Source organism: Undibacterium sp. Jales W-56 (genome assembly GCF_025548535.1).
GTDB lineage: Bacteria > Pseudomonadota > Gammaproteobacteria > Burkholderiales > Burkholderiaceae_D > Undibacterium.
Genome location: NZ_JAJLQW010000002.1, coordinates 345,223 through 402,893, shown reverse-complemented (window position 1 = coordinate 402,893; position 57,671 = coordinate 345,223). Strand labels below are relative to the sequence as shown.

The following is a 57,671-nucleotide window of genomic DNA, read 5'->3' as shown; positions in this document are numbered from 1 at the left end:
AGATTCATTCTCGCTGCGCACGAAGGTTTTGATCGCCAGACGTTTTTGCGGTGCGGTCGCAATGATGGAGAAGTCGCGCAAACCTTCCAGCGCCATGCCTAGCGTACGCGGGATCGGCGTTGCCGTCAGCGTCAGTACGTCGACCTCGGCACGAAGGGATTTCAGCGCTTCTTTTTGGCGTACCCCGAAACGATGTTCTTCGTCGATGATGACCAGACCGAGGCGTGAGAACTTCACATCACCGGATAATAATTTATGGGTACCGATCACGATATCTAGAGTGCCGTCCCCCATGCCTTTGATCGCTTGCGTGATTTCTTTGCCGGAACGGAAGCGCGATAATTCAGCGATCCTGACCGGCCAATGGGCGAAACGATCGGCAAAAGTCTGCGCATGCTGTTCCGCCAGCAGCGTGGTGGGCGCGAGGATGGCGACCTGTTTGCCGCCCATGACCGCGACAAAGGCGGCGCGCAGGGCGACTTCGGTCTTGCCGAAACCGACATCGCCGCAGATCAGGCGATCCATCGGTTTGCCGGATGTCATATCGCCGATCACGGCGGTGATCGCGGCAGCCTGATCGACGGTTTCTTCAAAGCCGAAACTGTCGGCAAAGGTTTCGTAATCGCGTGTCGAATATTCAAACGCATGGCCCTGGCGCAAGGCACGGCGGGCGTACAGATTCAGCAATTCAGCTGCGCTGTCGCGGATTTGCTGGGCGGCTTTGCGCTTGGCTTTTTCCCACTGGCCGGAACCCAGACTGTGCAACGGCGCATCGTCGGGCGAGGCGCCGGAGTAGCGCGAGATGACATGCAATTGCGAGACGGGCACATACAGCTTGGTGTCTTTGGCGTATTCCAGATGCAGGAATTCGGTTTCGCCTTCTCCTAGATCCATGCTGATCAGGCCCATATAGCGGCCGATGCCATGATTGCTGTGCACTACAGGGTCGCCGATTTTAAGCTCGGACAAATCGCGCACCATGTGCTCGACCTGCGTGACGGCTTCCTGTTTTTTGCGGCCGATGCGTTTACCTGATCCGGCGTATAACTCGGCTTCGGTAATAAAGACGATGCCATCTGCCAGGACGCAACCGGCGTGCAGCGGTGCCACGCCCAGCATCAGCTTGTCGCTGGCGGTGAGGAAGTCGGCATAGCCTTCGCATAGCGTTAACGCGATGTTGTATTCGTTAAAATATTGCTGCAGCGTCTCACGGCGGCCCAGGGTTTCGGCGCAGATCAATACGCGCTTATCGGTTTGCAGCAAAAAGCTGCGCAAATTGGTGAGCGGATCGTCCGCGCGACGATTGACTGCGACGTCCGGTAAAAAACTGGAGATTTCCGATACCAGACCGTCGCGCTGAATAATCCAGCGGGCTTGCGACTTCATCTCTGTGAAAAAATCCTCATCCCGCAAGAAAATCGATTCCGGCGGCAACACCGGACGCTCGCGATCCGACTTTAGAAACTGGTAACGGGAACGGGTATCGACCCAAAAACGCTGAATCGCTTCATCGATGTCGCCGATCAGAGTGAAATGGCTGTTGGCCGGCAGGTAGTCGAACAGCGTCGCACTTTCATCAAAAAACAGCGGCAAATAATATTCGATCCCGGCAGACGCAATGCCGCTGCCGATGTCTTTGTAGACCGTAGAGCGCGAGGGATCGCCTTCAAAAGTCTCGCGCCAGCGCCCGCGAAATGCAGTGCGCGCAGCATCATCCATAGGGAATTCGCGGCCCGGCAGCAGACGCACTTCCTTGACCGGATATAGCGAACGCTGGGTATCGGCGTCGAAGGTGCGGATGGTTTCGATACTATCGCCGAACAAATCCAGGCGATACGGCAGCACCGATCCCATCGGGAATAAATCGATCAGGCCGCCGCGCACCGAATATTCGCCCGGCGACATGACTTGCGAAACATGGGTGTAGCCGGCCAGGGTTAATTGGGTCTTGAGCCTGGTTTCATCCAGCGTCTCGCCTTGTTTGAAGAAGAAGGTATAGGCCGCTAAAAACGAGGGCGGGGCCATCCGTACCAGGGCGGTGGTTGCTGGTACCAGCAGCACATCGCAATTGCCGTTTTGAATCTCATATAGGGTCGATAGACGCTCGGAGACCAGATCCTGATGCGGTGAAAACGCGTCGTATGGCAGGGTTTCCCAATCCGGCAGCAAATGGCAGCGCAGTTCCGGTGCAAACCAGGGAATTTCATCTAGCAGGCGCTGCGCATCGGCCGGATTCGCCACCACGATGCTCAGCATGCGTTGCTGCGCCTTCAGCGCGATTGCCGCGAGCGACAGGACGTACGCGTCGGCAGAGCCATGTAAGGCGGGAAGTACGAAACGATTACCGGGTTTGGGTAGCGCTTTAACGAGATCAAATGCCATTGCTGAGTGGGTCGGTCGCGGTTGGGTAGAGCTATGTGGGCTGCAAAAGCGCTTGCAAATGCACATCGCAGCCATGATTTGGCGGTTAAAATGAACACCAATTATAAACGATGCCGCCTTTGCTTTTGAGGAACACAGCGCTTTCATGACCAGCTCTTTACAAACCGATCTGACCCGCAAAAAATATTTCGCCTTGATTCCCGCCGCCGGGGTCGGTGCGCGGATGGGTGGGGCTACGCCAAAACAGTATTTGACGATTCATGGTGAGTCGATTCTGCGCTATGCGGTGCAGGCGTTTCTGGCATCGCCCTTGATCCAGCATGTGTATGTGGTGGTCAGCGCGTACGACGTGTATGTGGAAGACGCATTGCAAGGTCTGGGCGATGTTGGCAATAAGGTGGGCAATAAGGTGGACAAGAAGCTCAGCATCCTGCGTTGTGGCAGTGCGACCCGGCGTGAGACGGTGCGCAATGGCCTGGCATCACTGCAGGCGGCAGTCGATCCCGACGATTGGATCCTGGTGCACGACGCAGCGCGACCCGGTTTGACGCCGGAGATGATTGCGCAACTGATTGCACAAGTCGGTGAACATGCCAGCGGCGGCCTATTGGCGCTGCCAGTGGTGGATACCGTGAAGCGGGTAACTGAGGGCAAGGTCGCAACCATCGCGCGCGATGGTTTGTGGCTGGCGCAAACGCCGCAGATGTTTCGTCACGCGGCATTGAGTGCGGCGCTGGATGCGGCAGGTGAAGTCACCGACGAATCTAGCGCGATGGAGGCAGCGGGACATGAGCCCTTGATGGTGGAAGGGCATCCGCGCAATCTGAAGGTGACCTTGCCGAGCGACCTCGCCCTGGTGCAATCGTATTTATCTAAAACCTCTGGGTAAAATCATATACTGGGACAGAGTATCAATTGTATCCACATATGATATAAGCCACTAAATGCTTGTTATTGTGCATACTCCCCAATAAATTTGCAAAAATACTGCGGCCTGTGCCGATTTAACCTTACATATTGTTATGTTGATATCTTATGAATACTGATAAGCAAGCTGATACCCGCGACGATATCAATCCATCCTCGAATGCCGCCAACAATTGCCCGCCATTTCGCATAGGTCAGGGTTACGATTGCCACGCACTGGCGGCTGGTCGCAAACTGATTATCGGTGGCGTCGATATTCCGCATACCACCGGATTGCTCGGCCATTCGGATGCCGATGTGCTGTTGCATGCGATTACCGATGCCTTGTTCGGATCGGTGGCCTTGGGCGATATCGGACGCCATTTTCCCGATACCGACAAACAATTTGCGGGCGCCGATTCGCGCGTATTGCTGCGGGAGGCGGTGGCGCGTTTGCACCAGGCCGGTTACAAGGTCGGCAATCTGGATGCGACCATCATTGCGCAAGCGCCGAAGATGGCGCCGCATATTCCCGGCATGGTGGCGCACATCGCCGCCGATCTGCAAGTCGCTCCCGGGCAAGTCAATGTCAAGGCAAAGACCAATGAGCGGCTTGGCTACCTGGGGCGGGAAGAGGGCATTGCTGCCGAGGCGGTAGTGCTGGTGTTTCGTGCATGACAGGGCTACACTGAACATATCAAAGACCAAGGAGTGCCGCGATGGATAAGCAAAATTTAAAAGACCTGTTAAAGCAATTGCATGAGGGTTTGCAAGATGCGGATAGCGTGGATGTGGAATTGCGTTCCTTGCTGGAGGCGCTCGATAAAGATATCGTGCAGGTATTGAGCCGCGATGATACGGCCGGCGATCCGATTTTTACGGCCTTGAGTGAGCGTTCCCAAGCCTTATCGGCGCAATTTGCGGCGCGACATCCAAAGCTGGAACCGGTCCTGCGCGAACTGGGCGGCATGCTGGAGAAGATCGGCGTGTAATTCATCCGATGGCTTCTGTTTCTGCCATTCACATTCATACTGAGCATCGTTGAAAAAAAGCCCGCGTGATTGCGGGCTTTTTCGTGGGCGATGGTCTAAGCTGAGTTGCGGACGAAAGCCACTACTAAGTTATAGCTAAGTTACAGGCTGAGTTCCAGCACCTGGCGGCTTACATCCAGCGTCACATCGCGTTTTTCACCAATCGCCACCATGCGGTGGGTTTCCAGTGCAGCAAGAATCGGCGGAATGTGGTCGGCATTCAGCTGATAATCGCCGAGGCGGGTTTTGACGCCCATTTGCTCGAAGAAATCCTGGGTCATATTGATTGCCTGATCGATGCGGCTGTCTTCGCTGCCATCGCGCAGATCCCAGACGCGTTCGGCGTATTGCAGCAGCTTGGCGCGCTTGCCTTCTTTGCGGATTCTCAGCATGCTAGGCAAGACGATCGCCAGGGTTTGCGCATGGTCGATACCGTGCAATGCGGTCAGCTCATGGCCGATCATGTGGGTCGCCCAGTCTTGCGGCACGCCTGTGGAAATCACGCCGTTCAAGGCCATGGTCGCGCACCACATCAGGTTCGCACGGATATCGTAATCGGCCGGATTCGAGAGGGCTTTCGGACCTTCTTCGATCAGGGTTTTTAACAGGCCTTCGGCAAAGCGATCCTGCACCGGCGAATTGACCGGATAGGTCATGTATTGCTCCATCACATGCACGTAAGCGTCGACCGCGCCGTTGCCGACCTGGCGCATCGGCAGCGTGAAGGTAGTAGTCGGATCGAGTATCGAAAATTTCGGGAAACAGTGGCGGCTGGAGAATGCCATCTTGGCCTTGATCGATTTGCGGGTAACAACGCCGCCGTTATTCATTTCTGAACCGGTGGCCGGCAAGGTCAGCACGCTGCCGAAAGGCAATGCCTGGGTGACATTCCTGCCGCCTTTTTCCAGAATCGCCCAAGAGTCTGCGCCGTCAAACAAACTTGCCGCGGCGACGAATTTGGTGCCGTCAATCACGGAGCCGCCACCGACTGCGAGCAGGAAATCGATCTGGTTTTTCTTCACCGACTCGACCGCTTGCATCAGGGTTTCGTAGCTGGGATTGGGTTCGATGCCGCTGAATTCAGTGATGCTGCGTGCGCCGAGCGCACTCATGACCTGATCGAACACGCCATTTTGCTTGATGCTGCCGCCGCCGTAGAGCACCAGCACTTTGGCGCCGGCGGGAATGACTTTGTCGAGGTCGGCGATACGACCTTTGCCAAACATGATTTGGGTGGGATTATAAAAATCGAAATTCAACATGCATATCTCCTTGGATTGGTTTATCCGGATTCGTTTTCATGCCAGTTGGGGCTATGTCCGGACAGCTTGTCTGGCCGCTATCCTAGCGCAATTTCCTGTTTTGTGATCGGACGTTCTTTTTTTGCGGACAGCTATTGGGCGAGAAATAAAAATACGCTGGGTTTTTTATGAAAATCCGGCGCCTGGTTTGCGTGAATTTTAGCTTTCCATTCGGCCGCGGTTCGGGTGGAAATCACTTCGCTACTCAGGCTCAGGTCGGTCGCCACGCAAATCAGTGTGCCCGGATGGCAGGTGCCGGCTAAAGCATCCAGCATTGCGGCATTGCGATACGGGGTTTCTATCAGTAACTGGGTTTGCTGCTCTTTGCGGGAGCGCTCTTCAAGCTCTTTGATTCGTTTGGCGCGTAGTGTCGCGTCGGTCGGCAGATAGCCGTGAAAAGCGAAACTCTGGCCGTTCAGGCCGCTTGCCATCAAGGCGAGTAGCAGGGATGACGGGCCGACTAGCGGACGCACGGCAATGCCGCGCTGATGAGCCAGTCGGACTAGATTGGCGCCGGGATCGGCGACTGCCGGTACGCCTGCTTCTGAAATCAGACCGACATCGTGACCCGCCAGCAAGGGTGCCAGCAAGCCTTCGAGTGCGGCAGCCGGGGTGTTGACATTGAGTTCGCTCATCGTGATCTCTTGCAACGGCTTGGCGAGAGGATGCTGCTGGCCCAGCATTTTCAGGTAGGCGCGGGTAGTTTTGGCATTCTCAACGACGAAATGGCTGAGCTTGGCCGTCATCTGCTGTACGGTGTCGGGAATGATGCTTTGCAAAAGCGTGTGTTGCTGGTCTTCTGCGCAACCTAAGGTATTCGGGATCAGATAAAGTGTGCCGGACATAAATATACTGGGTTAGGTATGTGAAATTATTGAGCTATTACGTACGTCAATCATGCGGATTAAGAGTGCTTGTGAGGATACTCCCTGATTTATCTCATTGAATGAGAAGAATTGAGCCTGCTTATTTAAAAAAACTGACGCCTGCCTTGCGTAGCATGCCGGTTAAGGCGATCAGCGGCAGACCGGTCAGTGCGGTCGGATCGCTGCTGTCGATTTTTTCGATAATCGCGATGCCCAGCCCCTCGTTTTTCGCGCTGCCAGCGCAATCATAGGGTTGTTCGATACGTAGATAGGCATCCAGTTCTGCATCGCTAAGATCGCGAAACTGCACAGTCGTTGTGACATCTTCCAGTTGCGTTGTCCATAGGTCGGGCTTGCGGGCATCCAGCAGGCAGAGGGCGGTATGGAATACGACTTGACGACCGCGCATGGTTTGCAATTGCTTCAGGGCGTTGGCGTGGTTGCCGGGCTTGCCGATTTGCTGTCCGTCGAGTGTCGCCACCTGGTCCGAGCCTATCACCAGTGCGCCGGGCGTGGATTCGGCGATTGCTGCGGCTTTTTGTTTTGCCAGCCGTAGCGCAGTCTGTTCCGGTGCCTCATCCGGCAAGGCTTGCTCGTCAATGTCAGGCGACATGCAATCAAAAGCTAATTGCAATCTGGATAATAATTCACGGCGATAAACCGAACTGGATGCTAAAATCAGACGAGGTTGAGCTGTGTTGATGGGCATGGGATGGGGAATTTGCTAGTGAATTCGGCAAGAGTATGACGTAAAATACCCGCCATTCATAAAACATTGCCGACAAAATCACAATAATTGTTTGCGGGCTTTGACTTGCAGGGGGCAATCCTGTTATTATCGCAGGTTTTCTGGGTTCAAATAATCCTATGCAAGCAATTGTGATCGACGCTTTCTCGTTTTGCCAGCTCAATGAGCACCGTGAAGGCAGTGTTTTAATTGCAGATTTGCCTCGTCTTTCCGAAGAAAGCGCCACCCAGCAAGGCGCTCTCGCATGGTCACTGATAGGCGGCAAGGATCAGCTTGGCCATCCTCAGCTTACGTTGGCTGTACGTGGCGAAATTCAATTGATGTGCCAGCGTTGCCTGACACCGTTTGCGTTTGAGCTGGACTCGGAATCCGTATTAATTCTCGCCAAAGATGAAGCTAAAGCCGATGAAATAGAGGTTTTATTGGATAATGACGAGGTTGATGTAGTTGTAGGCAGCAAGACATTCAATGTCATCGATTTGATAGAGGATGAGGCGCTGTTAGAAATACCCCAATCGCCCAAACATGCAGTATGCCCGGATGTATCCTTAGATTCGACGGTGTCAGCGATTAATGTAGAACCATCGGCAGAAGCGAGCAAAAAAGTGTCGCCATTCGCTGTGCTGAAGAAGATAAATGGGCGTACCTAGTGGCATTATTCTGAAAAAACACTCAGGTCGAAGTATTGTTAGGGATTCTTGTTTGTTAATTAATTCGTACAAACAAGTGTGTTAAATTTTAGAAACATTTTTTGAAGTATTAGGAGTTATCATGGCCGTTCAGCAAAACAAAAAATCACCATCCAAGCGCGGTATGCACCGTTCACACGATTTCCTGGTTGCGCCGCAATTGGGTATCGAGCCAACAACTGGCGAAACGCATATGCGTCACCACATCAGCCCAAACGGCTTTTACCGTGGTCGTAAAGTATTGAAAACTAAGAACGACGAGTAATCTCTTCTTAGATAGCAAAGCGGCGTAACGAGTCTTGTACTTGGCGCCGCTTTTTTTATGGGGGAAATATTTTTGAATAGAAATATTCTCCCGTTCCGACATCATAAAATCCCTCTTTCCGGTGTATTTTTATTAATCCCTGAAAGAAATAGTGCGACCTGACTATCTCAATCTTGATAAGATAGCTGCTTCGGGATGAAGTTTAGTATCACTACATGACAATAAAAATTTCCATTGACTGCATGGGCGGAGATCACGGACCGGCAGTCACAGTTGCAGCGGCAGTATCGTTTGCTAAGCGCGAACCCGATGCTGAATTTATTCTGGTAGGGCTTGAATCACACATTCAGGCAGAACTGAAAAAAAACCGGGCGCTCAATCATCCGCGTCTCTCTATCCTGAATGCGACTGAGGTAGTAGAGATGGACGATCCTATTGAAATCGCCTTGCGCCGTAAAAAAGACTCCTCCATGCGTGTCGCCTTGAATCAAGTCAAGGAAGGCAATGCGCAGGTTTGCGTATCTGCCGGTAATACGGGTGCCCTGATGGCGGTATCGCGCTATGTGCTGAAGACCATGCAGGGCGTAGATAGGCCGGCGATTTGCAGCATGCTGCCGAATCAAAAAAATAAACCGACTTACATGCTGGACCTGGGGGCGAATGTCGATTGCGAACCGCTGCATTTGCATCAGTTTGCGATCATGGGTTCGGCCCTGGTGTCGGCATTAGAGGGTAAATCCAGGCCGACTATTGGCTTGTTGAATGTCGGCGAAGAAGATATCAAGGGTAATGATGTCGTCAAAAAAACCGCACAACTGCTGCGCGCCGATCACGAGCGCGGGCTGCTGAATTTTTACGGCAATGTGGAAGGTAACGATATTTTCAAGGGCACCACCGATATCGTCGTGTGCGATGGTTTTGTCGGCAATGTCACGCTGAAAGCAGCGGAAGGTATGGGGCGGTTTGTTAAAACGACTTTGACCGATGCCTTCAAGAGCAATCCCCTGAATATGCTGGGCGCCCTGATTGCGCGCAGTGCGCTGAAATCGATCTCCCGCACCATGAACCCATCGAACTACAATGGCGGCAGCTTATTGGGCTTGCGCGGCCTGGTATTCAAGAGCCACGGCAGTGCCGATAAGTACAGTTATGAATGGGCGATACAGCGCGCATTCGATGCCGCAAAAAATGATGTATTGTCTCGTATTTCCACATCCATGGCAGAACTGATGCCTGCGACAGAGGCGCTGCCGGATGAACTCAATGCAACTATGGTACAGAAAACCGCATGACTTTCTTCAGTAAAATTATCGGCACCGGCAGCTATCTGCCACCCAACAAGGTAAGCAATCAGGAATTGACGGATCAACTGGCTGCAAAAGGCATAGAAACCTCAGACGAATGGATTTTTTCGCGCAGCGGTATTTCGGCGCGTCATTATGCAGCGGCAGATGTGACTTCGAGTGACCTGGCAGTGGAGGCATCGAAGCGTGCGCTGGATGCCGCCAAGATACAGCCTAACGATATCGATCTGATTATTTTGGCGACATCGACACCGGATTTTCTCGGCGGCTTTCCAAGCACTGCTTGTGTCGTGCAAAATAAGCTGGGTATTACGAACGGTGCGGCAGCAGTCGACGTGCAGGCAGTCTGCAGCGGCTTTATGTACGCGATTGCCATGGCAGACAGCATGATCAAATCCGGCGCGCACAAGAATGTGCTGGTGATCGGTGCCGAAGTGTTTTCCCGTATTCTGAATTTTGAAGACCGTACCACCTGCGTCCTGTTTGGCGATGGCGCCGGCGCGGTTGTCCTGGCGCGCTCAACCGAGCCCGGCGTATTGGCGACCAAGCTGCATGCGGATGGCAGTTATGCGAACATCTTGTGCGTCCCTGGCAACGTGAGTTCCGGCGCGATTACCGGTAACGCATTTTTATATATGGATGGTCAGGCCGTGTTTAAACTCGCGGTCTCATTGCTGGAAAAAGTCGCACACGAAGCCCTGGAAATCGCAAACATGGAAGCTTCGCAAATTGACTGGCTGATCCCGCATCAGGCGAATATCCGCATCATGCAAAGCACTGCCAAGAAAATGCGCATGCCGATGGAGAAAGTAGTCGTGACCGTCGATCAGCATGGCAATACGTCGGCGGCATCGATTCCGCTGGCTTTGGACGTTGCGGTCAGGGACGGTCGCGTCAAGCCGGGACAGACGATTATGATTGAAGGCGTAGGCGGCGGTTTTACCTGGGGTGCAGCGATTATCAAGATGTAATTGAGGAGTCAATTGGCTCACGCCGATAGTTTTTCTCGCTTACGCCTTAACTTCTTTCATTTCCTTAATTATTTTCTCTATCAAACAAGATTTATGACTCAATTTGCGTTTGTTTTTCCTGGCCAGGGTTCGCAAGCCATCGGCATGTTGAACGGCTTTGCTGATAACAGCATCGTGCAGCAAACAGTGGCAGAAGCGTCTGACGCTTTGCAAATCGATCTCGGTAAATTGATTGCCGAAGGGCCGAAAGAATCATTGGATTTAACCACGAATACGCAACCTGTCATGCTGACTGCGGCGGTTGCCAGCTACCGCGCTTGGATTGCGGCTGGCGGCGCTGTGCCTGCCCTGGTCGCCGGCCATAGCTTGGGTGAATATTCGGCCCTGGTTGCTGCTGGCGTGATCAATTTCAGGGATGCGGTGCCTTTGGTGCGTTTTCGTGCTGAAGCCATGCAAACTGCCGTGCCAGTCGGGCAGGGCGGCATGGCGGCGATTCTTGGCTTGTCCGATGCGGACGTCATCGCTGCATGCGCTGAAGCTGTTTCGGGGCATGCCGGGGAAGTCGTTGAGGCGGTCAATTTCAATGCGCCTGCGCAAGTCGTGATTGCCGGTTCTAAGGCCGCAGTGGAGCGTGCCTGCGAGATTGCAAAGGCCAAGGGCGCGAAGCGTGCCTTGCCTTTGCCGGTATCTGCGCCTTTTCACTCATCTCTGCTAAAACCGGCGTCAGATAAGCTGCGTGACTACATGGCGAGTCTGACTTTCAATGCACCGGCGATTCCTTTGATTAATAACGTCGACGTCGCGATTGTGAATGAGGTTGCGGCAATTAAAGACGCTTTGGTGCGGCAGGCAGCCAGTCCTGTGCGCTGGGTCGAGACCGTGCAAAAAATTGGCGGCAGCGGCGTCACGCACGTGATCGAATGCGGCCCCGGCAAGGTATTGGCGGGTTTGACCAAACGGATTGACGCTGAATTGATTGGTGATGCCCTGTTTGATCAGGCATCTTTAGAAAAAGTAATGGAAATTCTGACATGACTCAACAATTAGCAAATCAGGTCGCCCTGGTGACGGGCGCTTCACGTGGTATCGGTAAAGCCATTGCGATCGCACTCGCCAGGGCAGGGGCCCGGGTGATCGGCACGGCAACTTCTGAATCCGGGGCTGCGGCGATCTCTGAGTATCTGGCAGAGCTTGGTCCGGATGCCGGCAAGGGCGTCGCCTTCAACGTCAATGACGTCGCCCGTTGCACTTCTCTGGTCGAAGAGATTCAAAAAGAGTTCGGCAGCTTATCTATACTGGTCAATAATGCGGGTATCACGCAAGATCAGTTGGCCATGCGTATGAAAGAAGAGGAGTGGGATAGCGTGATTTCCACCAATCTGAGTTCTGTCGGACGTCTGTCGCGTGCTGTTTTGCGCGGCATGATGAAAGCCAAACATGGCCGCATCATTAATATTACTTCGGTAGTCGGCTCCTCCGGCAATCCAGGTCAAATGAATTACGCCGCAGCCAAGGCCGGCGTGGCCGGCATGAGTCGCGCCTTGGCGCGTGAAATCGGTAGCCGCAATATCACCGTCAATTGCGTGGCACCCGGTTTTATCGATACCGACATGACAAAAGCACTGACGGAAGACCAGAAAACTGCGATTTTGCAGCAGATTCCACTCGCAAGATTAGGCCAGCCTGAGGATATTGCCGCTGCAACTTTGTTCCTTGCATCGCCTGATGCGGGCTATATTACCGGTACTACGCTCCATGTGAATGGTGGTATGTATTTAGGTTAAAATGATTTTATTGATATTTATCGCAACAATCGACGGAATTAGACGGAGATGTGCTGGTAAAATCCTTACTTGCTTTTTTTGCGCACAAACCTGCTAAAATGCGCGCACTTTCTGTAACCACTCATGGAGAACCATATGTCAGATATCGAACAACGCGTTAAGAAGATCGTCGCCGAGCAACTGGGCGTCGCTGAAGCAGACATCAAAATTGAATCTTCCTTCGTGGACGATCTCGGTGCTGACTCCCTCGACACAGTAGAGCTGGTCATGGCACTCGAAGACGAATTCGAAATGGAAATCCCTGACGAACAAGCTGAAAAAATCACAACTGTGCAACAAGCGATCGACTACGCTACTGCCCACGTTAAGGCCTGATTCAGTAGTTTCGCGGTACTCTCGCAGTACTGCCTCAGCATCCAAGCATAACCAGTTTTCAAGTCCAGGAGAAACGCTTGAGCCGTACGCTTAAACGTCGTGTCGTGGTCACCGGTCTCGGTTGCGTTTCCCCAGTTGGCAATACGATTGCCGACGCTTGGGGAGCCGTAACGGCAGGTAAATCCGGTATCGCCACGATTACCAAATTTGATGCAACGCCTTTTTCCACGCATTTCGCCGGAGAGGTCAAAGGTTTCAATGTCGAGGACTATCTCCCCGCTAAAGAAGCCCGCAATATGGATACCTTCATTCATTTTGGTATCGCTGCCGGGATGCAGGCTTTCCGCGATAGCGGTATTGCTGTGACTGAAGAAAATGCCGATCGTATTGGTGTGATCGTCGGCTCCGGCATTGGTGGTTTGCCTTTGATTGAAGAAACCAAAGAAGTGTTGATCGAGCGCGGTCCTCGTCGTATCAGCCCATTCTTTGTACCGGCTTCCATCATCAATATGATTTCCGGTCATTTGTCGATTAAGTTTGGCTTGAAAGGGCCGAATCTGGCGATTGTGACAGCATGTACTACTGGCTTGCATTGCATCGGTTCCGCTGCCCGCATGATTGAATACGGCGACGCCGATGTCATGATTGCCGGTGGTGCAGAATCGACGATTTCTCCGCTGGGTCTTGGCGGATTTGCCTCTGCCCGTGCCTTATCTTCACGCAACGACGATCCTGCCACGGCATCCCGCCCATGGGACAAAGACCGGGATGGTTTTGTGCTCGGCGAAGGTGCCGGTGTCATGGTGCTGGAAGAATACGAACATGCAAAAGCCCGCGGTGCCAGGATTTATGCCGAAGTGCTGGGATTCGGCATGAGCGGCGACGCCTATCACATCACTTCGCCATCGATGGACGGTCCGCGTCGCAGTATGCTGAATGCGATGAAGGATGCTGAAATCAATCCGGAACAAGTCGAGTATCTGAATGCGCATGGCACTTCCACGCCTTTGGGTGACAAGAATGAAACGGATGCGATCAAAGCGACTTTTGCCGATCACGCCTACAAGATGACGGTGAATTCGACCAAGTCGATGACCGGCCACTTATTGGGCGGTGCCGGCGGTCTCGAATCCGTGTTCACGGTACTGGCTTTGCATCATCAGATATCGCCACCAACGATCAATATCATTAATCAGGATCCGGAATGCGATCTCGATTATTGTGCGAACACTGCCAGGGATATGGCCATCAATTTTGCGATGAAAAATTCTTTCGGCTTCGGCGGCACTAACGGTACTTTGATTTTTAGTAAGATTTGATTGCTTGCTGATTTATAGCTAGAGAATAGGTTTTGTCGGCACTTTGATTCCAGGAATTAAAGTGCCGCTTTCTTTTGGTGCTGCCATGTCAATCGCTGTCTCAGTACGCATTCTGCCGTCTCGTAGCTTGTTGTTGGCTAGTTGCCTCATGCTGTTCATGACAACGGCTGCGACGGCTTATGGGGTTTTCGAGCTGCCGCTGAATACGCTATGGCAATCCGGATTGACTGCGGTACTGTGTTGCTTGATGGCGGCGCGCTTCCTGGTGTTTTTAAAAAGACGTTCGACTTTTAATTTAGATATTGCTGCTTCCGGCCGGATGGTGCTAAGGAAGTTTTCACATGACCAGGATGATACGAGTGCAATGGTAGTGCGCCTGGATAGTCACTCTACGCTTTGGCCGCATTTGATGATGTTGCATTTACGTTCGGAGCAGGGCGTTTTGCAGATCGTACCGATTTTGCGTGATAGTGTTGATGTACCGGCCTGGCGTGCTTTGAGTGTGGCCTTGCGCTGGCTTGCTGTACATGAGCGTAACCAGAAAAATACATCGGTCACGATAGGGAACTTTTAAGCGTGATTGCTGATCTATCTCCATATAATCGCGTTGAGATTACCCAGAACCTAGGAAAGAGTGAGTGACGACAGAGCGCGAGATTGATCAACTCCTTGTTGAGCGCGTACAGCGTGGTGACAAAAAAGCATTTGAGCTTCTGGTTTCCAAATATCAAAGGAAACTAATGCGGCTCGTGTCCCGCCTTGTCCATGACCAGGCGGAAGCGGAAGATGTCGTGCAAGAAGCTTTTATTAAAGCCTACCGCGCCCTGGCGAATTTCAGGGGGGATGCTGCTTTCTATACCTGGTTATACAGAATCGGTGTGAATACCGCCAAAAACTATCTGGTGACCCAGGGTCGACGTGCCCCGACTTCAACGGATGCGGATATAGAAGAGGCAGAAACTTTTGCCGATGCCGACGGACTAAGAGACATCAATACACCGGAATCCTTATTGGCAAGCAAACAAATTGCGGATACCGTCAATAATGCCATGCTGGCCTTGCCGGAGGAGTTGCGTAACGCGATTACCTTGCGTGAAATCGAGGGACTTAGTTACGATGAGATCGCGGAAGTCATGCTGTGCCCGATAGGCACCGTGCGTAGCCGGATTTTCAGAGCGCGTGAGGCGATTGCAGAAAAATTACGACCGGTACTTGGTACCAGCCTGGATCAGCGATGGTGAATTTTGTTGCGCTGACAAGTTAAACGGATCGGACTGGCAGCATGACTGGGCCGCGAAGAAGATCAAGAGAATATGCAGTAAAAAATGTGGATAAAATCATGAACATAGATCACACCAAAAATGCAGGCATTTCAGCGTTGCTCGATAACGAGTTAAGTGATGCCCAATTGGACGCCGTGCTTGCCAGCCTGAGTGCCGATGCGGATGAAAGACAGGCCTGGGATATGTACCATCAGATTGGCGATGTCTTGCGTTCCGATGATCTGGCGATTAATTTGAGCCCGGGTTTTGCTGCCAAGATGAACGCTTTACTGGATGCGGAACCAGTGATTCTGGCACCGCAGCGCGTTATCAATCGTACTCCTGGCGGCGAAAAATCGCATTTTGCCCGTTATACAGCGATGCTCAGTGTGGCAGCCATGGCGGTATTGGCTTTTATGTTGGTGCCGCAGATAGCACCTTATATCAATGGTAATGGCGCCGCCACAATGCAGATGAGTAAAACCTCCGATACGCAAAGTAATCCTGTGCAACTGGTCGCTGATGCCGGCACGGCGCCGGCAGCTGAGTCAAAAAACAAAGCGCCGGATGAAATCGAGATGCTGCGCGATCCGCGACTTGATAGTTATTTGCAGGCACATCAAAAATTCTCTCCCTCGATCGCCAATGCTTCGCAGTTCGCCAACCATACGACTGTCAATGCCGTTGGAAATACGGCAGCGCCTGCGGCCTCAGCCTCGTCCGCCTCTTTTGCTCCGGAAAAGTAGATAGCTATGTTGTTGACGCGTTTCTCTTTTTCTCTTTTTGTGCTGACGACTGGTTTTGCGGCATCTCCGATGCTGTGCGCGCAAAGCCAGGAGGCCCAAGACGTGCCGACGATGTTGCGCAAGGTGCAAACTGCTGCACAAAAATTAAACTACACCGGTACTTTTGTGTACCAGCAGGCAAATCAGATCCGTACTTCACGGATTACCCATGTGCTGGACGGTAATGTCGAGTTGGAAAAATTAGAAATTCTCGATGGCAAGCCGCGCGAATACATCAGGCGCAACGACGAAGTCAGCTGCTATTTGCCTGAGAGTAAAACGATCCAGGTGGAGAAGCATGTCACTCAGGAAATCTTCCCGGCCCTGTTGACCAGCAATACCCAGTCATTGCCGGAGTCCTACCTGATTAACAAAACCGAGCAAAGCCGGGTAGCCGGTGCGGAATGCCAGGTGTTGAGCTTTGAACCCAAAGACCTGTATCGCTATGGCTATCGCCTCTGTATGGACAAATCCACGGGCTTGTTATTGCGCGCCCAGACGGTCAATGCAAAAAATGAAGTGATTGAACAAATCGCTTTTACCCAGATTTTGATTGGCGATGTCGATAAAAATCGCGTCAAACCGAGTTTTCAGAATACCGCACAATGGCATGTTGAAAATCTGACGGTGCAACCCAACGTTAGCTCCGGTTGGATAGTCAAGGCTTTGCCTGCGGGTTTTAAAAAGACCCGTGAGATGAAGCGCTTGATTCCGGTCAATAATGCAGCGGCATTATCCGATGCCAGCCAGGCTAAACCGCATCAGGTCATACAAATGATTTTTTCTGATGGCCTCGCTGCAATCTCCGTATTTATCGAGCCGGATACGCAAGGCCGGACCGAAGGTAGTTTGCAGCAAGGGGCGGTGACCATTATGGGAAAGCGCCAGGGTGAGTATTGGTTGACGGTAGTAGGAGAAGTGCCATTGGCTGCAATTAAGCAAGTCATAAACTCCATTGAATATAAACCTAAGTGATGACGCCATGAAAAAATCTACATTCATTTCTGTCGAAAAAGTCGTTTCTACTTTATTGCTTACTACGTGTTTCGGCTTTATTGCACCCACGCTGACTGGCGCTGCACCGGTTGAAGCCGCCGCTGTCAGCGGCTTGCCGGATTTTACCGACCTGGTCGAAAAATCGAGTCCGGCCGTTGTGAATATTCGCACCACCGAAAAAATCCAGCAAGGCCAGTTAGGCATGGGCGGTGACGATGAGCAGATGCAGGAGTTTTTCCGCCGCTTCTTCGGTATGCCTATTCCAAAGCAAGCACCGGCACCTGGCCCGAAAGGTCGCAAGCAAGCACCTCAGCAGCAAGAAGAGGAAGTGCCGCGCGGCGTGGGATCGGGTTTCATCATTTCACAAGACGGCTATGTGTTGACTAATACCCACGTAGTGGAAGGTGCATCCGAGGTCTACGTCAAATTGACCGATAAGCGCGAATTCAAGGCCAAGGTAATCGGTTCGGATAAGCGCACCGATGTCGCCGTATTGAAAATTGAGGGCAGCAAACTGCCGCGTCTGACTGTCGGCGACTCCGATAAAATCAGGGCAGGCGAATGGGTAGTCGCAATCGGCTCGCCGTTTGATCTTGATAACACGGTGACGGCCGGCATTATCTCGGCCAAGGCACGTGATACCGGCGATTTCTTGCCTTTGATCCAGACCGACGTCGCGGTCAATCCCGGCAATTCGGGCGGCCCGCTGATCAATATGCGCGGCGAAGTCATTGGAATCAATTCGCAAATCTACAGCCGCTCCGGCGGTTATATGGGCATCTCATTTGCGATTCCTATTGATGAGGCAATGCGTGTCGTTGAACAACTGAAATCGGCAGGGCGCGTGACTCGCGGTCGCATCGGCGTCGCGATTGACGATTTATCCAAAGAAGTCGCTGAATCTATCGGATTGCCGAAGGCGCAGGGTGCCTTGGTGACTCGTGTCGAGCCAGGTGCGCCGGCAGAAAAAGCAGGCGTGCAGGATGGCGATGTGATTCTGAAATTCAATGGTATCGCGATTGAAAAGAGGACTGATCTGCCGCGGATTGTTGGCATGTCCAAGCCAGGCAGCAAGGCGACGATTACCGTCTGGCGTAAAGGCGCAATGCGCGACTTGTCGATCACGGTGTCTGAAGCCGAGCCGGATAATAAAGTAGCGCAAAAAACCGACAAAAAATCGAAGCGCGAACAAGCGACAAATTCCCTCGGTATTTTTGTCACCGACCTGACTGACGCACAAAAGAAAGAAATGCCTGGCGTTGCCGGTGTCGTGATTGAATCCGTCGAAGGTCCGGCAGCGCAGGCAGGCTTGCGGCAAGGAGATGTGATCCTGATGCTGAATCAGGTGGACATCAAAGATGCCAAGCAGTTTTCTGCGATGGCATCCAAGCTGGATCCAAAGAAGGCGGCTTCATTATTGGTACGTCGCGATAATTTTTCGCAATTTATCCTGATTCGCCCGGCATCACAATAAGCCAGTAAGCGACCTGATCTGAATCAAACTGCCCGTATGATTGCGGGCAGGTTTTTATTGGGCATCCATATCGATTGCCAGGCGATGCATTTCAAGCCAGTTGCATCGTGCAAATAGCCCGCCTGCTACGATTGCCGACTTATAATGCTGCCTTGAATGCCTGCGTTCATTACTGCGTTGATGAACGCGCATCCTGCATGCGGCGGATTTGACGCTTTTAACATACTCTATCCCAGTATATTTTTGTGCACTATATAAAATAAGCGGATTAATGCCTATTTGATTAAAAATCAGGGGGAGTATTTACTTATCCTCTATGTAGCTAATTTTTAGATGACACACTTCACCCTTTATTCCCGTAGCTATTGCCACCTCTGCGACGACATGCTTGAGCAATTGCAGGCCTACCGCGCTGCGCATGCGGAACTCCCTGCATTTACAGTGCAGGTGCTGGACGTCGATGCGGATGAGGCTTTGCTGGCGCTGTACGATGAACTGGTGCCGGTATTGGTCGGACAAAAAGAACATCAGTCGGCACAACAGATTTGCCATTATTTTTTAGACAAGACAAAATTGGAAGCGTTTCTACATGGGTGATACCGCGACATTCTCGCTATTTGATTATGCGGGCGAATTAATTTGCGGCGTCGATGAAGCTGGCCGCGGTCCTCTGGCCGGCCCTGTGATGGCGGCTGCAGTGATCCTCGATCCTGCGCATCCGATTGCCGGTTTGCGCGATTCAAAAAAACTCAGTGAGCAAAAACGCGATCAACTCGCGATCGAGATCAAGCAGCATGCCCTGGCCTGGGCCATCGCGGAATGCTCGGAGCAAGAGATCGATACGCTGAATATTTTACAAGCGACCATGCTGGCAATGCGGCGTGCGGTTGAGGCTTTAAAAATCCAGCCGACATTAGCCCTGATCGACGGCAATCGCTGTCCGGTCATGGCGGTGCGCTCCGAGGCGATTGTCAAAGGCGATGATAAGGTGCAGGCGATTTCTGCTGCATCGATTTTGGCTAAAACAGCACGCGATCACGCATTGGCGCAATTGCATCTGCAATATCCGCAATACGCGCTCGATCAGCACAAAGGCTATCCGACCGCACTCCATCTGGAGCGCTTGCGTGAACACGGTGTTTCGCCGATTCATCGCAAATCCTATGCGCCAGTCAAAGCGCTACTGAACCTAGGCTGACCAACGTTGATATGAAATCGATTACTTCCCGCGAAAATTCCTTATACAAAGAATTGAAGCAACTCGCCAGCAGTTCGCAGGCGCGCCGCAAATCCGGCCGTACTTTGCTCGACGGCGTGCATTTGTGCGAAACCTACTGGCAGCATCTGGGCAAGCCGCAAATATGTATCGTTGCCGAATCCAGCGCACAACATCATGAGGTGTCGTCGATACTTGCACTGTGCGAGGCTGCGCATGCGCAATGTATTTGTTTGCCCGATGCTTTGTACCATGCTTTAAGCCAGGTGGAGCACGGCGTCGGCCTGATGTTTATCGTCGCGACACCGCAGCCAGTCACGCCCGAGGTGCTGCAAGAGTCCGCAGTGATGCTCGATAATTTGCAAGACCCCGGTAATTTAGGATCGATTTTGCGCAGCGCCGCAGCGGCAGGCATTCGCCATGTATTTTGCAGCCCGGGCACCGCATTCGCCTGGTCGCCAAAAGTCATGCGGGCCGGCATGGGCGCGCATTTTTTATTGAATATCGTTGAGAATGCCGACTTGCATCAATTGATCAGTAAAGCGGCAATCCCGGTTCTGGCGACCAGCTCGCACACGACACAAACTATTTATCAAGCCGAACTGAATCGTCCGATCGCCTGGTTGTTCGGCCATGAAGGACAGGGTGTTGCGGATGATCTGGTGGCACTGGCGACGGATACGGTGACAATACCGCAGCGTCCGGAAATTGAATCCTTGAATGTGGCCGCCAGTGCAGCGATTTGTTTTTTTGAGCAAGTCCGTCAATCGCTTTAAGTCGTGCGTTTCAAATGCCAATAAAAAGGGACAAGAATTTTTTCATGTCCTTTTTGATTTCGCAGACAACTATCGTTGAATCAAACCGGTATGCATCTTGGTCAGCCCGTTTTAATAGACACGAACATCCGACTTGATTTCCTGCAGGATCGTGGTCGAGATTTCTTCGATGGATTTCGCGGTGGATGACAGCCAGCGTATACCTTCACGACGCATCATGGCTTCGGCTTCGTTGATTTCATAGCGGCAGTTTTCTAAAGACGCATATTTGCTGCCTGGACGGCGTTCATTGCGTATTTCGGACAAGCGTTCAGGGGCAATGCTGAGACCGAAAATCTTGGCTTTGAATGGCGGCAAATTCGACGGTAACTTGCCGCGCTCAAAATCATCGGGGATCAATGGATAATTCGCGGCCTTGATCCCGTATTGCATCGCCAGATACAGGCTAGTCGGGGTTTTCCCTGAGCGCGATACGCCGACCAGGATCACGTCGGCGGCAGACAGGTTTTTATGCGATTGTCCGTCATCGTGTGCAAGCGAGAAATTGATCGCCTCAATCCGGTTTTTGTACTCCTCTGAATCGGTCATATTGTGGCTGCGACCTATCGTATGCGTTGATTTAACCGTGAGTTCTTGTTCTAACGGTGCAACGAAGGTCTGGATCAAATCCATATGCATCGCTTTGGATTTAAAAACCACATCGGCCAGATCGGTTTTGACTAGGGTAGAGAACACGATGGGACGATTGCCATCGCTCGCCAGCGCTTCATTGATACGACGGACCGCGTCATGGGCTTTATCTATCGTATCGATGAACGGCAACCTGACTTGTTTGAACTTTAAGTCAAATTGAGTCAAAACGGAGTGGCCGAAGGTTTCGGCAGTGATTCCGGTACCGTCAGAGACAAAAAATACCGTACGGTTGGCGGCTGGAATAGGAGCTTGTTGTGGATCAGGCATGGGACGCTTTGTTTATGTGGTGAGTGAAATGCACAATAAAACTCTTTCTATGAATATAACAAAAAAGACGCTAAATTCTCCTGACGCATAGGCAAATTTTGCAGGACACCATGTAAAATGGCTGCCAAACGGTTTTCTCGTCGGTGTCTTGGTCTATTGGCGTCAAGAATAACAAAAAAACAGCGATGGACGAAGCTGCATGGCGCAGTTTGTACAGAAAACAGCAAAGATTTCTTACCATCAAAAAGAGGTTGTTATGTCCAACGCAGCAAATACCGGGGCAACTTATGTCGCTTCGTTTGAGCATTTACGCATGACGGATGTTGAATCCGTCGGCGGAAAAAATGCATCTTTAGGCGAAATGATCAGTCAACTGGCAACGGCTGGGGTACGGGTACCCGGTGGCTTCGCCACCACCGCACAGGCTTTCCGTGATTTTTTGTCTTACAGCGAAAATGGCGGCGCGCCGCTGGCTCAGCGCATTGCCGACAGGCTGGTCAATCTGAATATCGACGACGTCAAAGAACTGGCGCGAGCCGGTGCCGAGATCCGTCAATGGATTATCGACACGCCTTTCCAGCCACGTCTGCAAAAAGAAATCGAGGAGTTCTATAACAAACTGGTTGCCGATTCCAGTGCAGAAATGTCGTTTGCGGTGCGCTCATCCGCTACCGCTGAAGATTTGCCCGATGCCTCTTTCGCGGGGCAGCAAGAGACTTTCCTGAATGTCGTCGGCATCGACAATGTGCTCGAAGCGATGAAGCATGTCTTTGCCTCTCTGTATAACGACCGTGCGATTTCTTACCGTGTGCATAAAGGTTTTACCCATGCTGAAGTCGCTTTGTCGGCTGGCGTGCAGCGCATGGTGCGCTCCGATCTGGGGGCGGCCGGCGTGATGTTCACCATTGACACTGAATCCGGTTTCAAGGATGTGGTGTTCATTACCTCCAGCTACGGTCTGGGTGAAACAGTGGTGCAGGGCGCAGTCAATCCTGACGAATTCTATGTCCACAAACCGATGCTGGAACTCGGCAAATTGCCGGTGATTCGCCGTAATATCGGTTCCAAGCTGATCAAGATGGAATTCACCGACGAAGCCAAGGCGGGTCGCTCCGTGAAGACGGTGGATGTGCCAGTCGAACTGCGCAATCGCTATTCACTGAATGACACAGAAGTCGTGGAGCTGGCGAAATACGCCGTCATCATCGAAAAGCACTACGGTCGTCCTATGGATATCGAGTGGGGCAAAGATGGCCGCGATGGCAAACTCTACATTTTGCAAGCGCGTCCGGAAACCGTGAAGTCGCAGCAAAAATCGACTGACGCACAGCAACGCTTCAAGCTCAAAGGTACCGGTACGGTATTGGCATCCGGCCGTGCGATTGGCCAAAAGATCGGCGCCGGTCGGGTTCGCGTGATCCACGATCCATCCGAGATGGAACGCGTGCAACCTGGCGATGTATTGGTCGCCGATATGACCGATCCCAACTGGGAGCCCGTCATGAAGCGCGCTGCCGCGATCGTCACGAATCGCGGTGGCCGTACTTGTCACGCAGCGATTATCGCGCGTGAACTCGGCGTGCCGGCGGTGGTCGGCTGCGGTGATGCGACTGATATGCTGAAAGACGGTACGCTGGTCACGGTGTCTTGTGCCGAGGGCGATGAGGGCAAGATTTACGACGGTTTGCTGGAAACCGAAGTGACCGAAGAGTTACGCGGCGAACTGCCTAAACTGCCGCTGAAAATCATGCTGAACGTCGGCAATCCGCAACTGGCATTTGACTTCCAATCGGTGCCGAACGAAGGTGTCGGCCTGGCGCGTCTGGAATTCATCATCAACAACAACATCGGCGTCCATCCCAAAGCCATTCTGGAATATCCGAATATCGATGCCGATCTGAAAAAAGCGGTTGAATCCGTGGCCCGCGGTCATGCTTCGCCAAAAGCTTTTTATGTCGATAAATTAGCCGAAGGCGTCGCTACGATTGCCGCAGCGTTCTGGCCGAAAAAAGTGATCGTGCGTTTGTCCGATTTCAAATCGAATGAGTACAAAAAACTCATCGGCGGGTCACGTTACGAACCGGACGAAGAAAATCCGATGTTGGGTTTCCGCGGCGCTGCGCGTTACCTGGCCAGCGATTTTGCCGAATCCTTCGAGATGGAATGCCTGGCCATGAAACGGGTCCGCAACGATATGGGCCTGACCAATGTCGAGATCATGGTGCCGTTTGTCCGCACCTTGGGTCAGGCAGAAAAAGTGGTGAATTTGCTCGGCAAGAACGGACTCAAGCGCGGTGAAAACGGCTTGCGCCTGATCATGATGTGCGAAGTGCCGTCGAACGCGATTCTGGCTGAAGAATTTTTGCAATTCTTCGATGGCTTCTCGATTGGCTCCAACGATCTGACCCAGTTGACGCTGGGGCTGGATCGCGATTCCGGCATGGAATTGCTGGCAGCCGATTTTGATGAACGCGATCCTGCGGTACGTGCATTACTGTCCAAAGCGATTGCCGCTTGCCGGAAGCTGAATAAATACGTCGGCATCTGCGGTCAAGGTCCGTCGGATCATCCTGACTTTGCAGAATGGCTGATGAAAGAAGGCATAGAGTCGATTTCCCTGAATCCCGATTCCGTCATTGATACCTGGCAAAAACTGGCGGCAGTCGGTAAGTAAGTTGTTCTGATGTCGTCGGAGAATGACGGCAGGATCACCTAAAAAAGCGCGCCCATATGAAAATATGCCGCGCTTTTTTCTTGTTGGTGCGTTGCAACAAAATTATCTGGAAGAACACAGATAAATCTTGTGATTTTCAAAAATTGGACTAGACTATCCGTGTCGAAACAGTAATAAAAAGAAAATCAAAACTTCCTCAGCATTTAAAGAAAAGCCCTCGCTACCATCAGGTAACGGGGGCTTTTTTTGCGGGTAAATTTCGATGGCGATTACCGATGATTGTTTCGATGTCATCATAGAAAATGGTGGAACGAGTTCAACAAAATAATCACAATAAATAAAGATAAGGAGAATCTGAACATATGAACGCATGGATGACATGGCTGGTGCTGGCAGGTGTAGTCGTGATACTTGAGCTATTTACCGGCACGTTTTATTTATTAATGATCGCCATTGGTCTGGTCGCAGGTGCCCTGGCTGCCGCATTTAGTGTCAGCCTGCCGCTTCAGCTGACTGTGGCGGCGATCGTCGGCAGCGTCGCTACCTTAGCGCTGCATTACAGCAAATATGGCTGGACCAAGAATCAGGATTCATCGCGTGATCCTAATGTGAACATGGATATCGGTATGAGTATCCAGGTCAAGGAATGGCAGGATCAGGGGAATGGCAAGTACACCGCACGCACCATGTATCGCGGGGCGATGTGGGATGTGGAATTACAGCACTCGGCAGGCTATCCCGGTGCCTTCATTATTGAAGAGATACAAGGTAGCCGCTTGATTGTAAGGCCGTCGTAAGTTCATCTGAAGTTGGCTGAAGTTACGACTTTAAAAGACGCATCATCACTTAAAAACAATAAAGGTAAGTATATGGAAAATATAGGAAGTGTCGCTCTGGTGCTATTCGTTCTGGCGATCGTATTCGTCGTCAAAACCATCAATGTCGTACCGCAACAGCATGCCTGGGTAGTCGAGCGGCTTGGTAAATATCACGCGACTCTCGGACCGGGCTTGAATATTGTGGTGCCCTTCATTGACCGCATTGCCTACAAACACGTGTTAAAAGAAATCCCACTCGACGTACCGCCGCAAGTCTGTATTACCAAAGACAATACGCAGTTGCAGGTCGACGGTATTTTGTACTTTCAGATCACGGATGCGATGCGCGCTTCGTACGGTTCGTCGAACTACATTGCCGCGATCACGCAATTGGCACAAACCACTTTACGTTCTGTGATCGGCAAGATGGAACTCGATAAAACGTTTGAAGAGCGCGACCACATCAATACCACGATCGTCAATGCGATTGATGAATCCGCCGCCAACTGGGGCGTCAAAGTTCTGCGTTATGAAATCAAGGATCTGACCCCACCGAAAGAGATCTTGCATGCGATGCAGGCGCAGATCACCGCCGAGCGGGAAAAACGTGCCCTGATTGCTGCGTCCGAAGGCCGCAAGCAAGAGCAGATCAATATTGCGACCGGTGAGCGCGAAGCCTCGATTGCGAAATCCGAAGGTGAAAAACAGGCGTCTATCAACCGCGCCCAAGGTCAGGCGGCTGCGATTCTCGCCATCGCAGAGGCAAGTTCGGAAGCGATTCGTAAAACCGCAGCGGCGATCCAGTCGCCTGGCGGTGCTGATGCGGTCAATTTGAAGGTCGCGGAGCAATACGTCAGCGCTTTTGCGAATTTAGCGAAGACCAATAACTCCATTATCGTCCCCGCCAATCTCGGCGATATGAGCGGCCTGATTGCGACCGCAATGCAAGTAGTCAAATCCCAAAAGTTCATCGCCAGCGAAGCGCCAGTGCCACGACGACCTTCCTGATGTTCTGCTAGCGACGCGGAGTGTGACAGGCTCCCGCTGACTGTAGCAAAAACCCATATCCCAACAAAGCGGTAAGGTCGGTATTCACAAAGTGCCAGCCAAGCTGCTGCATGTCCGAATCATCGGAATTAACTTGAAAGAGACATTCTCATGTTTGAAATTATTTTAGCAATCATCGTAGTCATTACGATTCTGTTGCTCTATACCAGCAATGTGCTGGTGTATATCTCGAATGAAAAAATTGGTATCGTCGAAAAGAAATGGTCCGCCTCCGGTTCGCTGCAGCATGGCTTTATTGCGCTCAATGGCGAAGCTGGTTTTCAGCCTGAAGTATTGCGCGGTGGTTTTCATGTGTTCTTTCCATTCCAGTATGCGATTCACCGCCATGATCTGGTGACGATACAACAGGGCACGCTGGCGTATGTGTTTGCCCGTGACGGCCAGGCGATGGCGCCGACACAGAACCTGGCATGCAATAAAACCGCGAATGACTTCACCGATGTACGCGGCTTTCTGACCCATGACGGCCAAAAGGGCCTGCAAAGAAAAATCCTGCGTGAAGGTACTTACGCCATCAATCTTGCACAATTTGTGGTGCTGACGACGGACAAGGTCTATGCCTTGCCACTGCCTGGCGACGGCAATGTCAGTACCGATGGCGAGGTGGTCGGGCAGTTGGCCGAGATGCTGGGCGAACTGCGCACCCGCAATGGTTTTCAGCCCCTGGTGATTCGTGACGATAAGCTCGCCGTGATCACCACGCATGAAGGCCAGTCTTTGCCCGAAGGTACCATCGTCGCGCCGGTCGTCGGTGCCGATCCGCATGAAAGCAACAGCTACCATCATGATTTCCAGAATCCGGAAGTGTTTATTGAGTCCGGCGGTTATAAAGGCCGTCAATTGCAGGTGCTGGTTGAAGGAACCTACTACCTGAACGCACGTTTTGCGACCTACGAAATCGTCGAGAAACGCGTGGTTCCGGTCGGTTATGTCGGCGTGGTCGTGTCGTATACAGGTAAGGCGGGGAATGATGTCACTGGTGATGCCTATCGTCATGGCGAACTGGTCGGCAGCGATGAAAAAGGCGTGCAAGTCACACCTCTGTTACCCGGTAAATATGCCTTGAATCCGTATGCCAAACGCGTGATTGATGTGCCGACCACCAACTTCATTTTGAAATGGCAATCCGGTGCCGTAGGTTCGCACGAACTCGATAAACATCTGAGCGAAGTGTCCCTGATTACCAAGGATGCATTCGAGCCTGACCTGCCTTTGTCGGTGGTCGTGAACATCGACTACAAAATGGCACCGCTGGTGATCCAGCGTTTTGGCGATATCCAGAAACTGGTTGAACAAACGCTCGATCCTATGGTGGCCGCGTATTTTAAAAACATCGGCCAGGGCAAAACCCTGATCGAGTTATTGCAAGAACGGTCGGATATTCAGGAGCGCGCCAAAGCCGAAATGCGCAAGAATTTCGAAGGCTATAACCTGACCTTGAATGAAGTCTTGATCGGTACCCCAAGGGCAAAAAACGGCGACACGCAAATTGAAGTCATCCTGAAACAATTGCGTGAACGCCAGGTCTCCAGAGAACAACTGGAAACCTATAAAACCAAGGAGACCGCGGCGGTGCAAGAACGTATCTTACGCGAGGCTGAAGCCAAAGCAAAACAACAGACCGCGATTACCGAATCGGAACTCGCCGTGAAGATCGCCGAGAATCAAGGTAGTGCAGCCGTACAAAAAGCGATTAAATCTGCCGAGGAAGTACGTCAGGCGGCATCCGGTGCAGCCGATGCCAAACGCACGCTGGCGAATGCTGAAGCCTATCAATTGCAACAGGTCGGCGAAGCCCAGGCAAAAGCCACACGGCTGAATGTTGAGGCTTATGGCGGCCCGGAACTGCAATTCCAGCAAACGGTCTTGCTGCGTTTTGCCGAGGCGATAGAAAAAGGTCATATCGCGATGGTGCCCAGCATACAAACCGGGGGCAGCGGCAGTGCCTCGGCGGTCGATGCATTCCTGGCTCTGGCGGCAAAGGACTTGCTGAACAAAAGCGAGAAAAAAGAAGTCGTGATTGCTTCTTGAAATCTTCTTGTGTTTTATCTGCTTGGTGTAACTGATGCAAAGATAGCTTGAGTCAGCTAAATGGCAGATAAGCCGCAAGGATAGTTTGATGAATAGCATATTCTTTTTCAATCGGCCTCATCCCCAGCCCTTCTCCCGCTTGCGGGAGAAGGGAGTTTATTCCTAGATTGATCGCTGGCTATTGAGATCGCTAATAATGCATAAATAAACGAGTAAATAAACCCTCTCCCGCAAGCGGGAGAGGGCAGGGTGAGGGCGGCTGCAATGACTGATGCGGTGATCAATTGAATAATCCGATTCACTGAACTCAATACATCGCATGCCAAATCGACACGTTTTTTTTCATGCATGATGCAATTTGACTTAAGATACAAAATTCCCAAAGCCAAATACCTCCATGATGAAATCTCGTCGAATTCTCGTTGCCCTTGCCGCAGTTCTGGTCGCGTTAGTACTGGCAATTACCGCTTATTTTGTTACTCAATCAACTCCCAAAAAATCAGTGGAAAACGCAGGCAACGCGCTTGAAGTCGCGAAGCCTGCCGGCGCATTACCCCAAGAGTTCAGCGATATCCTGGCCGCGCATCGCAAAGTCATCGTATTGCTGGCCGATGAAAAAAGCCTGAATGCAAAAGAGAAGGCCGCTGCGAATCGCATAGGCCAAGCCCTATTTCATGAGAACCTGGTGCGACTGGAAAAGCTCGATACTTACCTGAAGACAGTACAGGCATATAAAACCGCAGACCGCGAGGCAGCGTTCGACGCGATGTTGAGTTTTATCGAATCCGGCGAAGGCTTGTACGACGCCGACCGTCTGGCGTTTCAGGAGGTTTTGCTTAAACTGCAAAAGGCGATTGCCAGCGAACAGACCTTGCCAGCGATTAAGCTGCATAAGCGGGTCAGCGAGGATCTTGTTGCTTTGAGCGAGATTGAAAAAGAATACGATAAGGAACTCAAGGATATCTTCTCCCGTTTTGAATCGCGTTCGATTGAACTCAAGCGTGAGCGTTGGGATGACTATCTCACTAAGTTGCGTAAGCTGTATCCGCGTGAGCAAATCCTCAAAGATTATGGCGTGATTTTGCCTTACCCAGAGATTCCAGAAACCGCAGGAACCACCGCAAAAGAAAAAGAAATTTTCGGTACCGGCTTACCGGCCAAGACAGTCGTGCTGACTTTCGACGATGGCCCGCATGCGACTTACACTGATGAAATCGCTGCCATCCTCAAGCAATACAATGTGCCTGGCGTATTTTTTCAGGTCGGACGCAATGTCGGCACCATCGATGCACAAGGCAAAGAAAAACTGAATAAAAATGCCGATACCAGCAAAAAATTACTGGCAGCGGGACATGCCTTGGCGAATCACAGTTTTAGCCATGCCTTGCTGTCCAAACAAAACGGCGACAGCTTGCATGCCGAGATCGCGCAAACGGATCAACTCTTAAAAGCGATTGATCCTGCACGCTCGTCTTTATTTCGCTTCCCTTATGGCGCAAAAAATAAAGAAGGCATGGAGGTTTTATCGAGTCTCGGCTTGCGCTCGGTGATGTGGAATATCGATTCCCTGGATTGGGCCGATCCGGTGCCGAATTCGATTGCGAATCGTGTGCTGGCAAGCGTCGATAAAGAGCAGCGCGGCATTATCCTGTTCCATGATATCCACGAGCGTACCGTCAAGGCCCTGCCTTTGGTATTGGACCGCTTGATTGCGGACGGTTACCGTTTTGCCGGCTGGGATGGCAATGAATTCAAAGTCGGTAAAGATAGTAAAGCCCCGCTCGAAAAACTCAATGTCACGACTGACTATCAAAACAGTTGGGCGGTGGTGATCGGCATTAACGATTATGCCAAATGGCCGAAGCTCCAGTACGCAGTACAGGACGCCAATGCCATCCGCGATACGCTGGTGAATCGTCTTGGTTTTGCTGCTGATAAGGTGATCACGCTGACCAATGCCGATGCCACCAGGAATAATATTCTGGCGGTATTCCACGACAAGCTAGGACATGGCCAGTTGAAGAAAGACGATCGCGCCTTCGTGTTTTTTGCCGGACACGGCGCCACGCGCAAACTGAGTTCAGGACGTAATCTCGGATATATCATTCCCGTCGATTCGGATCCTGAACAAGTCTCAGTCGATGCGATACCGATGACGGATTTGCAGAATATCGCCGAGAACCTGAATGCCAAGCATGTGTTGTTTGTGATGGATGCCTGTTACAGCGGGCTGGGATTGACGCGCGGTAGCGGCAGTAGCTCGTTCTTGCGTGAGAATGCCAAACGGCTCGGCCGCCAGATGTTGACAGCCGGTGGTGCCGATCAACTGGTCGCAGACGGAGGGCCGAACGGACACTCGGTATTTACCTGGACCTTGCTGCAAGCCTTATCGGGCAAGGCGGATCTGAATGGCGACGGCATGATTACCGCGACCGAACTGGCGGCCTACATCGCGCCCGCTGTGTCCAGCGTCTCGCAGCAGACGCCTGCATTCGGTAGTTTGCCGGGATCGGAGGGCGGTGAGTTTGTATTTGAAGTGCGTAGCGAAGCAGAATTCTTGAATGCAAAAACCGATCAGCTATCAGCCGATGCGATTGCACTCAATAGCAAGCTGGATGGCGCGCGCATCAAAGCGGGTAGCGACGCCGCGATCGTCATCAAGAACTTGAATGGCGGCGAACAAAAAATCGCGGCACCGAAACCTGTTGACGCTTCATCACGCCAGTTGGCGCAGCGGGCAAACGATCTGGGCTTGCAACATTATCGCGAGAAGCAATACGCACAGGCGGAAGCGGCCTTCACCGAGGCGCTGAAATATCGCCCCGACTTTGGCCTCGCTGCCAACAATCTCGGCTTTGTCTATTTCAAACAAGAGAAATATGCAGAAGCCGCCCGCTGGTTTGAGAATACGCTACAGATCGATCCCTCCAGAGCGGTTGCATATTTGAATCTGGGCGATGCCCGCGTTCGGCTGAACGAGAACGACAAAGCAAAAGTTGCGTATAACAATTTCTTGCAACTGGCACCGAATAGCCCCAGTTCAGCGACGGTAAAAGAGGCATTGAAAAAACTGAATTAAGCGCATTAAGACCTTACTTCGATTGGATTCCTGAATGAAGACGTCCCAACTCCCGCCATTGCGAAAAATGGTCGCCGTGTTATTGCTGAGCGGCGTATTGCATTCGGTTATGTTTGCCTATGCCATGCAGCCTGCGAGTGCTCAAGGCGGGATTGCCGCTCCGCCTTTGTTATTGGCACAAAACTATACGGACAAGTTTGACGTCACGCGCTATCTGGTCAGTGAAAAACTGGACGGCGTGCGTGCCTATTGGGATGGTCAGCAATTGCGCTTTCGCAGCGGCAAGTTGATCCACGCGCCAATCTGGTTCACGGCGGCATTACCCGGGCATGCGCTGGATGGCGAATTGTGGATGGGGCGTCGCCGCTTCGATCAGGTATCCGCTGCGGTGCGCAGGCAAGAGCCGGACGATGCCGAGTGGAAGACCATTACCTACCAGCTTTACGAATTGCCGAATGGCGAAGGCGATTTCTCACAACGTATCGCCAGCTTGCAAGCCAGCGTGGCAAAAGCGAATGTGGCATGGTTGCAGGTATTGCCGCAAGCGCGTGTCACAGATAAAGCGAGCCTCAAGCAACAACTGGCGCAAGTCGTCAGCGATGGCGGCGAGGGCTTGATGTTGCATCGGGCTGACGCCAGCTGGCAGACCGGGCGATCCGAATTATTGCTTAAGCTGAAACCGCAACTCGATGCGGAAGCGGTCGTTGTTGCCCACGAAGCCGGGCAGGGAAAATACCAGGGCATGCTCGGTGCCTTAGTCGTGCAAACCCCGGATGGACAGCGCTTTCGCCTCGGAACAGGGTTGAGCGATGCACAGCGACGCGATCCCCCGGCGATCGGCAGTACCGTCACTTATCGCTATCGCGATCTGACCTCGACGGGTTTGCCGAAGTTTGCGAGCTTCTTGCGCAGCAGACCAGGTGAGTAAGCGAAAAATAAGCGAGAAAAAAATAGAGCTAGCCGTAAAGCGCGTCATTCCTGCCCGCTTTTAGCAGGAATCCAGCGGCGTTGCTGGATCAGCGAACCCCCTGGGCTCCTGCCTTCGCAGGAGTGACGAAATGATAGCTCATCGTCGGTATTGCGAGGCTTTGCAACAACGCGATGCGCTCGAATATGGGGTTGTTAGAAATTGCCAAAATTGATTGCGCAATGTTCATGCGGCTTCCAGGCACTTTTTGCTCGCTAAGGCGCACCAGTATTGCGGATTGGATGGTAGAAATGGTCATTAGGATGAAGCAGAAAAATATCATCGCCGATTTTCAGCAAGCTTTGATGCCGCTCGCTGATCCGCAACGCGCCATCGGCATGCGCGCCTATATGAAGGATCGCTTCGATTATCTAGGCATTGCTGCGCCGATGCGTCGCAAGGCTGTCATGCCCTTGATTCGCGCGCTCCAGCCGCAAGCAGCCGCGCAGCTCTTGGAGATTGCCGCTCAGCTCTGGTCTTTGCCCGAGCGTGAATATCAATATGTAGCGATTGATCTGCTGGCGAAATATATTCCTGTCCTGGCAGCGGCTGCACCAGCCGGTACGATTGCGCAGCTATTGACTCTGGTGCAAGCTAAATCATGGTGGGATACCGTAGACGGTTTGGCCGGGGTGACTGGCGATGTGTTACGGACGCAGGCAAGCTCAGACCGACTAGTGCAAGAGTTGATGGATGCGGCAATTCTGCATCCTGATTTTTGGGTGAGACGCATCGCTTTGCTGCATCAACTGGGCTGGCGCGACGCAACGGACACCGACCGGCTCAGACGCTATACATTAAGCTGCGCCGATGAAAAAGAATTTTTTATCCGCAAGGCCATCGGCTGGGCCTTACGCGATTATGCCTGGCATGATCCTGATTTTATCCGCGAGTTTTTACAGGCTCACCAGGAACGCCTATCTGGATTGAGCATGCGTGAGGCGAGCAAGAATTTACATAAACTCTGAGCTGCGTTGACGTTGCCATCTTCAAGGCGAAAAATAGAATCCGCAGTATTGATGCGGCTTCCGGCGTGAAATGCCGCTGAAAGCCGCATCCAGATTGCGGATTCAATCTGAGATTGAAATAATCCTCTCCAGCGAAAAGAGGATTCTCTGGAATGAGCTTAACGCTGCCCAATCGACGTCGCACCAAACAAGGCTTTCAATTCACGCGGCTGCGAGCGCCAGTATTGGCGCGGTGCGTCCACTGTGCCGCCTAGTTTGGCGGCGGCATGCCAAGGCCAGTGTGGATTGTAGAGTATGCCTCGGGCGAGGGCGACCATGTCGGCTTGGCCGTTGGCGATAATCGATTCTGCGTGTTCTGGCTCTGTGATCATGCCGACGGCAATGACCGGCATCTTGGTATGCCGCCGGATCTGCTCTGCAAAGCCCACCTGATAGCCTGGAGCCACCGGAATTTGCTGGCGTGGCGAGATGCCGCCGCTAGAGACGTGGATAAAAGCGCAGCCGCGTTCTTCCAAGGCTTTAACGAAAACGATACTTTGTTCGATATCCCAGCCTCCTTCGACCCAATCGCTGGCCGAGATGCGCACGCCGACAGGTTTGTCGGCCGGTACTGAGGCGCGCATGGCGTCGAATACCTCCAGGGGAAAACGCAGGCGGTTTTCTAACGTGCCGCCGTAGTTATCGGTACGCTGATTTGCAATGGGCGATAAAAACTGATGCAGCAGATAGCCGTGTGCAGCATGGATTTCAATCATATCGATACCGAGCCGGTGGCTGCGTAATGCCGCTGCCACGAAAGCCTCGCGCACCCGCTTCAGGCCGGCTTGATCCAGCGCAACCGGCGCTGCTTCATGCTCGCCGTGCGGCAATGCCGATGCCGACGATGTATGCCAGCCACCTTGCTCAACCGGGATCAGTTGTCCGCCATCCCACGGTGCCTGGCTGGATGCCTTACGACCTGCGTGCGCCAGTTGAATTGCAACCGGCATCGCAGAATAGGTACGCAATGCCGTCAGGACGCGGGCCAGTGCAGCTTCTGTGGCGTCTGACCATAGGCCTAAATCTGCGGCAGTGATCCGTCCCTCAGGTTCCACCGCGGTCGCTTCGATAATCAGCATGCCTGCGCCAGAAAGGGCGAGGCTGCCCAGATGGAACATATGCCAGTCGCTGGCCTGTCCTTCATTGGCTGAGTATTGGCACATCGGTGCGATGACGATGCGATTTTTTAATTCGAATTTGCCGATGGAGATCGGGGTAAAAAGGGCGCTCATAAAAAGGGGCTTTCCGTGGTAGCTAACGCAGATGATTTTTTTAGTTGATCAAAAAATTGATGAGACCAAGATGAAGCAGTGATCAGGTGTGAATCAGGCGGCCACCGCCAAAGGACCAGTTCTCCCAAGTCGTTTCTTTAAAACAGACCATCACGTTTTCCGGATCGAGTCCTGCCAGCGTGAGCTTTTGCATCAAGTCTTCCAACAGTTTTTTCTTGACCTTCACGCTGCGACCGACTGACCAGAGGATTTCAATCAAGACGAAATCGTCGGTGCGTGCCGCGCTGAGATCGGGATAGTGCGGGTCGAATCGAAAATCGTCGGCATCAAGCTCGAATACCCGTTGAAATTTATCGATGCCAGGTACGCCGGAAGCAACTAATGCCGCATGCACTGCATCCAGCACGGCGGATTTGAAGTCACTGGTTTTAGGTTTGCGAACAGTCAGGGTGACTAAGGGCATGCTCGTTCCTTTGAATGCGGGATTAATGGAACGTGATAGCTTAATCGATTATTCGGCGTGTCGCTCGAAGTGCAAAAGATCGTGCCATTCGCCGTGTAACTCAACGCTGCGACGTGATCGGCCAAAGACGGTAAATCCATTTTTTTCCAGCACCTTCGCCGAACCCATATTCGACGGCCGGACGAGCGCCTCGATACGCCATAGTTGCAGCGCGCCGAAGGCTTCTTGCACGATCAGCTTGACCGCCTCACTCGCCTGCCCCTTGCCGGTCGCATGTTGTGCCATGCGATAACCGAGGGCCGCTTTGTTGTAATGCGGACGGACGATGTTGGTGAGATTAATCCTGCCGATTAATTGCGCTTGACCGATGCCTGATGCCGTCGTCCAGATCAGGTATTGATACGATTTATCCTGCTCGCGCTCGGTCTCGGCGGCCTGCAAGGAGGCCCGCACCTTGGCAGGATCGTAAAAGGCATCGGTACGACTATGTACCCATTGCTCGAAGTAGGCGCGATTCTGTAATTCAAAATCAAGCACGACGTCGGCGTCCGTGATGGTAGCGGGTTTGATGATGACTGGCATGGTGATGGTTTTAAAATTGCCGGATGTGCTGTTGTCGCGCAGAGGCGACGTAGTATGATCGAATTGGAATAGAGTCCGTTTTAATGCACTCAAGTTGATTGCATTTCTTCAAAATCGTACGCTTGCTGTTAAACGGTGAAGATAATCAATGCAGCTAGAAATACCTTACCGGATAAGGGTATTCAAAGATGGAGTTTTAATTGCTTCTATTTTAACGTTCTGTTAATTTAACATTTTGCACATTAAAACAAGTTATGTTTCCTAAAATTCTGCTCCCACCGATTAAAACGGTTGCAAAGTATGCATTTGGACATGCGCTATTTACTGCATTCTTTTTTCTCGGTCCGTGTATGTATGTGGCGTTTGGATTAGGTTTCAAAGATAAAGAAAAATGGACAATTGTGGATCAATTTCTTGCGGTTGCTGCTCTGCCGATTGCCAATATTTTGACGATGCCAGGACGCTTTTTTACTTGGGACGGAATTGAAGGCATAGTGATTCCAGCTTTAATAACAAGCGCGATCTGGGGTATCTTTCTTTCAATTGTTTTTGCATCAATTGTGAAATGGCGCGGGAAAACATAACATTGCATTCGACCGGGACGTGAATAGCCCGCGTAGGTACGATTAGCGTAGCGTAATCGTACAAATGTTGAATACTCCAATCACTTGAGCGAGCACCTGACTTATGTCCAAATAGTGTGTGTATTCTTACCGACGGAGGTGCCTGGTGAAGATTAACATGCGTGCGATTACGCTGCGCTAATCGCACCTACGTTTGTTATGCTTGCTTTGGCTAGATGGACCCGACAGATAATGTCAGGTCCATCCAGAAATGCTATAACTAATTTCTTACGACACCGCCTCTAAAAACTCTTGCTGTTCCAGCCAGTCGGCTTCGGTTTGCTCCAGTTCTTTAACCAGATACGCCTGATCCAGCAAGAGGCTTTTCAGTTTCTCTTTATTCGCATCGTTGTAGATGTCGCCGCCTTCAAGTTGGGCTGCGATATCTTGCTTCTTGGTGTTGAGCTTGGCCATTTGTTCTTCTAGGCGCTTGATCTTGGATTCGATCGGTTTGCGTTGTGCGGCGAGTTTTTGTCTTTGCTCGGCGTCGCGGCGCTTTTTCTCTTTATCGTCGATTTGCTCGGCGACCGGTACTGGTTTGGCTTGTGGCAAAGCGTCCTGTTTTTCCTTGGTCTTGGCTGGCAAGGCGGGGGCGGATTCTTTGGCGAGTTTGTTTTTGAACAGCCAGTCTTTGTAATCGTCCAGATCGCCGTCGAATGGCAATAGTTCACCGTCGGCGACGATGATGAATTGATCCGTGGTGGCGCGCAGTAGGTGGCGGTCATGCGAGACCACGACCAGTGTGCCTTCGAACTGGGCTAACGCTTCGGTCAGTGCTTCGCGGGTTTCCAGGTCTAGATGGTTGGTCGGTTCATCGAGCAGCAGCAGGTTAGGGCGTTGCCAGACGATCATGGCTAAGGCGAGGCGGGCTTTTTCGCCGCCGGAGAACGGCGCGATCGGGCTGGTGACCATGGTGCCCGGGAAGTTGAAGCCGCCGAGGAAGTTGCGCAATTCCTGCTCGCGGACATTCGGCGCGATGTGCGCCAGATGCCACAGCGGCGATTCGTCGTGACGCAACATTTCGACCTGATGCTGGGCGAAGTAGCCGATCGACAAGCCCTTGCCGGTTTGCATGGTGCCGGACAGCGGTGCGATATCGCCGACGATGGTTTTGATGAGGGTAGATTTACCGGCGCCATTGACGCCGAGCAGGCCGATACGCTGGCCGATTTGCAGTGAGAACTTGACGTCGGAGACGATGGTTTTTTCGGTAAAGCTGTGATCGGTTTTGGACTCAACGCGGTAGCCGCAATTGACGTCTTCCATGACCAGCATCGGGTTCGGTGCGCTGAGCGGTTCGCGAAATTCAAACGAGAATTCCGCCGCCTCGCGCAATGGTGCGAGTTCTTCCATTTTCTCCAGCGCTTTGATCCGGCTTTGCGCCTGCTTGGCTTTGGAGGCCTTGGCGGCGAAGCGGTCAATGAAGGATTGCAGGTGGGCGCGCTTGCGATTCTGTTTGAGTATGGTGCCTTGCGCCAGGATCAATTGGGCGGCGCGCTGACGCTCGAATGCGGAGTAGTTGCCCGAATAGCGTTTGAGTTTGCGCTCGTCGATATGCACAACGACATTGACCACGCCGTCGAGGAAGTCGCGGTCATGCGAGATGATCAGCAGGGTGCCGGTGTAACGCTTGAGCCAGTCTTCCAGCCAGATGATCGCATCCAGATCCAGATGATTGGTCGGTTCGTCGAGCAGCAGCAAGTCGGATTTGCACATCAGCGCCTGTGCCAGATTCAGGCGCATGCGCCAGCCGCCGGAGAAGCTGGCGACGGATTGCTCCATCTGCGCCAGCGTGAAGCCGAGGCCGATCAATAATTGCTCGCCGCGTGAGCGCACGGTGTAGGCGTCGGCATCGGCCAGTGCGCCGTACATCTCGCCGATCGCGAGACCGTTTTCCGGGGTGTCGGGTTGGGCTTCGAGTTCGGCTAACTGGGCTTCGAGTTTGCGCAGGGTGGTGTCGCCATCAATGGCATAATCAATCGCGCTGCGCTCCAGTGGCGGAGTCTCTTGGGCGACGTGGGCGAGTTGCCATTTGGCCGGGAATTCTATGCTGCCCTGATCGGGATGCAATTCGCCGCGCAGCATCGCAAACAGGCTGGATTTGCCCGCGCCGTTGGAGCCGATCAAGCCTATCTTGTCGCCGGGATTGAGCGTGACATCGACGCTATCGAATAAAGGCTTGGTGCCGCGCGCCAGGATGACTTGTTGAAGACGTATCATTGTGTACTAACTTAAAAAATGGGGAGTATCTGTTTAAAAATGCATAAGCCGCACATGGGTTGTGCGGCTTCGGTTGCTGCTGGTTGATACTGGTACTCAGTATCTGTTTACGGTGTGCTACATAATTTAACTTAAATAAGCTGATCGGCATGGAGTAAAAACACCATGTCATCGCCGGCGCTGGTGGTGAGCCAGGTCAGCCCCAGATCGCCAAATGCCTGTTCTGCAAAGGCGCGCTCGTTACCGATTTCTACCATCAGGATGCCGTTTTTGGTCAATCGCTGAGCGGCACCGGCAACGATTTTACGCACCAGATCCATACCGTCTTCGCCGCCCGCCAAAGCAATTTGCGGCTCGTGCCGATATTCTTGCGGCAGCTTGCACATCGAGCCGGAATTCACATACGGTGGATTGGTAATGATCAGGTCGTATTTTTTATCCGGCACATTGGTGTAGAGATCGGATTCGATCAGGGTAATGCGATCCTGCAATTCATAGGTGTCGACATTGCGCTGTGCGACCGCCAGCGCATCCTTCGAGATATCCACCGCATCAACCTGCGCATCGGGGAAGGCATCTGCCAGCATGATAGGCAGACAGCCGGAGCCTGTGCACAATTCAAGGATATTCGTGATCGCATCCGGATCCTGAACCCAGGGCGAAAAATGCTCCGGGATCAGTTCGGCGATAAACGAACGCGGCACAATCACGCGCTCATCGACGTAGAAATTGTAGGTGCCGAGCCAGGCTTCATTGGTGATGTAGGACGCCGGTACGCGATCCGTGGCGCGACGTTCGATGACGGCCAGAACTGCTTCGATTTCATGCGGTAACAGGCGCGCATCCAAAAACGGATCGATTTTATCCAGCGGTAGTTTCAGCGTATGCAGTAATAAATATGCTGCCTCGTCGAGTGCGTTGGCGCTGCCGTGGCCGAAGAATAGTTTTTCGGTGTTGAAGCGGGTGACGGCATGGCGCAACAAGTCGCGCATGGTCAGGAAGATGGAGGCGGGCAGGTTGCTCATGTCAGCAGATTTTCCAAGGTGCGGCGGTAGATATTTTTGAGTGGGTCGATGAAACGCACTTCGATGTGTTCATCAATCTTGTGGATGCTGGCATTCGGCGGGCCGAATTCGACGACTTGCGGACAGATCTTGGCGATGAAGCGACCGTCCGAAGTGCCGCCGGTGGTCGATAATTCTGTGATGACGCCGGTTTCCGATTTGATCGCGGCGCCGAGGGCGTCGCTTAATTCGCCTTTCGGCGTGAGGAAGGGGTGACCGCCGATAGTCCACTTCAAGTCGTAATCCATGCCGTTTTTATCGAGGATTGCATGTACACGCTGCTGTAGACCCTCGGCCGTACTGGCTGTAGAAAAACGGAAATTGAAATCGATCACAATCGAGCCGGGGATCACATTCGATGCGCCAGTGCCTGCATGGATATTCGAGATTTGCCAGGAAGTCGGCAGGTAGTATTCGTTGCCCTCATCCCAGACTTCGGCCACCAGTTCTGCCAATGCAGGTGCAGCTAAGTGGATGGGATTCTTGGCGAGTTGCGGATACGCGATGTGACCTTGCACACCTTTGACCGTCAGCTTGCCTGACATGGTGCCGCGGCGACCGTTTTTGATGGTGTCGCCGAGTTGATCAACCGAAGTCGGTTCGCCAACGATGCAGTAATCGAGTTGTTCGCCGCGTGCTTTGAGTTGTTCGCAGACCACCACGGTGCCGTCGGTGGCCGGGCCTTCTTCATCGCTGGTGATCAGGAAGCCGATTGAGCCTTTGTGATCGGGATGGGCAGCGATAAATTCTTCGCAGGCCACCACAAATGCGGCGATCGAGGTTTTCATATCCGCTGCACCGCGACCGTATAGCTTGCCGTCCCGGTGCGTCGGCGTGAACGGCAGCGATTGCCATTGATCGACCGGGCCGGTAGGGACAACGTCGGTATGCCCGGCAAACACCAGCAAAGGCTGTGCCGTGCCGCGGCGTGCCCACAGATTCGTCACTTCACCGGACTGTATGGTTTCGCAGGTAAAACCGAGTGGACTGAGGCGGGCGATTAATTCATCCTGGCAGCCTTTATCTTCCGGGGTAACGGAAGAGAGCGCGATCAGTTTTTCTGTCAGCGCAAGTGTTTTGCTCATGGCGATTACTTGAAAAGAGGTTGGTATTGTTGAGCCGAAAATCCGACTTCGATATGTGGTGCGGCTGACTCTATTTGCATCTGCAAAACGGGGCGTTTGATCACCGATGGCGAGGCGATCATCAATTCTATGGCGGCATCCACATCGCTGACAGAGTTTTTTTGCTGATCCGTCAGCGCGCGCCAGGTCGTGCCTTTGCGATTGATCAGGATGTCCAGATCCGTGTGCCGCAGCCAGGTCTGGATGGTCTGGCGATCCAGACCATTTTTTTTGAAATCATGGAAGGTGAAAGCGATCCCTTGTTCTTGCAACCAGGTGCGGGCTTTTTTGACGGTATCGCAATTCGGGATGCCATATAAAACGAGTGAATGCATTCTTCTCTTTACATATTCAGGGTGAATTCGGTGAAAGAGGCTTCTTCCTTTTTCTCCGGTTCAGGTTCTGGTGCGGACTGCGTCTGATCCAGCTCATTATTCAGGAGCCACAACAGATTATTCGCGGAGTCCGCATTCGCTAAGCCTTCTTCCTGGCTGATCAAGCCTTCTTTAATCAAATGCATCAAGGCACGTTCGAAGGTTTGTGAACCGGGAGACAAACTCTTTTCGATCGCTTCCTTGATCTGGAAAATATCGCCTTGCTCGATCAGCTCTGCGACATAGCGGGTATTGAGCATGATTTCGACCGCAGGGCAGCGACCGCCATCGATAGAGCGGATCAAGCGTTGCGAAATAATCGCACGGATCGATGAAGACAAATCCAGTAGCAGCGCATTGCGATTTTCCATCGGGAAGAAGCTGATAATCCGGTTCAGCGCCTGATAACTATTATTCGCATGCAGCGTCGCTAATACCAGGTGGCCGGATTGCGCATAGGCGATCGCTGCCAGCATGGTTTCCAGATCGCGGATCTCGCCGATCAGAATACAATCCGGTGCCTGACGCAAGGAATTTTTCAACGCGGTTTTCAGGCTGTCAGAATCGGTACCGATTTCGCGTTGATTCACTATCGACTTTTTGCTGCGGAACAGGTATTCAATCGGGTCTTCGAGCGTCAGGATGTGGCCGGTTCTGAGTTCATTGCGATGATCGAGCATGGAGGCGATGGTGGTCGATTTGCCGGAGCCGGTGGCACCGACTACCAGGATCAATCCGCGTTTTTCCATAATCAGATCGGACAGCACAGGCGGTAAATGCAGGGTATCCAGAGCAGGAATATTGCCCGGCACAAAACGCAATACGGCCGATACCGATCCGCGCTGACGGAACGCCGATAAGCGGAAGCGGCCAATCCCCGGCGCGCCGATACCGATATTCAGTTCATTCTCACGTTCGAGTTGCTGCATGTGCTCGGGAGCGACCACTTCGCTCAGCAATGACAAGATATTCGCCTGATCCATTTTCTGCTGATTGATGGGCAGCAGGTTGCCATTGATCTTCAGATGGATGGGTGAGTTCATGGCGAAAAACATGTCGGAAGCCTGTTTTTCTTTCATCAACTGGAATAAGCGTTCCATTGCCATGGTATGCCCCTATTCAAAAACGAAAATGATCATTCAAAATAAAACTAGGATGCAGGGAATACGATACCCCGCACCGAAGCCACAGTTTAAGCGCCGCGCAGTAATTCGTTGATGCTGGTTTTTGAGCGTGTCTGCGCGTCGACACGCTTCACGATCACTGCGCAATACAGGCTATATTTGCCATCCGCAGAAGGCAGATTGCCAGAGACTACAACAGAACCGGCAGGAATGCGACCATAGGTGACTTCACCTGTGGCGCGATCGTAGATTTTGGTCGATTGGCCGATATACACGCCCATGGAGATTACGGAGTTTTCTTCAACGATCACGCCTTCGACGACTTCAGAGCGGGCACCGATGAAGCAGTTGTCTTCAATGATGGTCGGATTCGCTTGCATCGGTTCCAGAACGCCGCCGATACCAACGCCGCCGGACAGATGCACGTTCTTGCCGATCTGGGCGCAGGAACCCACGGTTGCCCAGGTGTCGACCATCGCGCCTTCGTCAACATACGCGCCGATATTGACATACGAGGGCATCAGGACCACGTTTTTGGCGATGAAGCTGCCGCGCCGCGCCACTGCCGGCGGTACCACGCGGAAGCCGCCTTTGACGAAATCATCTTGCGTGTAATTGGCAAATTTAGTCGGTACTTTGTCGTAAAACTGCATGTGATCGCCGGACGGCATCACGATATTGTCTTCCAGGCGGAAAGACAGCAAGACCGCTTTTTTAATCCATTGATTGACTTGCCAGTTACCCACGCTGATTTTTTCTGCCACGCGCAGGGCGCCGGAATCGAGTTGCGCCAATACATGGGCAACGGCGTCGCGCAATTCGGCAGGGGCCGACTTGGGTGAAAAGCTGGCGCGGTCTTCCCAGGCTTGATCGATGATTTGCTGTAATTGTTGGCTCATGTTAGTTCAGTCGGTTTGAAGAAAATGGTTAAGTGAATGATGTGCTGCCCGCTTTACGCTTTATATTCGCGACTGTCATGATTGCGTCAGTGACGATTCAGCGGCGAGTTTCCTGGTGAAGGCGACGATGCGTTGCGCCGCTTCCATGCATTCTTCGACTTCGGCAACCAGTGCCATGCGGATACGGTTTTGCCCCGGATTGATGCCATGGGCAGCGCGTGCCAGATAGCTGCCAGGCAAGACTGTCACATTATATTCTTGGTAAAGGCGCTTGGCGAAGTCGGTGTCGGAAATTGCAATTAATTTATCGACCTTAGCCCATAGGTAAAAGGCGGCATCGGGCAAATTCACATCCAGGACCTCTTGTAAAAGCGGCGTGACTTGCGCAAATTTTTGACGGTATTGCTCACGATTTTCCTGCACATGGACTTCGTCATTCCAGGCCAGGATAGACGCTGACTGGATGCTCGGGCTCATGGCGCTACCGTGATAAGTACGGTACAGCAGGAAGTTTTTAATGATCTCGGCATCGCCCGCGACAAAGCCGGAGCGCATGCCCGGCACATTCGAGCGTTTCGACAGGCTCGATAATGTGATCAGGCGGCGATAATCGTTGCGGTCAAAGGCGCGGGCGGCTTGCAGGCTGCCTAGCGGCGCTTCCGGCTTGAAGTAGATTTCGGAATAGCATTCATCTGCCGCAATCACAAAGCCGTATTTGTCGGACAGATCAAATAATTCTTTCCAGTCGTCCAGCGTCAGCACGGCACCGGTCGGATTGCCTGGCGAACAGATGTACAGCAGTTGGACGCGTTGCCAGATCTGGTCGGGAATGTTTTTGTAATCGGGAGCGAAATTGCGTGCCGGATCGGCATTCGCAAAATAAGGTTCTGCACCGGCCAGATAGGCGGCGCCTTCATAAATCTGGTAAAACGGATTCGGACACAGGACGATAGCTTGGCCGTGCTGGCTGGCGCCAGGGTCGATGACGGTCTGCGCCAGGGCGAACAGGGCTTCGCGCGAACCGTTCACTGGCAAAATCTGGCTCGCCGGATCCAAGGCAGGTATGTCATAGCGACGTGCCAGCCAGTGCGCAATCGAGAGTCGCAATGCATCCGAACCCGCAGTGGACGGATAGGCACTCAGACCATCCAGGTGATCTGTGACTGCCTGACGGATAAACGCCGGTGTCGGATGCTTAGGTTCGCCGATACCCAGGCTGATTGCCTTGTAAGCGGGATTAGGCTTGATATCCGCAAACAGGCGTTTTAACTTTTCAAACGGGTAGGGCTGAAGTTTTTGCAGGAAAGGATTCACTGGAAATTCACGATTAATTGTGGAACTGCGGTTGAAGAATGCGGCTCATAGCATCATGTAAAGCGAATGCGAACTGGGATGCAACTCAGGAATGCATTAAAGTCGCACATTAAAGCCATCTATCTAAGCCACGTATTATAGCGCTCAGCGCAGCCTTGCGGCACAGTAACAGTCATGGAATGCGGCAGCAAAAACGGATTTCGACGCCTTCAAAATGTTATGATGAACAGTTAGGACCGGGTGCTTATAGAAATGCAGACGACTTTGTCATGGTTTGGTCGTTTCTTGAGGCGGAATTTGAACATAAAAGATAACAAAATTTTATAACGTGCGTTTAACTTCCATTAAATTGTCGGGATTCAAATCTTTTGTTGATCCGACTAACTTTCAGGTTCCAGGGCAACTGGTGGGGGTGGTCGGCCCCAACGGTTGCGGAAAATCCAACATTATTGATGCGGTGCGCTGGGTTTTGGGTGAATCCAAGGCCTCGGAACTGCGTGGCGAATCGATGCAGGACGTTATTTTTAACGGCTCTACGCATCGCAAACCCGCGGGGCGCTCCTCGGTTGAGCTGGTATTCGACAATAGCCTGGGGAAAGCCGCCGGTCAGTGGAGCCAATATACCGAGATCGCAGTCAAGCGGACCCTGACGCGCGACGGCACTTCCACCTATTACATCAACGGTCAGCCGGTACGCCGCCGCGATATCCAGGATATTTTCATGGGCACCGGCCTCGGCCCTCGCGCTTACGCGATTATCGGCCAGGGCATGATTTCACGGATTATCGAAGCGCGGCCGGAAGAATTGCGGATTTTCCTCGAAGAGGCTGCGGGTGTGTCGCGCTACAAAGAGCGCCGCCGCGAAACCGAAAACCGGATTCACGATACCCATGAAAATCTGGTTCGCGTAGAAGATATCTTGCGCGAACTGAATGCCAATCTGGAAAAACTCGAAGCGCAGGCGATTGTCGCGAATAAATATAATGAGTTGCAAGGCGATCAGGAAGAAAAACAAAAACTGCTGTGGTTGTTACGCAAAAATGAAGCCGCGAATGAGCAGGCGCGCCATTTTGCCGAAATAGAAAAAACTCAGCTCGATCTGGAAGAACAAACCGCCAAGCTGCGTCATGTGGAATTGGAGCTGGAACAAATGCGCCAGGCCCATTACGCGGTTGGCGACAAGATGCATCAGGCGCAAGGACATCTGTATCAAACCAATGCGGAAATCGGTAGCCTGGAAGCGCAAATCAAGTTTGTGATTGAGTCGCGTAGCCGTTTGCAAAGCCAGCTCAATTCTTTGACCGCGCAGCGTGACCAATGGCAGCGTCAGGGGCAACAATTCCAGGATGATCTGGCCGAAGCCGAAATCCATGTTGAGGAGCTCAATGAACGCTCAGAGCAAGCGCAAGAAATCGCGCAGCAGCAGAACGACAAAATCCCCGCATTAGAGCAGGTCTGGCGTGAAGCGCAACTCAAAACCACCGAGTCGCGTGCCAAGATCATGCAGTTGCAACAGCAGATCGAACTCGAATCAGCGCATCAGCGCAATGCTGCCAATATCCTGAATACGCTGGCAACCCGCAAAGAACGTCTGCAGCAGGAAAAGCAGGGTCTGGCCATGCCGGATAATGCACATCTTGAGAATCTTTCGCTGCAACTTGAAGAGAAAAAGCAGCTTCTTGAAGAAGCCTCGATGCAATTGGAAGAGGCGCAAGAGCGCCTGCCTTTACTGGAAGAAGAGCGCCGCGCCGCGCAGCAGCAAGTGAATCACGATACCGCAGCGTCGGCGCAACTGGATGCGCGCCTGCAGGCATTGAAACAACTCCAGGAAAAAGTCCAGAGCCAGGGCAAAGTGCAACCTTGGCTGGAAAAACATGAACTCGGCAGTTTGCCCAAACTCTGGCAAAAACTCCATATACAAGCCGGCTGGGAAACCGCACTGGAAGCCGTATTGCGCGAACGCACTTCGGCCTTGGAAATGTCGAATCTCGATTGGGCGAAAGCATTCTTCAACGACGCGCCGCCAGCCAAGCTTGCCTTGTATTCGCCGCAGGTGATTGCGTCGACAGCGGACGCTGTACCGGGGCTGGAGCCCTTATTCGCGCTGCTGCAATTGAACGACGCCGGCGTGCGCAGTCTGATGCAGGATTGGTTGCATCAAGTGTATGCGGCTGACGACGTCGTCAATGCATTCCAGAACCGCGATAAATTGCCCGCCGGTGCCTGCTTCATCACGAAGCAGGGTCATGTCATCAGCAAAACCAGCGTACGCTTTTATGCTGCGGATTCCGAGCAGGATGGCGTACTCGCGCGCCAGCAAGAGATCGACAACATTACGAAGCAAGCCCGTGCCCAGCAATTGCTGGCAGACGAAGCCAAGACCCGCGCAGTACGTGCCGAATCGGCCTATACCCAGGCATCGCAAAATTTGCAGGAATTACGCCAGCGGGTCAGCAGCCTGACGCAAGCGGTGCATAGCCTGCAAATCGAATTCATGAAGCTGTCTGAAGTGCAGGAGCGCTTCAATCAGCGCAGCAGCCAGATCATGAACGACCTGGCCGAAATTGCCGGGCAGGAAAGTGAGCAGCAGCAAGCGCGCATCGAGTCCGAAGAAAAGTTTGAAATGCTTGATATCGAACTCGCTGAGCTGCAAGAAAATCACGAACAAGGCCAGACCAATTATCTGGAAAAAGAACAGCATCTGAGCGACGCGCGCCTGCGTCTGCGCGATCTGGAATTGGCCGCGCAGGAGGCTGCATTCGCCGAAAAATCCCATCGCAACAAGATGGAAGAATTGCGCCGCAGTATCGCCACCGCATTGGAACAATCGGCGCAGTTATTCGCGAATATGCAGCAAGGCCGTCTTGAGCTCGAAGAGATGGATGACCAGACCGCACAGGCCGGTTTGCAATCCTTGTTGGAAAAGCGTAGCGACCAGGAACGCGCCTTGTCCGATGCGCGCCATGAACTAGATCAACTGACACAAAAACTGCGTCAGGTCGAAGAAAATAAAATGCAAGTCGAGCGCAGCCTGCAACCGCAACGTGATCGCATTGTCGAATTGCAGTTGAAGGAACAGGCCGCCCGTTTAAATCAGGAGCAATACACCGAGCAATTGCGTAATTTTGATGTCGATGAACAGGCACTCGCACAAAAATTGCACGACGATATGAAGCCCTCGTATCTGCAAGGCGAAGTTACTCGATTGACCAATGCGATTGCCGCCCTGGGTGCAGTGAACATGGCGGCACTGGATGAGTTGACGCAGGCAACCGAGCGTAAGACTTTCCTGGATGCGCAATATGCCGATCTGAATGAGGCGATCACCACCTTGCAAGACGCGATTCATAAGATCGATATAGAAACACGTGATTTGCTGCAAGATACTTTCAATAAGGTGAATCACCATTTCGCCGAACTGTTCCCGATTTTATTTGGCGGCGGTCAGGCGAAATTGATCATGACCGGCGATGAAATTCTCGATTCCGGCGTGCAGGTGATGGCACAGCCGCCAGGCAAGAAAAACGCCACGATCCACCTGTTGTCCGGCGGTGAAAAAGCACTGACCGCAACGGCATTGGTGTTCTCGATGTTCCAGTTGAATCCGGCGCCGTTCTGCCTGCTGGACGAGGTCGATGCACCGCTTGATGATTCCAACACGGAACGTTTCTGTAATATGGTGAAACGTATGTCCGCTAATACACAGTTTTTGTTCATCTCCCATAATAAAATTGCGATGGAAATGGCGCAGCAATTAATCGGCGTCACCATGCAAGAGCAGGGGGTTTCTCGTATCGTTGCGGTGGACATGGAGTCCGCAGCACATTTCGTATCTGAGGCGCAAGCAGCATGACAGATCTACAAATTGTTCTAATGGGAGCCGGCGGCGCTTTTTTGGCCGGTATCGTTGCATACAATAAATGGCAAGAATATAAAGCAAAGAAAAGTGTCGATCAGGCATTCGGCAGCGGCCATGACGATGTACTCATGAATCCGGATGCCCTTGCAGAGTCGCGCTTGGGCGACGATGGCTATGATGCGCCACGCCATGAGCCAAGTCTGGATGCGGATTTTCCGGACGATAATAACTCTGACTTCGGGCAGCAGGCGTCGGCATCGATGGCGAGCGCTGTTTCTGCAGCTACCTCGTTTGAGGTAGCTGAAAAAGAATTGCCCGTCGATGACTTAATCGATTGCATCATTCCGCTGGAATTTGACGCGCCGGTTCGCGGCGAAAAACTGCTGATGGAAATCCAGGGACTGAAATACGTCGGTAAGAAGCCGGTGCATTTCATCGGACTGAGCCATGATGGCGTACGTGATGTGATTGCCCATGGCGGTATTTACACAAGCCTGTTTGCCGGGGTGCAAATGGTGAGTCGCGGCGGCCCATTGAATGAATTGGAATATTCCGAATTCGTGACCAAATTGCGTGAAATCGCCGACAGATTAAATGCGCATCCCGATATCCCCGATATGAATCGCGTCATGTCGAATGCCCGTGAACTGCATCAGTTCGTTTCCGAACACGATGCGCAATTGAGTGTGAATGTGATGAGTAACGGCGCACCGTGGGGCGTCAGCACTTTATTGGCGGCGTTGGAAAAACAGGGCTTTGATGTGCGGCCCGACGGTCGCCTGGTTATGCCGGATGGTGACGGCGGTAATTTATTCACGCTCTCGACCAATGTCAGCGTCAGTGAGACTGTGACTGGACGTTTGACTTTGTTGCTGGACGTCCCTTGCGTTGCGCCTTTGCGCGATGGTTTCGGTGCGATGGCGGCTTGCGCCAAATCGCTGGCGACACGCCTTGGCGGTACGGTGGTTGACGATGGCAACCAGCCTATCTCCAAAGTCGCATTGGATGAAATTGCCGGGCAGGTCAATGAGTTTTATGCCGCTATGGCAGAGGCCGATATCGCCGCAGGATCAACTCGCGCTCAGCGCTTGTTTAGTTAGGATCATTCAATCGCATCCTTGATTAATGATTAGCAGACCCTAGTCTTGATTGCGCACTTGCTTCGACTTCACCTGTTTGTTGCCTTTTATTCGTGCGACGTCTGAGCAGACTAAATTTGCCAACATCGCTTAGCTTAGTGAAAGTGGTTTCTCAGTAACATGCAAAATGATTTCTTTGGTGGGTCCTCATCAAATCGACCCGGTAGCCAGAATCAAGCCGCGGATCTGGCGATCAGAGCGGCAGCGCTGCGCGATGAAATAACGCGACATGCGCATGCCTATTACGTGCTGGATGCGCCAACCGTGCCGGATGCTGAATACGACAGGCTGTTCAATGCATTGCAAGCGCTGGAACAACAGCATCCCGAACTAAAAACGCCGGATTCGCCGACCCTGCGCGTTGGCGCTGCGCCTTTGCCTGAATTCACGCAGGTTCAGCATACGACACCGATGCTGTCGCTGAATAACGGTTTTGAAAACGACGACATCATTGCATTTGACCGGCGTGTCAGCGAAGGTCTTGATACTGCGCAAGCGGTTGAATATGCAATTGACCTGAAGTTTGATGGTCTGGCGATCAATCTGCGCTATGTCGATGGCGTCTTTGTTCAGGCGGCGACGCGCGGCGACGGCTTTACCGGTGAGGACGTGACGGAAAACATTCGCACTATACGCAGCATTCCTTTGCGCCTGAATACGCAGCATCCGCCCAAGTTGCTTGATGTGCGAGGCGAAGTCCTGATGTTCAAACAGGATTTTGAAAAACTCAATCAGCGTCAGCGGGCCGCCGGGGCTAAAGAATTTGCGAATCCACGCAATGCCGCAGCCGGCAGCTTGCGCCAGCTGGATTCTAAAATTACCGCGCAAAGAAGTTTGCGCTTCTTCGCCTATGGTATCGGGTCGATAGAGGGCGCGAATATGCCTGCATCGCATCGCGCCTTGCTTGCCTGGTACGATCAGATGGGTATTCCGGTTTGTAATGAAAATGCGGTCGTGCGTGGCGCTGAGGCTTTGATCGCCTTCTATCAGCAGATACAACTCAGGCGCGATGCGCTTCCTTATGATATTGACGGTGTCGTTTATAAAGTCAATGCATTGGCGCAGCAAGACAGTCTGGGTTTCGTATCGCGTGCGCCGCGTTTTGCGATTGCCCATAAATTTCCGGCGCAAGAAGCTTTAACCACGGTGTTGGATATCGAAGTCCAGGTCGGGCGCACCGGTGCGATTACACCGGTGGCGCGCCTGGCGCCTGTGTTTGTCGGTGGCGTCAACGTGACCAACGCGACCTTGCATAACGAAGAAGAAGTGCGTCGCAAAGATATCCGTATCGGCGATACTGTCTCTGTACGTCGTGCCGGCGATGTGATCCCTGAAGTCGTCGCCAGCATTCTCGAAAAACGCCCGGCAGACGCCCGCGAATTCATGATGCCGACCGTATGTCCGGCTTGCGGGTCAGCAATTGTTAAACCGGAAGATGAGGCGATTGCCCGATGTTCCGGCGGCTGGATAAAATGTGTCGCTCAGAGAAAAGGCGGTTTATTCCATTTCGCCTCTCGCAAGGCCATGAATATTGATGGCGTCGGCGAACAATTGATTGATCAACTGGTAGATAAGCAGGTGGTGACAACCGCGGCTGATTTATACAAGCTAGGACTGACTTCCTTGGTCGCCTTGGACCGGATGGCAGATAAATCGGCGCAAAATATTCTGGCGGCGCTGGAAGTTTCTAAAGAGACGAGTTTTGCCCGTTTTATCTACGCGCTCGGGATTCGTCATGTCGGCGAATCTACCGCCAAAGATCTGGCGGCGACTTTTGGCAATGCGGATGCCTTGATCGCAGCAACCGAAGAACAATTGTTGACAGTCCCGGATGTGGGGCCGGTGGTGGCAAAGTCGATCCTGGCTTTTTTTGCCGACCCCTTGAATGTCGAGCTGGTTCAGCAATTACTCGCTTCCGGTATACATTGGCCGGCAGTCGAACAGAAAGAGATCGGTTCGCAGCATCTGCTGGGATCGACTTTCGTATTGACGGGGACTCTGCCCAGCCTGAGTCGCGATCAGGCCAGCGCGATGATAGAAAGTGCCGGTGCTAAAGTAACCGGGTCAGTCTCGAAAAAAACCAGCTACGTGGTAGCGGGTGACGATGCAGGCAGTAAATTAGTGAAAGCGCAGGAATTAGGTGTTCCTATATTGACCGAGGCAGAATTGCTTCAACTTTGTTCCAGGAAATAAAAATGAGAAAAATTAAAAAAGCGGTGTTCCCTGTTGCCGGTTTAGGTAGCCGGTTCTTACCGGCTACCAAAGCGCAGCCAAAAGAAATGTTACCTATAGTGGATAAGCCATTGATCCAATATGCAGTCGAAGAAGCGGTCGAGGCGGGCATCACGGAAATGGTGTTCATCACCGGTCGCAACAAGCGCGCGATCGAAGATCATTTCGATAAGGCCTATGAACTCGAAAGCGAACTGGAAGCGGCCGGCAAGCAGGCTTTACTTGATCTGGTACGGAATGTCATTCCCAAAAATATTAATTGCATCTATATCCGTCAACAAGCTGCCTTGGGGCTCGGTCATGCCGTGTTGTGCGCCCGCCCGGTGATTGGCGACGATCCTTTCGCGGTCTTGCTGGCGGACGATTTGATGGACGCCGATGAAGGTCAGCCATCAGTGATGACGCAAATGGCGCGATTGTACGAGGAGGAGGGCGGGAGCGTGATTGCGGTGCAGGATGTAGCACGCGAATTTACCCGTCAATACGGCATCGTCAGCGGTACGCCTTATAAAGACCGTGTAGAAAAAATGCACGGTATCGTGGAAAAGCCTTTGCCGGAAGTAGCACCGTCGAATCTGGCGGTAGTCGGACGTTATGTTTTGTCAGCGCGTATATTCGGTTATCTGGAAAAACTGGGTAAAGGTTCCGGTGGCGAGATTCAATTGACTGACGGCATCGCTGCGATGTTGAAGGATTATCCTGTGTATGCCTATCGTGCCGCGGCGACGCGCTACGATTGCGGCTCGAAACTCGGTTACTTAAAAGCCAGCGTGGCGTTGGGATTGAAGCATCCTGAAACCGGTGCTGAATTTGCCGACTATTTGCGCTCGCTGAAAACTATGTAAGCCGTTCCCGGTGCAGCTCCCAGCTTTAGTCAAGCCAAGCGTGAGGTAGCCATGCTTGGCTTTTTGTTTGATTGCAGTAAGATAGTGTTGAGAGCCACAATCAGATCGCCATAAAGGGAGTAAATACATGATTCATCCGATTTTAAAAATGGGTGACCCGCGCTTGCTGCGGGTCGCAGAGCCGGTGCAGCAATTCAATACGGCAGAGCTCGACATCCTGGTGAAAGACATGTTTGAAACGATGATCGCGGCGAATGGCGCAGGCTTGGCGGCACCGCAAATCGGCGTCAACCTGCAACTCGTGATTTTTGGTTTCAAAGATAATCCGCGCTATCCCGATGCTCCCAAAGTGCCGGAGACAGTCTTGCTCAATCCTGTATTGACGCCACTGTCCGGCGATACCGATGATGCGTGGGAAGGCTGCTTATCGGTGCCTGGCATGCGCGGTCTGGTGCCGCGCTGGAGCCAGTTGCGCTATGAAGGTTTCGATCAGTTTGGTCAACGGATTAGTCGGGACGTCGACGGTTTTCATGCGCGTGTGGTGCAGCATGAATGCGATCATCTGAATGGAATTTTGTATCCGATGCGGATCAAGGATCTCAGTCAATTCGGCTTTACCGAAGTGCTTTTCCCGGAAATGGATCCGGACGAAGATGATTGATTGTGAATTAAAGCTGGTTGCAAAAATTACCTGGACTTGTTGCCATAGCGTCGCAGTGCCTGATCAAGCTTGCAGCGCAATCTGCTCTCAAAACGCATACTCCATCTGAGTATTTTTAACTGCCGCACTAAAATAGCGTGGGATGGGGCAGTTTTTTTAAAATAGTTGGGGAGTATATATGTTGCAGTACACAAGAAACATCAGAACTGCTCATCGTCCCGCAAATAACGCCACTGACCTTCAGGCAGATTGCCCAGCCTGACTTTGCCGATGCGAACGCGTTTTAAGCCCAGCACTTTCAATCCCACCATCTCGCACATACGGCGAATCTGGCGTTTTTTACCTTCGCGCAAAATGAATTTGAGCTGGTCTTCATTTTGCCAGGTGACTTTGGCTGGCAGTAACTTTTTGCCGTCGAGCGTCAGGCCAAAATTCAGCCGTCTTAACTCGGCATCAGGCAAGACGCCGGATTTGGTGTATTCCACGCGCACCAGATATTCTTTTTCGACGACGGTATCCTGACCGATCAAATGCTTGGCGACCCGACCATCCTGCGTCAATATCAACAGGCCGACGGAATCGATATCCAGGCGACCGGCTGGCACCAGGCTGCGCAGTTGGGTGGGGTGGAACTGGGTATCAACTGCGCATTCACTCCAGCGGTTTTCCGCCTTGATCAGGGCAACTGCAGGCGTGTAGCCGTCTTCGGCCTGACCGCTGACGTAACCGACCGGCTTGTTGATCAGGATCGTGACGCGCTTTGATTGTTCTGCCGCGGCTTGGCGCTCTACGGAAATTTTTTGTTCAGGAAAAACTTTGCTGCCCAGTTCGGACACGACTTTGCCGTCTACCCTGACCCAGCCACGGGCAATCCATTCGTCGGCTTCGCGGCGAGAGCAGATGCCTAATTCAGACATGCGTTTCGAGAGTCGTACCAGTTCAGTCATAAAAACAATCAATCAAATCAATAAAAAAGCGGATAAATACAAATTATCTGTGGAAAAAAATACAGGGGAAAATGCCGCTTAAATCCGCAATGCATCGAGTAACTCAGTTTCAAATTGCAACTGATTTTTGGCGCTTTGCAAAACCGCGCCATCGACCAGAAAAACGTCTTCTACGCGCTCGCCCAGGGTCATGATTTTTGCCGTATATAAATTGATTTTATACTTGGTCAGCACTGTGGCGATCGTGTAAAGCAGGCCGTTGCGATCATTCGCCGAAATTGACAGCAAAAAGTAGCGGCCTTTTTCATCGGGGCGCAAATCAACGCTGGGCACGATAGGGAAGGTGCGCGACATGCGCGAGACGCGACCGCGATTCGGTGCGGATAGCGGCGTCTGCTGGGTCAGCACTGCGGCCAGTTCATGTTCAATCAGCGTGATGATGTCGCGGTAATTATTCGCAAAAGCCGGTTCAATCACCAAAAAGGTGTCGAGCGCATAACCGCCTTTTGTCGTGTGAATTTTGGCATCCAGAATACTGAAATTTTTGCTGTCGAAATAATTGCAGATCCTGGCAAATAAATCCGCCTGATCAGGTACATATACGGTCACTTGCAGGCCTTCGCCTATCGGCGACAAGCGGCATTTGACGACCGGTGTCGGGCTCTGCATTTTGTCATGCAGCGACCTGGCCTGCCAGGCGATGTCCGAGGCATCATGCCGTAAAAAATACGCCATATCGAGCTGCTGCCATAGCGCTTCGTGCGCATCGGCGGGCAAACCATACAGACGCAGCGTTTTCAATGCATCTTCCTGGCGATTTTTGAGTTCGCGGTCCTTGGATGGCGCTTCTCCGCCCAATACGCGCAAGGTGATCCGGTATAAATCTTCCAGCAGTTTGCCTTTCCAGGCATTCCAGACTTTGGGACTGGTGCCGCGGATGTCGGACACTGTGAGCAGATACAGCGCGGTCAGGTGGCGCTCGTCCTTAACCAGTTTGGCAAATCCCTGCACTACATCGGGATCGGACAGATCTTGTTTTTGCGCGACTTGCGACATCGTTAAGTGATGCTGCACCAGGAAAATAATCAGATCGGAATTGGCTTTGGAAATGCCATGATCGAAGCAGAATTTCTTCGCATCGCTCATTCCCAGCACCGAATGATCGCCGCCACGACCCTTCGCGATATCATGAAACAGGGCCGCGATATACAAGATCCAATGCTGGTTAAAATTCGCCATCAACTGGCTGCAAAACGGATACTCATGCGCATGCTCCGTCATCGTGAAGCGCCGCAAATTACGCACTACCATCAGAATGTGCTGATCGACCGTATAGGCATGAAACAAATCATGTTGCATCTGCCCGATAATCCGGCGGAAATTGGGTAGATAACGACCCAGCACGCTCATCTGGTTCATGCGCCGCAAGGCGTGAGTAATGCCCTGCGGCGATTGCAAAATCTGCAGGAACATCGCACGATTAAAGATGTCGTGACGGAAACCGGCATCAATCGCAAAGCGCGCATGCCAGAGCGCACGCGTGGTGCGAGCCGTCATGCCTTTCAATTCAGGGTGCTGCGCCATCAGCAGGAAAATTTCCATAATCGTCGATGGCGCAGTCTGGAAGGTGTCGTCTTTGGCAATGTCGATCAATCCATTGACTTCATTGAAGCGTTCATTGATCGGTCGCGGTACAGATGGCTGCGGGAATAGATTTGCCTCGATATTCTGTAGCAGGATCGTGTTTAGCTGCGTGACCGTTTTAGCCGCCCAGTAATAGCGCTGCATCAAATGTTCGCTGGCGCGGCGCGACTCGGTCGTCTTGAAGCCGAAGGTTTCTGCGATTGCCGTCTGCACATCAAAAATCAAGCGGTCTTCGCGACGGCCTGCATGCATATGCAGGCGAATCCGGATGTCCTTAAAGGCCCGCTCGTTACGCTTTAGCTGGTGCGCTTCGGTCGGCGTCAGCAGGCCGCGTTCAGCCAGTTCGCGCCAGGAATTGCCGAGATTAGCCGCTTTGGCAACCCATAAAATCACCTGCAAATCACGCAGGCCGCCGGGACTTTCTTTGCAATTGGGTTCCAGGCTGTACGCCGTATCTTCGTACTTGGCATGACGTTGCTGCAATTCCAGCATTTTCTCTTGAAAGAATTGCTGGGGATTCATGTTCGCAGCGTAATCGGTCTGCATCTCGCGGAACAGTTTTCTGCTGCCCGTCACGAGGCGCGCTTCCAGCAAGCTGGTTTTTACCGTGACATCGGCTTTGGCTTCTTCCATGCACTCTTCGACCGTGCGTATACTGTGGCCGATGTCGAGACCGATATCCCAGAAAATTTGCACCAGCTGCTCCAGCTTGTCGCGCATGGGCTTGTCTGGATGCTCCGACAGCAGGATTAATACATCCACATCGGAATAGGGAAATAATTCGCCGCGACCATAGCCGCCGACTGCCACCAGGGAGGTGGTGGCGGGGAAGGCGAATTTTTTCCAGATATTGCTTAAAACCTGATCCACGTTGCGACACAGGTCGCGCAATAAGACTTCGGCTTTGTGATTTTCCCTGAAGGCGGCGATCACCGCCTGTTGAGCCGCTTTGAGTTCTTCTTTGAACTCAATCGCGGAGATACCGGCAACGACTGCTGCGCCTGTCATCATGCAGACGCGGCTTGTGCCTGGGCTGCCAAGATGAAATCCGGCGGCGGTGGAGAACCGGCTGACAGTGTCAGCACTTCATAACCGGTTTCCGTGACGAGTATGGTGTGCTCCCATTGCATTGACAGGCTGCGGTCTTTGGTCTTGATGGTCCAGCCATCGCCCATTTCGCGAATGTCGCGGCGACCGGCGTTGATCATAGGTTCGATCGTGAAGATCATGCCCGGGACCAGTTTTTCCAGGGTGCCTGGACGACCGTAATGCAATACTTGCGGCTCCTCGTGAAAGACTTTGCCTATGCCGTGGCCGCAGAATTCACGCACTACGCTATAGCCGGCTTTTTCCGCGTGCTGCTGGATGATGAAGCCGATATCGCCGAGATGATTGCCGGGTTTGACTTTAGAGATGCCCAGCCACATGCATTCATAGGTGATTTCGTTGAGGCGCTTTGCCAGAATCGATGGTTCGCCGACCAGGAACATGCGGCTATTGTCGCCGTGGTAGCCATTTTTGATAACGGTGATATCCAAATTGACGGCGTCGCCGCTTTTCAATACCTTGTCGCCAGGAATGCCATGGCAAATGACGTCATTGACCGATGTGCAAATCGCTTTTGGATAAGGTGTGTAGCCAGGCGGGCAATAATTCAGCGGCGCCGGAATAGTGCCTTGTACATTCAGCATGTATTCATGACACAATCTGTCGAGTTCTCCCGTGGTAACGCCGACTTTCACGAAAGGCGTGATGTAATCAAGCACTTCGGAGCCGAGACGGCCCGCAATACGCATTCCGGCGATGTCTTCTGGAGTTTTGATGGAAATAGATGTCATGCTGAGCCAAATGAAGTGATTTCTGATAGTACTCAATTATAGACGAGGCAAGTCCCACGTGCTGGCAGTTCATTTGATCCTTGAATCAAGTCGTCTTTTCGTAGTAGAATAGATGGTTGGCTTGGATGTGTTCTGAGTTAATGGCAGTAAATTATTAAATTTATATTGATTAATGCACGAATCTGCCCAACAAGGGTGTCTGAAAAATTTTCGGATCACTGGCTGGATTCAAGACCTAACCCTGGAGTTATTATGTCTGTAACAATGCGTGAAATGCTGGAAGCTGGCGTCCATTTCGGTCACCAAACCCGTTTTTGGAATCCAAAAATGGCACCGTTCATTTTCGGTCACCGCAACAAAATTCATATCGTCAACCTGGAAAAAACTCTGGGTATGTACCAAGAGGCGATGACGTACATCCGTCAATTGTCCG

52 protein-coding genes (2 of these 52 only partly in view) are annotated in these 57,671 nt (G+C 52.3%); 33 read left to right on the top strand and 19 right to left on the bottom strand.

The window, feature by feature from the left end; translation table 11 throughout:
• On the bottom strand, nt 1-2,382 hold the 5' portion of the coding sequence (gene mfd, locus LPB67_RS07735) for a transcription-repair coupling factor (RefSeq protein WP_262836543.1). The gene continues 1,041 nt to the left of window position 1, outside the view; only the first 2,382 of its 3,423 coding nucleotides appear in the window; the start codon lies at nt 2,380-2,382; its stop codon lies beyond the left edge, outside the window.
• Between the two features lie 145 nt (nt 2,383-2,527).
• Between mfd and ispD the strand changes: the two genes are divergently transcribed.
• The 3 genes from ispD to LPB67_RS07720 all read left to right on the top strand — a co-directional run bounded on the left by ispD (nt 2,528) and on the right by LPB67_RS07720 (nt 4,280).
• Nucleotides 2,528-3,271 carry a 2-C-methyl-D-erythritol 4-phosphate cytidylyltransferase gene (gene ispD, locus LPB67_RS07730; RefSeq protein WP_262836542.1) on the top strand — a complete coding sequence of 248 codons (744 nt, stop codon included), beginning with the start codon at nt 2,528-2,530 and terminating at the stop codon, nt 3,269-3,271.
• A 146-nt stretch (nt 3,272-3,417) separates the two neighbouring features.
• Nucleotides 3,418-3,966 (top strand): 2-C-methyl-D-erythritol 2,4-cyclodiphosphate synthase, encoded by a 549-nt coding sequence (gene ispF, locus LPB67_RS07725; protein WP_262836541.1) that lies wholly within the window; start codon nt 3,418-3,420, stop codon nt 3,964-3,966.
• 41 nt (nt 3,967-4,007) lie between these two features.
• Entirely contained in the window at nt 4,008-4,280 is a 273-nt protein-coding gene (locus LPB67_RS07720) for a DUF4404 family protein (protein ID WP_262836540.1), read from the top strand.
• Between the two features lie 140 nt (nt 4,281-4,420).
• Here LPB67_RS07720 and LPB67_RS07715 read toward each other — a convergent pair whose 3' ends face one another.
• The 3 genes from LPB67_RS07715 to LPB67_RS07705 form a co-directional block, all read right to left on the bottom strand.
• The gene (locus LPB67_RS07715; RefSeq protein WP_262836539.1) at nt 4,421-5,581 is read right to left on the bottom strand and encodes an iron-containing alcohol dehydrogenase; all 1,161 of its coding nucleotides are present in this window, start codon (nt 5,579-5,581) and stop codon (nt 4,421-4,423) included.
• A 131-nt stretch (nt 5,582-5,712) separates the two neighbouring features.
• Nucleotides 5,713-6,465, bottom strand: a complete 753-nt coding sequence (locus LPB67_RS07710; RefSeq protein WP_262836538.1) for an SAM-dependent methyltransferase — start codon at nt 6,463-6,465, stop codon at nt 5,713-5,715.
• 121 nt (nt 6,466-6,586) lie between these two features.
• Nucleotides 6,587-7,195: a Maf-like protein gene (locus tag LPB67_RS07705; protein ID WP_262836537.1), complete on the bottom strand. Its 609-nt coding sequence runs from the start codon at nt 7,193-7,195 to the stop codon at nt 6,587-6,589.
• Between the two features lie 158 nt (nt 7,196-7,353).
• Between LPB67_RS07705 and LPB67_RS07700 the strand changes: the two genes are divergently transcribed.
• The 16 genes from LPB67_RS07700 to LPB67_RS07625 all read left to right on the top strand — a co-directional run bounded on the left by LPB67_RS07700 (nt 7,354) and on the right by LPB67_RS07625 (nt 20,450).
• Nucleotides 7,354-7,884 carry a YceD family protein gene (locus LPB67_RS07700; RefSeq protein ID WP_262836535.1) on the top strand — a complete coding sequence of 177 codons (531 nt, stop codon included), beginning with the start codon at nt 7,354-7,356 and terminating at the stop codon, nt 7,882-7,884.
• Nucleotides 7,885-8,005: 121 nt separating this feature from the next.
• The gene (rpmF, locus tag LPB67_RS07695; RefSeq protein WP_186945318.1) at nt 8,006-8,188 is read left to right on the top strand and encodes a 50S ribosomal protein L32; all 183 of its coding nucleotides are present in this window, start codon (nt 8,006-8,008) and stop codon (nt 8,186-8,188) included.
• A gap of 215 nt (nt 8,189-8,403) precedes the next feature.
• Entirely contained in the window at nt 8,404-9,480 is a 1,077-nt protein-coding gene (gene plsX, locus LPB67_RS07690; protein ID WP_262836534.1) for a phosphate acyltransferase PlsX, read from the top strand.
• Complete coding sequence (locus LPB67_RS07685; protein ID WP_262836533.1) at nt 9,477-10,463, top strand: beta-ketoacyl-ACP synthase III; 987 nt, start codon at nt 9,477-9,479, stop codon at nt 10,461-10,463. Before plsX ends, LPB67_RS07685 begins: the two co-directional genes overlap by 4 nt.
• A gap of 93 nt (nt 10,464-10,556) precedes the next feature.
• Nucleotides 10,557-11,498, top strand: a complete 942-nt coding sequence (gene fabD, locus LPB67_RS07680) for an ACP S-malonyltransferase (RefSeq protein WP_262836532.1) — start codon at nt 10,557-10,559, stop codon at nt 11,496-11,498.
• Complete coding sequence (gene fabG / locus LPB67_RS07675; RefSeq protein ID WP_262836531.1) at nt 11,495-12,247, top strand: 3-oxoacyl-ACP reductase FabG; 753 nt, start codon at nt 11,495-11,497, stop codon at nt 12,245-12,247. The genes fabD and fabG overlap by 4 nt, the downstream gene beginning before the upstream one ends.
• Before the next feature lie 135 nt (nt 12,248-12,382).
• A complete protein-coding gene (gene acpP / locus LPB67_RS07670) occupies nt 12,383-12,622 on the top strand; it encodes an acyl carrier protein (protein ID WP_008449912.1) in 240 nt (79 codons plus the stop codon).
• Between the two features lie 77 nt (nt 12,623-12,699).
• A complete protein-coding gene (fabF, locus tag LPB67_RS07665; protein ID WP_262836530.1) occupies nt 12,700-13,941 on the top strand; it encodes a beta-ketoacyl-ACP synthase II in 1,242 nt (413 codons plus the stop codon).
• Nucleotides 13,942-14,002: 61 nt separating this feature from the next.
• The gene (locus LPB67_RS07660; RefSeq protein WP_262836529.1) at nt 14,003-14,515 is read left to right on the top strand and encodes a protein YgfX; all 513 of its coding nucleotides are present in this window, start codon (nt 14,003-14,005) and stop codon (nt 14,513-14,515) included.
• A 64-nt stretch (nt 14,516-14,579) separates the two neighbouring features.
• Nucleotides 14,580-15,182, top strand: a complete 603-nt coding sequence (gene rpoE, locus LPB67_RS07655) for an RNA polymerase sigma factor RpoE (protein WP_262836528.1) — start codon at nt 14,580-14,582, stop codon at nt 15,180-15,182.
• Between the two features lie 98 nt (nt 15,183-15,280).
• Nucleotides 15,281-15,949: a sigma-E factor negative regulatory protein gene (locus tag LPB67_RS07650; protein ID WP_262836527.1), complete on the top strand. Its 669-nt coding sequence runs from the start codon at nt 15,281-15,283 to the stop codon at nt 15,947-15,949.
• A 6-nt stretch (nt 15,950-15,955) separates the two neighbouring features.
• Nucleotides 15,956-16,963 (top strand): MucB/RseB C-terminal domain-containing protein, encoded by a 1,008-nt coding sequence (locus LPB67_RS07645; protein ID WP_262836526.1) that lies wholly within the window; start codon nt 15,956-15,958, stop codon nt 16,961-16,963.
• Nucleotides 16,964-16,970: 7 nt separating this feature from the next.
• Nucleotides 16,971-18,458 carry a DegQ family serine endoprotease gene (locus LPB67_RS07640; protein WP_262836525.1) on the top strand — a complete coding sequence of 496 codons (1,488 nt, stop codon included), beginning with the start codon at nt 16,971-16,973 and terminating at the stop codon, nt 18,456-18,458.
• 333 nt (nt 18,459-18,791) lie between these two features.
• The gene (locus tag LPB67_RS07635) at nt 18,792-19,055 is read left to right on the top strand and encodes a glutaredoxin family protein (protein ID WP_262836524.1); all 264 of its coding nucleotides are present in this window, start codon (nt 18,792-18,794) and stop codon (nt 19,053-19,055) included.
• A complete protein-coding gene (rnhB, locus tag LPB67_RS07630) occupies nt 19,048-19,656 on the top strand; it encodes a ribonuclease HII (RefSeq protein WP_262836523.1) in 609 nt (202 codons plus the stop codon). The genes LPB67_RS07635 and rnhB overlap by 8 nt, the downstream gene beginning before the upstream one ends.
• An 11-nt stretch (nt 19,657-19,667) precedes the next feature.
• Entirely contained in the window at nt 19,668-20,450 is a 783-nt protein-coding gene (locus LPB67_RS07625; RefSeq protein WP_262836522.1) for a TrmH family RNA methyltransferase, read from the top strand.
• A gap of 111 nt (nt 20,451-20,561) precedes the next feature.
• Here LPB67_RS07625 and LPB67_RS07620 read toward each other — a convergent pair whose 3' ends face one another.
• Entirely contained in the window at nt 20,562-21,410 is an 849-nt protein-coding gene (locus tag LPB67_RS07620; RefSeq protein ID WP_262836521.1) for a pyruvate, water dikinase regulatory protein, read from the bottom strand.
• A 256-nt stretch (nt 21,411-21,666) separates the two neighbouring features.
• Between LPB67_RS07620 and ppsA the strand changes: the two genes are divergently transcribed.
• The 6 genes from ppsA (at nt 21,667) to LPB67_RS07590 (ending at nt 32,008) form a co-directional block, all read left to right on the top strand.
• A complete protein-coding gene (ppsA, locus tag LPB67_RS07615; protein ID WP_262836520.1) occupies nt 21,667-24,084 on the top strand; it encodes a phosphoenolpyruvate synthase in 2,418 nt (805 codons plus the stop codon).
• Nucleotides 24,085-24,446: 362 nt separating this feature from the next.
• The gene (locus tag LPB67_RS07610; RefSeq protein WP_262836519.1) at nt 24,447-24,881 is read left to right on the top strand and encodes an NfeD family protein; all 435 of its coding nucleotides are present in this window, start codon (nt 24,447-24,449) and stop codon (nt 24,879-24,881) included.
• A gap of 72 nt (nt 24,882-24,953) precedes the next feature.
• Nucleotides 24,954-25,910 (top strand): SPFH domain-containing protein, encoded by a 957-nt coding sequence (locus LPB67_RS07605; protein WP_262836518.1) that lies wholly within the window; start codon nt 24,954-24,956, stop codon nt 25,908-25,910.
• Between the two features lie 150 nt (nt 25,911-26,060).
• A complete protein-coding gene (locus LPB67_RS07600) occupies nt 26,061-28,001 on the top strand; it encodes an SPFH domain-containing protein (protein WP_262836517.1) in 1,941 nt (646 codons plus the stop codon).
• Between the two features lie 400 nt (nt 28,002-28,401).
• Nucleotides 28,402-31,080 carry a polysaccharide deacetylase family protein gene (locus LPB67_RS07595; RefSeq protein ID WP_262836516.1) on the top strand — a complete coding sequence of 893 codons (2,679 nt, stop codon included), beginning with the start codon at nt 28,402-28,404 and terminating at the stop codon, nt 31,078-31,080.
• Between the two features lie 34 nt (nt 31,081-31,114).
• Entirely contained in the window at nt 31,115-32,008 is an 894-nt protein-coding gene (locus LPB67_RS07590) for a DNA ligase (RefSeq protein WP_262836515.1), read from the top strand.
• Between the two features lie 88 nt (nt 32,009-32,096).
• On the opposite strand, the gene LPB67_RS07585 is transcribed toward LPB67_RS07590, so the two are convergent.
• On the bottom strand, nt 32,097-32,306 hold the full coding sequence (locus tag LPB67_RS07585; RefSeq protein WP_262836514.1) for a hypothetical protein: 210 nt from the start codon (nt 32,304-32,306) through the stop codon (nt 32,097-32,099).
• 4 nt (nt 32,307-32,310) lie between these two features.
• On the opposite strand from LPB67_RS07585, the gene LPB67_RS07580 reads away from it, so the two are divergent.
• Nucleotides 32,311-33,015: a DNA alkylation repair protein gene (locus LPB67_RS07580; RefSeq protein WP_262836513.1), complete on the top strand. Its 705-nt coding sequence runs from the start codon at nt 32,311-32,313 to the stop codon at nt 33,013-33,015.
• Nucleotides 33,016-33,173: 158 nt separating this feature from the next.
• Here LPB67_RS07580 and LPB67_RS07575 read toward each other — a convergent pair whose 3' ends face one another.
• The 3 genes from LPB67_RS07575 to LPB67_RS07565 all read right to left on the bottom strand — a co-directional run bounded on the left by LPB67_RS07575 (nt 33,174) and on the right by LPB67_RS07565 (nt 35,424).
• A complete protein-coding gene (locus LPB67_RS07575) occupies nt 33,174-34,286 on the bottom strand; it encodes an NADH:flavin oxidoreductase/NADH oxidase (protein ID WP_262836512.1) in 1,113 nt (370 codons plus the stop codon).
• Between the two features lie 82 nt (nt 34,287-34,368).
• On the bottom strand, nt 34,369-34,749 hold the full coding sequence (locus LPB67_RS07570) for a tautomerase family protein (RefSeq protein WP_262836511.1): 381 nt from the start codon (nt 34,747-34,749) through the stop codon (nt 34,369-34,371).
• Between the two features lie 48 nt (nt 34,750-34,797).
• Entirely contained in the window at nt 34,798-35,424 is a 627-nt protein-coding gene (locus LPB67_RS07565; protein WP_262836510.1) for a GNAT family N-acetyltransferase, read from the bottom strand.
• Between the two features lie 161 nt (nt 35,425-35,585).
• Between LPB67_RS07565 and LPB67_RS07560 the strand changes: the two genes are divergently transcribed.
• Nucleotides 35,586-35,915 carry a hypothetical protein gene (locus LPB67_RS07560; protein WP_262836509.1) on the top strand — a complete coding sequence of 110 codons (330 nt, stop codon included), beginning with the start codon at nt 35,586-35,588 and terminating at the stop codon, nt 35,913-35,915.
• 267 nt (nt 35,916-36,182) lie between these two features.
• Here LPB67_RS07560 and LPB67_RS07555 read toward each other — a convergent pair whose 3' ends face one another.
• From LPB67_RS07555 to dapC, 7 genes are all read right to left on the bottom strand, one after another.
• On the bottom strand, nt 36,183-38,174 hold the full coding sequence (locus tag LPB67_RS07555) for an ATP-binding cassette domain-containing protein (protein WP_262836508.1): 1,992 nt from the start codon (nt 38,172-38,174) through the stop codon (nt 36,183-36,185).
• Nucleotides 38,175-38,305: 131 nt separating this feature from the next.
• Nucleotides 38,306-39,199: a 50S ribosomal protein L3 N(5)-glutamine methyltransferase gene (gene prmB / locus LPB67_RS07550; RefSeq protein WP_262836507.1), complete on the bottom strand. Its 894-nt coding sequence runs from the start codon at nt 39,197-39,199 to the stop codon at nt 38,306-38,308.
• Nucleotides 39,196-40,323: a succinyl-diaminopimelate desuccinylase gene (gene dapE / locus LPB67_RS07545; RefSeq protein ID WP_262836506.1), complete on the bottom strand. Its 1,128-nt coding sequence runs from the start codon at nt 40,321-40,323 to the stop codon at nt 39,196-39,198. The genes prmB and dapE overlap by 4 nt, the downstream gene beginning before the upstream one ends.
• 5 nt (nt 40,324-40,328) lie before the next feature.
• Entirely contained in the window at nt 40,329-40,697 is a 369-nt protein-coding gene (locus LPB67_RS07540; RefSeq protein ID WP_262836505.1) for an ArsC family reductase, read from the bottom strand.
• A gap of 8 nt (nt 40,698-40,705) precedes the next feature.
• The gene (locus LPB67_RS07535) at nt 40,706-41,842 is read right to left on the bottom strand and encodes a PilT/PilU family type 4a pilus ATPase (RefSeq protein WP_262836504.1); all 1,137 of its coding nucleotides are present in this window, start codon (nt 41,840-41,842) and stop codon (nt 40,706-40,708) included.
• Nucleotides 41,843-41,928: 86 nt separating this feature from the next.
• Entirely contained in the window at nt 41,929-42,759 is an 831-nt protein-coding gene (gene dapD / locus LPB67_RS07530) for a 2,3,4,5-tetrahydropyridine-2,6-dicarboxylate N-succinyltransferase (protein ID WP_262836503.1), read from the bottom strand.
• 75 nt (nt 42,760-42,834) lie between these two features.
• The gene (gene dapC / locus LPB67_RS07525) at nt 42,835-44,073 is read right to left on the bottom strand and encodes a succinyldiaminopimelate transaminase (protein ID WP_262836502.1); all 1,239 of its coding nucleotides are present in this window, start codon (nt 44,071-44,073) and stop codon (nt 42,835-42,837) included.
• Between the two features lie 328 nt (nt 44,074-44,401).
• Between dapC and smc the strand changes: the two genes are divergently transcribed.
• The 5 genes from smc to def all read left to right on the top strand — a co-directional run bounded on the left by smc (nt 44,402) and on the right by def (nt 52,809).
• Entirely contained in the window at nt 44,402-47,926 is a 3,525-nt protein-coding gene (gene smc / locus LPB67_RS07520; RefSeq protein ID WP_262836501.1) for a chromosome segregation protein SMC, read from the top strand.
• A complete protein-coding gene (locus tag LPB67_RS07515; protein ID WP_262836500.1) occupies nt 47,923-49,032 on the top strand; it encodes a cell division protein ZipA C-terminal FtsZ-binding domain-containing protein in 1,110 nt (369 codons plus the stop codon). The genes smc and LPB67_RS07515 overlap by 4 nt, the downstream gene beginning before the upstream one ends.
• A gap of 159 nt (nt 49,033-49,191) precedes the next feature.
• Nucleotides 49,192-51,264, top strand: a complete 2,073-nt coding sequence (gene ligA, locus LPB67_RS07510) for an NAD-dependent DNA ligase LigA (RefSeq protein WP_262836499.1) — start codon at nt 49,192-49,194, stop codon at nt 51,262-51,264.
• Between the two features lie 2 nt (nt 51,265-51,266).
• Nucleotides 51,267-52,148, top strand: coding sequence for a UTP--glucose-1-phosphate uridylyltransferase GalU (gene galU, locus LPB67_RS07505; protein WP_262836498.1), 882 nt, complete (start codon nt 51,267-51,269; stop codon nt 52,146-52,148).
• A gap of 127 nt (nt 52,149-52,275) precedes the next feature.
• Nucleotides 52,276-52,809, top strand: a complete 534-nt coding sequence (gene def, locus LPB67_RS07500) for a peptide deformylase (RefSeq protein ID WP_262836497.1) — start codon at nt 52,276-52,278, stop codon at nt 52,807-52,809.
• Between the two features lie 200 nt (nt 52,810-53,009).
• On the opposite strand, the gene LPB67_RS07495 is transcribed toward def, so the two are convergent.
• The 3 genes from LPB67_RS07495 to map form a co-directional block, all read right to left on the bottom strand.
• Nucleotides 53,010-53,756, bottom strand: coding sequence for a pseudouridine synthase (locus LPB67_RS07495; protein ID WP_262836496.1), 747 nt, complete (start codon nt 53,754-53,756; stop codon nt 53,010-53,012).
• A gap of 78 nt (nt 53,757-53,834) precedes the next feature.
• Nucleotides 53,835-56,408 carry a [protein-PII] uridylyltransferase gene (locus LPB67_RS07490; protein ID WP_262836495.1) on the bottom strand — a complete coding sequence of 858 codons (2,574 nt, stop codon included), beginning with the start codon at nt 56,406-56,408 and terminating at the stop codon, nt 53,835-53,837.
• Nucleotides 56,408-57,238 (bottom strand): type I methionyl aminopeptidase, encoded by an 831-nt coding sequence (map, locus tag LPB67_RS07485; protein WP_262836494.1) that lies wholly within the window; start codon nt 57,236-57,238, stop codon nt 56,408-56,410. The genes LPB67_RS07490 and map overlap by 1 nt, the downstream gene beginning before the upstream one ends.
• A 252-nt stretch (nt 57,239-57,490) precedes the next feature.
• On the opposite strand from map, the gene rpsB reads away from it, so the two are divergent.
• On the top strand, nt 57,491-57,671 hold the start of the coding sequence (gene rpsB, locus LPB67_RS07480; RefSeq protein ID WP_262836493.1) for a 30S ribosomal protein S2. Its footprint extends 569 nt past the window's final position; only the first 181 of its 750 coding nucleotides appear in the window; the start codon lies at nt 57,491-57,493; its stop codon lies beyond the right edge, outside the window.

Bases quoted from the DNA above. Each gene is read 5' to 3' on its own strand.
- ispD (WP_262836542.1), top strand. From the start codon at position 2,528: ATGACCAGCTCTTTACAAACCGATCTGACCCGCAAAAAATATTTCGCC.
- ispF (WP_262836541.1), top strand. From the start codon at position 3,418: ATGAATACTGATAAGCAAGCTGATACCCGCGACGATATCAATCCATCC.
- LPB67_RS07720 (WP_262836540.1), top strand. From the start codon at position 4,008: ATGGATAAGCAAAATTTAAAAGACCTGTTAAAGCAATTGCATGAGGGT.
- LPB67_RS07715 (WP_262836539.1), bottom strand. From the start codon at position 5,581: ATGTTGAATTTCGATTTTTATAATCCCACCCAAATCATGTTTGGCAAA.
- LPB67_RS07710 (WP_262836538.1), bottom strand. From the start codon at position 6,465: ATGTCCGGCACACTTTATCTGATCCCGAATACCTTAGGTTGCGCAGAA.
- LPB67_RS07705 (WP_262836537.1), bottom strand. From the start codon at position 7,195: ATGCCCATCAACACAGCTCAACCTCGTCTGATTTTAGCATCCAGTTCG.
- LPB67_RS07700 (WP_262836535.1), top strand. From the start codon at position 7,354: ATGCAAGCAATTGTGATCGACGCTTTCTCGTTTTGCCAGCTCAATGAG.
- rpmF (WP_186945318.1), top strand. From the start codon at position 8,006: ATGGCCGTTCAGCAAAACAAAAAATCACCATCCAAGCGCGGTATGCAC.
- plsX (WP_262836534.1), top strand. From the start codon at position 8,404: ATGACAATAAAAATTTCCATTGACTGCATGGGCGGAGATCACGGACCG.
- LPB67_RS07685 (WP_262836533.1), top strand. From the start codon at position 9,477: ATGACTTTCTTCAGTAAAATTATCGGCACCGGCAGCTATCTGCCACCC.
- fabD (WP_262836532.1), top strand. From the start codon at position 10,557: ATGACTCAATTTGCGTTTGTTTTTCCTGGCCAGGGTTCGCAAGCCATC.
- fabG (WP_262836531.1), top strand. From the start codon at position 11,495: ATGACTCAACAATTAGCAAATCAGGTCGCCCTGGTGACGGGCGCTTCA.
- acpP (WP_008449912.1), top strand. From the start codon at position 12,383: ATGTCAGATATCGAACAACGCGTTAAGAAGATCGTCGCCGAGCAACTG.
- LPB67_RS07650 (WP_262836527.1), top strand. From the start codon at position 15,281: ATGAACATAGATCACACCAAAAATGCAGGCATTTCAGCGTTGCTCGAT.
- LPB67_RS07645 (WP_262836526.1), top strand. From the start codon at position 15,956: ATGTTGTTGACGCGTTTCTCTTTTTCTCTTTTTGTGCTGACGACTGGT.
- LPB67_RS07640 (WP_262836525.1), top strand. From the start codon at position 16,971: ATGAAAAAATCTACATTCATTTCTGTCGAAAAAGTCGTTTCTACTTTA.
- LPB67_RS07635 (WP_262836524.1), top strand. From the start codon at position 18,792: ATGACACACTTCACCCTTTATTCCCGTAGCTATTGCCACCTCTGCGAC.
- rnhB (WP_262836523.1), top strand. From the start codon at position 19,048: ATGGGTGATACCGCGACATTCTCGCTATTTGATTATGCGGGCGAATTA.
- LPB67_RS07625 (WP_262836522.1), top strand. From the start codon at position 19,668: ATGAAATCGATTACTTCCCGCGAAAATTCCTTATACAAAGAATTGAAG.
- LPB67_RS07620 (WP_262836521.1), bottom strand. From the start codon at position 21,410: ATGCCTGATCCACAACAAGCTCCTATTCCAGCCGCCAACCGTACGGTA.
- ppsA (WP_262836520.1), top strand. From the start codon at position 21,667: ATGTCCAACGCAGCAAATACCGGGGCAACTTATGTCGCTTCGTTTGAG.
- LPB67_RS07610 (WP_262836519.1), top strand. From the start codon at position 24,447: ATGAACGCATGGATGACATGGCTGGTGCTGGCAGGTGTAGTCGTGATA.
- LPB67_RS07605 (WP_262836518.1), top strand. From the start codon at position 24,954: ATGGAAAATATAGGAAGTGTCGCTCTGGTGCTATTCGTTCTGGCGATC.
- LPB67_RS07600 (WP_262836517.1), top strand. From the start codon at position 26,061: ATGTTTGAAATTATTTTAGCAATCATCGTAGTCATTACGATTCTGTTG.
- LPB67_RS07595 (WP_262836516.1), top strand. From the start codon at position 28,402: ATGAAATCTCGTCGAATTCTCGTTGCCCTTGCCGCAGTTCTGGTCGCG.
- LPB67_RS07590 (WP_262836515.1), top strand. From the start codon at position 31,115: ATGAAGACGTCCCAACTCCCGCCATTGCGAAAAATGGTCGCCGTGTTA.
- LPB67_RS07585 (WP_262836514.1), bottom strand. From the start codon at position 32,306: ATGACCATTTCTACCATCCAATCCGCAATACTGGTGCGCCTTAGCGAG.
- LPB67_RS07580 (WP_262836513.1), top strand. From the start codon at position 32,311: ATGAAGCAGAAAAATATCATCGCCGATTTTCAGCAAGCTTTGATGCCG.
- LPB67_RS07575 (WP_262836512.1), bottom strand. From the start codon at position 34,286: ATGAGCGCCCTTTTTACCCCGATCTCCATCGGCAAATTCGAATTAAAA.
- LPB67_RS07570 (WP_262836511.1), bottom strand. From the start codon at position 34,749: ATGCCCTTAGTCACCCTGACTGTTCGCAAACCTAAAACCAGTGACTTC.
- LPB67_RS07560 (WP_262836509.1), top strand. From the start codon at position 35,586: ATGTTTCCTAAAATTCTGCTCCCACCGATTAAAACGGTTGCAAAGTAT.
- LPB67_RS07555 (WP_262836508.1), bottom strand. From the start codon at position 38,174: ATGATACGTCTTCAACAAGTCATCCTGGCGCGCGGCACCAAGCCTTTA.
- prmB (WP_262836507.1), bottom strand. From the start codon at position 39,199: ATGAGCAACCTGCCCGCCTCCATCTTCCTGACCATGCGCGACTTGTTG.
- dapE (WP_262836506.1), bottom strand. From the start codon at position 40,323: ATGAGCAAAACACTTGCGCTGACAGAAAAACTGATCGCGCTCTCTTCC.
- LPB67_RS07540 (WP_262836505.1), bottom strand. From the start codon at position 40,697: ATGCATTCACTCGTTTTATATGGCATCCCGAATTGCGATACCGTCAAA.
- LPB67_RS07535 (WP_262836504.1), bottom strand. From the start codon at position 41,842: ATGGCAATGGAACGCTTATTCCAGTTGATGAAAGAAAAACAGGCTTCC.
- dapD (WP_262836503.1), bottom strand. From the start codon at position 42,759: ATGAGCCAACAATTACAGCAAATCATCGATCAAGCCTGGGAAGACCGC.
- LPB67_RS07515 (WP_262836500.1), top strand. From the start codon at position 47,923: ATGACAGATCTACAAATTGTTCTAATGGGAGCCGGCGGCGCTTTTTTG.
- ligA (WP_262836499.1), top strand. From the start codon at position 49,192: ATGCAAAATGATTTCTTTGGTGGGTCCTCATCAAATCGACCCGGTAGC.
- galU (WP_262836498.1), top strand. From the start codon at position 51,267: ATGAGAAAAATTAAAAAAGCGGTGTTCCCTGTTGCCGGTTTAGGTAGC.
- def (WP_262836497.1), top strand. From the start codon at position 52,276: ATGATTCATCCGATTTTAAAAATGGGTGACCCGCGCTTGCTGCGGGTC.
- LPB67_RS07495 (WP_262836496.1), bottom strand. From the start codon at position 53,756: ATGACTGAACTGGTACGACTCTCGAAACGCATGTCTGAATTAGGCATC.
- LPB67_RS07490 (WP_262836495.1), bottom strand. From the start codon at position 56,408: ATGACAGGCGCAGCAGTCGTTGCCGGTATCTCCGCGATTGAGTTCAAA.
- map (WP_262836494.1), bottom strand. From the start codon at position 57,238: ATGACATCTATTTCCATCAAAACTCCAGAAGACATCGCCGGAATGCGT.